The following is a 44,537-nucleotide window of genomic DNA, read 5'->3' as shown; positions in this document are numbered from 1 at the left end:
GGCTCTTTGTCAACTGTAGTGGGTTGAAGAAAAGCTAAGCTCGAGAAAGGACAAATTTCGTCCTTTCTTTTTTGATGTTCAGAGCGATAAAAATCCGTTTTTTGAAGTTTTCAAAGTTCCGAAAACCAAAGGCATTGCGCTTGATAAGCTTGATGAGATTATTAGTGGCTTCCAATTTTGCGTTAGAATAGGGTAGTTGAAGAGCGTTGACAATTTTCTCTTTGTCCTTGATAAAGGTTTTAAAAACAGTCTGAAAAAGAGGATGAACCAGCTTAAGATTGTCCTCAATAAGTCCGAAAAATTTCTCTGGTTCCTTATTCTGAAAGTGAAAAAGCAAGAGCTGATAGAGATTATAGTGGTGTTTCAAGTCTTCTGAATAGCTCAAAAGCTTGTCAAGAATCTCTTTATTGGTTAAGTGCATACGAAAAGTAGGGCGATAAAATCGCTTATCACTGAGTTTACGACTATCGTGTTGAATGAGCTTCCAGTAACGTTTGATGGCTTTGTATTCATGGGATTTTCGATCGAACTGATTCATGATTTGAACACGTACACGACTTATAGCACGGCTGAGATGTTGGATAATATGGAAACGATCTAGAACGATTTTAGCACATGGGAGTGAAACAGTCTGGGAGACTGTTTCAGCCTGAGCCTAGAAATTCGAAAGCGAAGCTGTTTAGCTAAGGCATAGTAGGGACTAAACATATCCATAGTAATGATTTTCACTCGACATCGGACGGCTCTATCATATTTAAGAAAGTGATCACGAATGACAGCTTGTGTTCTACCCTCAAGAACAGTGATGATGTTGAGATTATCAAAATCTTGTGCAATAAAACTCATCTTTCCCTTAGTAAAGGCATACTCGTCCCAGGACATAATCTCAGGAAGACGAGAAAAATCATGCTTAAAGTGGAAATCATTGAGCTTTCGAATGACAGTTGAAGTTGAAATGGAAAGCTGATGGGCAATATCGGTCATAGAAGTCTTTTCAATTAACTTTTGCGCAATCTTTTGGTTGATAATACGAGGAATTTGATGATTCTTCTTGACGAGTGAGGTCTCGGCGACCATCATTTTCGAGCAATGATAGCACTTGAAACGACGCTTTCTAAATAGAATTCTAGTAGGCATACCAGTCGTTTTGAGGTAAGGAATCTTAGAAGGTTTTTGAAAGTCATATTTTTTCATTTGACTTCCACAATAAGGACAAGATGGAGCATCGTAGTCCAGTTTGGCGATGATTTCTTTGTGTGTATCCCTATTGATGATATCTATAATTTGAATATTAGGGTCTTTGATGTCTAGTAGTTTTGTGATAAAATGTAATTGTTCCATATGATTCTTTCTAATGAGTTGTTTGATCGCTTTTCATTATAGGTCATATGGGACTTTTTTTCTACAACAAAATAGGCTCCATAATATCTATAGGGGATTTACCCACTACAAATATTATAGAGCCGGAATTTTTTCATTAGACACTTGTTCGGTAACCATAAAGTACTATACTATCCATGAACAAGACCCAGAAAAAGTAGCTTTATTTCTTAAAAAATTTAATAATTTAAAGCACCTAGCACCTGTTTATATTGATGAAACAGGATTCGATACTTATTTTTATCCAGAATATGGTCTCTCATTAAAAGGTCAGTTAATAAGAGGTAAAGTATCTGGAAGAAGATATCAGAGGATTTTCTTTGGTTGCAGGGTTAACAAATGAATGGTGAGTTAATCGCTCCAATGACCTACGAAGAGACGATGACGAACGACTTTTTTGAAGCTTGGTTTCAGAAGTTTCTCTTACCAACATTAAATACACCATCAGTTATTATTATTATGGATAATGCAAGATTCCATAGAATGGGGAAGCTAGAACTTTTATGTGAAGAGTTTGGGCATAAATTTTTACCTCTTCCTCTCTACTCACCTGAGTACAATCCTATTGAAAAACATGGGCTCATATCAAAAAGCACCTCAAAAAGGTATGAGCAACTTGCAGTACTTTTTACGAGGTGCTTTTGTCTTGTTCTTGTTTCAGTTTGTTATAAACGTCTAAGATAAGAGCTATACTAGGTAAATAAAAATCTCTATACTATCTGAAAGTGAAGATTACTCACTGTGAGATAGTATAGAGTCTTTTTGGTGTGTTAAATTATCCTACCCATTCCCCATTGTAATTAACACGGTAACCGTCAGGTGTAGTCGTATTGATTGCGAGTGCACCTGAATTATAGGCATAGTACCATTTGCCAGATACTTTCATCCAGCCTGTTTTCATAGCACCTGAATCTTGAAGGTAGTACCAGCTACCATTATCTTTGAGCCAACGAGTCTTCATAGCGCCTGAACCGTCGAGATAGTACCAGCTACCGTCTTTCACCCAGCCTGTTTGCATCCAGCCAGAGTTGTCAAAGCGATACCAAGTTCTATTTATTTTTTCCCATCCATTACTCGTGTATGAGCCGTCATTGTGTTTAAACCACCAACGTCCGTTTGATTGAATCCAACTTCCGAAGTATTGGGAATGATTGAACCAACTTCTTAGTCGATTAAGAAATTCGGCAGGATCATTGGTCTCATCGTCTAGTTTCTGACTTGAATTTGTATTTTCATTTTTGGTTTTATGAGTTCCGATAGCCTTTAAGTCTTTGTTAAAAAGATTCGCCTTAGTTGCAAATGTTTGAGTCTGAGAAGAATTTGCTTCTGTATATTGAATGGCCTTTCCATAACCACCAGCTAATTCTTCAGAGCCACCAGATGCTGTTCCGAAACTTTGTGCAACGGTAATCCATCCATTTTGAGTGACAGGGTTTTCAAAGGCTGCAAGCCCCATATAGGTCAGCTTTGGATCAATTAAGGATTTATAGTGTCCAGTTTGACCTGTAACACTGACACCACTACGAGATTTAACATAATCGGCTTTTTCATCATACCATTGCTGGATGGCCTTCATAAATCCATTGTAGTTCCAAGCCAAATTTTCTGAAAGGGAGAAATTTCCTGAAGGCCAAGCGCTCCAAATGTCCTTACTAGACAAGCGTGTGTGATCAATGGTGATCGAAGCTTCTGCTGCACGAACGAAGGCTGTTTTTTCTAGTGCAGTTGACCATTTGATAGGAACATAGCTAGTAACTAGACCTTCATCTGCTGCCTCTTTTCGAATGGCATTGATACAGTCTAAGATAGCCTGTTTATCTGGCGTTAAGAAAGTCCCTTCAATCCCAACTAGAGTAGTACCAGAAGAAGTACTAGTGACTTCAGAGTTTAAGATATTGTAGGATTGACCATTGATTGCTTGAGTGGAAACCATCCTATCATTAGCGGATACGGATTGTGATGTAAGAGTTCCAGCTCCTAACAAGGAAAGTACTAAAACTGTAGCAAGTGTGACCTTTTTAGTTTTATTGTTCATTTTGTGTCCTCCTATTTTTATTATAACATCTCTACTGGGCAGAGTAAACTAAAATTCGGTATAGCTAGGGACTAGATTTATTTTAAATTTAGATGTTTGCAAAAATTTTTCTTAAATTTGGTGTATAATATAAATAGATGATTTTAATGAAATCTACTCGACTTGTTCGATAACTATCTGAAGCGAGATTAGGTGCTCAGAAATTGAATTTTTAAGGTTCCCACTTAGCCATACTTTTTAGGTTTCACATCTTTAAATAAGCTAAACACTCTATGACAACATATAAATTATAGTTTAGAGGATGTAGAACAAATCTTCCTTCATCAAGGAAGTCAAAGAACTCAATAACACAGGGAACCCATTCCCCTAGAAAGGTTAAATAAATGAAATCATATAAGAAATTTACGATTCTTGCTCTGACTCTTCTTGGATTCACTAGCCAAACAGTTTTAGCTAATGATACTAGTCATCCTACGAATAACTCTATCGGTGGTTCAACTACTAGCTCTGCAAGTCCTTTTCAAGTAGCTACAGAAAATCAGCCAACGACTCCTAGTTCGAGTAAGCAGGAGACAAAGCCAACTCTTCCTACTGAGTCTAAGCTACAAACTGGTTGGGTAAAAGAAGACGGGAAGTGGACTTATTATAGTCAAACAGGTGTCAAATTTACAGATACTCTTTATGAGGGCTACCTATTTGATAAGGATGGTTACTTACTTGAAAATAGCTGGTATCAGATGGCTAACAAGTGGTACTACGCCAATGGCTCAGGAAAATATCTGTCTAACCAATGGAGTCAAATCAATGGTAAGTGGTATGCATTTGATCAAAATGGTGTCATGATAGCTAATACCTGGAAGGGAAACTATTACCTGAAATCCAGTGGGGCTATGGCAGATAAAGAATGGGTGTACGATCCTAACTACTCTAGCTGGTTTTATCTCAAGTCAGGTGGGCATTATGCTGAACAGCAATGGGTTGGCTCTTACTATCTAAAATCTGGTGGCTACATGGCTCACAAAGAGTGGATTTATGATCAAGATTATCAAGCTTGGTATTATCTTAAAGAAGATGGCATTTATGTCACTGGAACTTATACTATTGATGGAAGTAGTCATTTTTTCAAAGATAATGGTAAATGGGTGCAAGAACTTCCAAAAGGATTTGAAAAGGGACACTATACTAAAACTATCTTCCTAGATCCTGGGCATGGTGGACGTGATTCGGGTGCTTATTATTATGGAATAGCTGAAAAAGATTTGAACTTACAGGTCTCTCGTAAGTTACGGAAACGTTTAGAGGAACTGGGCTATACAGTTCTAACATCTCGTGATAGTGATGTGGATGTTGACTTTGTGACGGAGCGTTCTCGTATGGTAAATAAAACGAATGCAGACTTCTTTATTAGTATTCATTTTAATGCTACTGGGAATGACACAACACTGAATCTGGGAATACAGACTTATTCTTATAAGGAAGATGCAGGTTACCCGAGCAAGATTAACCAATACTGGCACAATAATCCAGACCGAATGAGTGAAAGTAATCGTTTGGCAGCTAATCTTCATTCATCTCTCTTGACTGAGACAGGAGCTAGAGATGCTGGGCTTTTGCAAGCCACCTTCGCTGTTCTTCGTGAGACTGCGAAACCTGCTGTGTTATTAGAGTTGGGCTATATGGATAATTCAGAAGAAAACCAACGAATCCGTAGTGACCAATACCAAGATAAGTTAGTTGAAGGCATTATTAAAGGAATTCAAAAATATTACGCTGGAAATTAAGAAACTAGATCAAACTAAGCTTTGGAGATTGTCCTAGGCTTAGTTTTTTATTGGTAAGGAACTGAAAATCAAGATAAGGAAGACTAAATCTTGTCAAATTAAAAAACTTTGTACTCTGGAAACCATCGTGTGGCTATCTAGAGTGCAAAGTTTTTTTGAGTTTCTAGTTAAAATGAAGACTGTATTCTTTATAATTACAAGGCTATTAAGGGAGCAGTGGACATTAAAATGATGATTTTGAATTTTTATTATTTTTGCTTTGTAGCAAGGTAACATAGTCACTTTTGGTGTGGAATAAGTGGGAAAGAAAAACAGTTCTTTGGGTTTGATCGATAAAGTAAAGCAAGATATATTGCCCAATAATTTTTCCCCGTGTTGGGTACTTACTGTTGATTTTTAGTCCAATTTTTTCATCTGCATCAAAGCCAGCTTCAGGAAAGGTTTCTAAACTTTTTAAGCCGTCTAAAATTCTAGCAACAGTATTTTTGGCAGACTGAGGTGATAAAAGAACGGTAGTAATATAGTCATGAATACTGTCAATTGCCTGACTCACTTCAGTAGATAGAATCACTTTATAAGCCATATCGTAGCCTCATATCGTCTAGGGAAGTTCCTTGTCCAGATTCATATTCTCTTAAGGCGCGTTCAGATTGGGCTTGTAGCTCCTGAATCAATCGTTCACGGTGTAAATCTTCTGCGGTTTTTATTGGTAAATCCTGTTCGAGAACAATCTGCTCGATAAAAAGACTAATAGCATCCGTCATAGTCATTCCTTTTTCCTTGATGATAGCTCTAGCTTGTTCCATTGATGACTCGTTGATTTTAAAATTGTATTGCTTAGTAAGTGATGTCGTCATGGTATATCTCCAATCTATACTATATATAGCTAGTATATATCTTTTCTATTTTTTAGGCAAGAAAAAACTCTATATTCTGAAAACCATCGAGTGGCTATCGAGAGTGCAAAGTTTTTTTGAGTTTGGAACATGAAAACAGCAGTTGATTTCAAGAAAGAAAAAAGAACAGCCGAAACTGTTCTTTTTATCATTATTTGAGACCGTATTTTTTGTTGAAACGATCCACGCGTCCATCTGCTTGAGTGAACTTTTGACGTCCAGTGTAGAATGGGTGTGAGTCTGATGAAATTTCCACACGGATCAATGGGTAAGTTTCGCCTTCGAACTCAACTGTTTCGTTAGAGCGTTTTGTTGAACCGCTAAGGAATTGGTAACCAGTAGTTGTGTCCATGAAGACAACTGGGCGATATTCTGGATGGATATCTTTTTTCATTTTGCAATAGTTCCTTTCTGCCATGGTCTCTTTGCGAGCCATAGATTGTTACCATACTAGTCTATCAGATTCTGAAAAGTTTGGCAAGTATTTTATCAGTTTTTAAGCAAGTTTTTTAACTTTTGGTAGATGATTTCGTTTTCCTCTAGACTATAGGAATTAGCACCGCTTGCTAGAGGGTGGCCTCCTCCATCATGTTCTTTGGCAATTTCATTGATAGGATGAATTTTACTGCGTAAGCGAACGCGGTAGTGGCCATCAGCCTGCTCTACAAAAATTCCCCAGAGACTCACACTATCAATACGTCCAGGTGCACCGACAACAGCTGCAGTTTCAGCATCGGTGACATTGAATCGTTTTAAGATTTCCTGACTCAGGATAACGCGAGCTGCACCATTTTCATCCACTTCCAGATGGTCGTAGATGTAGCCTTGAAGTTTAGCAATTTTGTAGCTCATAGTGTCCATTTTGCGAGTGAGAGCCGCAAAGTCAAAGTTCTGTTCTCTCAGAGAGGCAGCTAGATGGAGGGTGCGTGCAGTGGTAGAAGGGTAGAGGAATCGACCTGTATCACCAACAATTCCTGCAAAGAGCAACTCAGCAGCACGATCTGATAAGGCCAGTTGGGTTGTTTGGGCAAATAGGGTAATCATCTCGCTAGCGCTACTTGAATCAGTATCTACCCAAGATAGGTCACCGTATACATCATCATTTGGATGGTGGTCAATCTTAATGAGAAAATCACCTTGACGATAGCGCTTATCATCGATACGAGCAGTATTCGCCGTATCACAGACGATGACAAGTGCTCCCTGGTAGGCACTATCTTCAACAAGATCCATCTCAGCTATCCAAGTAAGAGTTGGTTCATCAAAACCAACGGCTTTGATGGTTTTTTCTGGGAAATGATGTTTGAGAAGAGTTTTCAATCCCACCTGACTTCCCAAGGCATCAGGGTCTGGTTTCATATGACGGTGAATGATAATCGTGTCGTATTCTTTAATTTTTTCTAAAATTTGATGGCAAATTTCCATAAATAACCTCAATTCTTTCTCATTTCATTGTAGCACAAGAATTTTTATTTTTAAAATGAAAAAGATGTGATATAATGGAGAAAGATAAATTGAGGAGGACGATATGGCATTAGCAAAAATTGTATTTGCCAGTATGACCGGTAATACCGAAGAAATTGCAGATATTGTAGCAGACAAATTACGTGACTTGGGCTTGGATGTCGATGTTGATGAATGTACAACTGTTGACGCTTCAGACTTCTTGGAAGCAGACATCGCTATCGTTGCGACCTATACTTACGGTGATGGAGAATTGCCAGATGAGATGATGGACTTCTACGAAGACCTAGCAGATCTCAACTTGAATGGTAAAATCTACGGAGTGGTCGGCTCAGGAGATACCTTCTACGATGAATTCTGTAAGGCTGTTGATGACTTTGACCGTGTTTTTGTAGCGACAGGAGCAGAAAAAGGTTCAGAGTGTGTCAAAGTTGATCTCTCTGCTGAGGAAGAAGACATTGAACGCTTGGAACAATTCGCAGAAGAATTGGCTGCTAAAGTAGGATAAGCATAAGAGTGCGCTGATGTAATCAATCAGTGCATTTTTCTTATCGTTAGTTGGGATTTTACTAGCCTATTTGGTTGCTTTTTGATACAATAATTCAAATAAAGGAGGAGACTGTATGGATTTAGATATTATTCGTCAAGAAATTGATCAAATCGACGACCAAATCGTCAAGCTCTTAGAAGAACGAATGCATTTGGTTGAGGGGGTAGTTGCCTATAAGAAAGCTTCAGGTAAACCGATTTTAGATACTAAGAGAGAAGAAGTTATTTTTGAAAAGGTTAGAAGTCGTGTAGAGGACAAGCGCTATCAGGAGACTATTGTCGCGACTTTTTCGGACATACTCAAACGTTCGCGTGATTATCAGGATCAAAACATCAAATGAAAAAAGAACAATTTTATCCGCTAGGGATTTTTCTAGCTGCTATGTTGGGTGGACTTGTCCGCTACCTAGTTTCCACTTGGTTACCAGCCAGTCCAGACTTTCCTTGGGGCACTCTCTTTGTCAACTATCTGGGCATTTTCTGCTTGGTTTATCTTGTCAAGGGTTATTTGGTCTATAAGGGAACCAGTAAAGGCGTTATTTTAGCTCTGGGGACAGGTTTTTGTGGGGGGCTGACAACTTTTTCCAGTCTCATGCTTGATGCTGTGAAACTGCTTGATACAGGGCGTTATCTTAGTTTAGTTATGTATTTGCTTTTGAGTATTGGTGGAGGTCTACTCTTGGCTTATTTTCTAGGGAGGAAGAAATGGTAATCGTCTATCTTGCAATTGCTTGTGGCTTAGGAGCGCTCGTACGTTATTTCTTTTCCCGCTATAATCAAGCATCTAAATTGCCCCTCGGAACTCTCATAGCCAATCTTTTAGGTTGTTTTTTGATTGGATTATTCTATAATCATGTAGAGTCTAAGGAAGTCTATGCTATTCTAGCAACAGGATTTTGTGGCGGTTTAACGACTTTCTCTACCTTGAATGACGAACTCCAAAGACTGTTAAGTGATAAGAAGGTATTTTATAGCTACCTAGCCTTAACCTACATAGGTGGTTTAGTTGCGATTTTTTTAGGAATTCTGCTATAAATTTCTTTACTTTTTTGTGGAAATTTGGTAAACTGTATCTTGTGTGTAATGGACGCACAAAAATACAGTTTATCCGCTGAGGAAGATTCCTCAAGATTGACAAAGATAGGAGAATAAAATGAATCCATTAATCCAAAGCTTGACTGAAGGTCAACTTCGTACAGATATCCCATCATTCCGTCCTGGTGACACTGTTCGTGTACACGCGAAAGTTGTCGAAGGTAACCGTGAACGTATCCAGATTTTTGAAGGTGTTGTTATCGCACGTAAAGGTGCTGGAATCTCAGAAAACTACACAGTTCGTAAAATCTCTAACGGTGTAGGTGTTGAGCGTATCTTCCCAATCCACACTCCACGTGTTGAAAAAATCGAAGTTGTTCGTTACGGTAAAGTACGTCGTGCGAAATTGTACTACTTGCGTGCTCTTCAAGGTAAAGCAGCTCGTATCAAAGAAATCCGTCGTTAATTCGACTAAAAAACTCTGCTTTTTCAGCAGAGTTTTTATCTAGCCCCCTTAGTTCAATGGATATAACAACTCCCTCCTAAGGAGTAGTTGCAGGTTCGATTCCTGCAGGGGGCATGTAATTAGATATCAAAGAAGTTTGTCAAAAAGTCTTTGATATTAAAAGAACGCATAATATAGGGGATTTATGTACTGACCCCCAAAAGTTAGATTTTTTCTGTCTAACTTTTGGGGTGCAGTTCATTATCTCCATAATATTATGCGTTTTATTATTGAAAAATTTGGGCAATCATCAGATAAAATTGAGACTATATCGAGTATATAAATGTTTGTATAATCAATTTATTCAAAATCGTCAAGTTCTAAATTATTTAAAGGACTATAACATTCATATTTCTTTAAGTAATTGTTTATTTCTTCAGCAGTAGAACAAGGTAAATTAACTCTTAAATAGTCAATATCTTCTTTAGATAAAAAATGATTTGCATTCAAAATTGAGAAGCGAAATAATGCTTCATCAAAAGCAAAATCGTAATCGTCATCAGATAATGATTCCATTAATGTTTGAATATGTTTTAGTGAGTAGTCAGGTATCGAATCGGGATAATATACTGGATAATCAGTGGCTGAAAAATTGTTTTCTAATCCTGAACTAGTAATTATCAAAGATTCTATGTAATATATTAAATAATGTTTAATATTACCTTCTTGTTCCAAATGTCTTCCTTGAGCCTTTCGTGTGTTAGATAAACATCCAAAATCTCCTGATACAGTATTCCTATGAGCTTGTTTATTTAAAAGACTCCATTTTATATCACCAAAAGTTGCTTTAAAAGAGATATTATTTTTTTCTTTACAATAATCTTCCATAGTTATGTCTTTATCATAGTATGCTTTGATATAGTCACTATGTTCGATAATAAGATTTTGTGCTTCTTTTGTTAGTTTAAATTCGAACGGAATATCTAATTTGTCAACGTTGATATTATTAATTATTCTTGTAATTAATTCTGCTTTTTTTCCAGAAGTAGGTAAATTATGTTTAGATAATATAGTTTTTAATTCTACTACTTTAAGATATGATAAAGTCTTATTTTTAGTGAAGTATCCTAATTTGTATAATTGATTGTGTGTAGATTCAGGGTCAATTTGAAGAGAGTATTTAAAATATCTTGGGAAATTATAATTTCTCCCTGTTTTTTGAGTCCAATCTATGAGTATGAGTTGTCCAGGAGTAAGGCCGCACTCTAATTTGTTTAGGTAAAAATTGTTACAATCAGAATTTGTGTCTCTATTATGATTATTTTGTTTTAAATTAAATAGTTTGCTAAAAAAATTCATTGGATTTTATTGCTAATCAATTCTTATTGAAAAATGATACTTTTACAGTACCCATGTACGGATGGCATGGGCAACGCCAGATTCATCATTAGATTTAGTGATGTATTTGGCGATTTTTTTGATTTCTGGATTTCCATTTTCCATGACAACGGGGTTGCCAACGACTTCCAGCATGGCACGGTCATTTTCTTCGTCCCCGATCGCCATAGTTTCATCTTTGGTCAATCCGAGTTTTTCAGCTAAGTGAGTAATGGCTGAACCCTTGTCAACATTCTTTTTAAGGAGTTCGAGGTAGAAAGGAGCAGATTTGTTGATAGAGTAGCGTTCGTAAAATTCGGCTGGGATTTTTTCAATCGCAGCATCGAGGATTTCTGGCTCATCTATGAACATACACTTGACAATTTCTTTGTCAGCCATTTCTTCAGGTGTACGGTAGAAAATTGGCATGCTGACGAGGGTTGATTCGTGCACTGTGTATTTTCCGATATTGCGATTGGCTGTGTAGATGCCGTCCTTGGTAATAGCGTGCATGTGGACACCGAGCTTACGACTGAGAAATTCCATATCAAGATAATCCTCATAAGTCAAGGATTCGCTGATAATCTCATGCCCTGTAGCAGTTTCTTGGACAAAGGCACCATTGAAGGTCACAACATAGTCACCCTCGTCTCTCAACTGTAAGTCGTCCAGAAGTTTGGCAACACCTGCGATAGGGCGGCCAGTTGCAATGACGACTTTGACACCAGATTCTTTGGCATCTTGGATGGCAGAAAAGACTTCAGGAGTAATTTCCTTTTGGCTATTGACTAGGGTTCCGTCAATATCGACGGCGATTAGTTTAATACTCATAAATTTCCTCTTCTAGTTTTTATTTGAGTTAAAATGATCGTTCTCAATCAAGTGTAGAAATTGTTGGGTAATGCTTGCGAAGATACTGTTTTGGTCCAACATTTCCTTTGGAAAATAGAAACGATTATCTCCGTGTCGACTGCCAGCAAGGGATTGGACGATAGGAGACAGGCTAGAGAGTTCGGCTAGTTCTCCATTTTTTTGTAAAATCTCAATCTGTGTCCGTGGATTTTCAGATTCGGGACGATAGATATCATAAGGGAGGTCAAAGTTCTTATGAATGGCAGTGTAGTAGTCGGGGTCAAAGCCGATGTCCTCAACCAATTTTCTCATGCTAGCGAGTTGGTCTTGATCTTCTTGTGAAAAGGTAATGGATTTAAAGACCTTGCGGTTGACAAAGCGTTGCGACAGGTCTGCGAGTATCTTGTCAGGACTGGTCATCCAGAGCTGGAAGTAGGTATTCATCACACCATCATCCAGAGCCAGATAATCAGACAAGGTCACATTTTTTTCAAAGAAAGGCAGGAGATGTGGGGAAGTTCGTGCAAAGAAGTCCTTATCTTCTGGATAAAGTTCCTTAGCCCGTTTGAGAAGGTTTTGAAGGAGGACCTCCATGGCGCGTGTTGCTGGGTGAAAATAAACCTGCATATACATCTGGTAGCGACTGAGGACGTAGTCTTCGATAGCGTGCATGCCATTGCGCTGAAAGGCGATACCATTTTCGACAGGACGAATGACTCGGAGGATGCGAGTCAGGTCAAATTCCCCATAGGATGCTCCTGTAAAATAGGAGTCGCGCAAGAGATAGTCCATGCGGTCCGCATCAATCTGACTAGAAATGAGTTGCACGACCTGCTTGTTAGGATAGGTATGGTCTATGACACTGGCTACCTTTTCTGGAAAATCTGGCGCCACTTGTAGCAGGACTTGATGAATCTCCGTTTCAGGACTTTGGATGATTTCCTGAGTAATGGCCTCATGATCTGTATCAAAGAGATGTTCAAAAGTATGGGAGTAGGCACCATGTCCAAGGTCATGTAGGAGAGCAGCGGTCATGGTCAAGAGAGACTCGGCAGGATTCCATTCTTCAGGATATTTTTCTTCAAAAATCTCCGTGATACGTCGTGCAATTTCATAGACTCCTAGACAGTGAGAGAAGCGACTATGTTCTCCACCGTGGAAGGTATAACTGGAAGTTCCCAGTTGTTTGATACGACGCAAACGCTGAAATTCTTTTGTATTAATCAAGTCATAGATGATTTGATTGTTGACATGGATGTAGTTGTGAACTGGGTCACGGAATACTTTTTCGTTCATATGACCATTATAGCAAAATCCTGCTCTTTTTGGTAAAATAGTAGGACAAGAGACAAGAAAGAGGACTTGATGTGAAGATTCGGATGCGAAATACGATTCAGTTTGATGAACAGTTGGAAGTGATTGACCAGCTTTATGATGTTGAAGTGCATGAAAAGGGAGATTATAGCTACCTGCTTTTCTATAATGAGGAAAAGGAAAAAGTAGTGATTAAATTCCATGGTCAAGAACTGGTGATGAGCCGTTTTTCAAATCCCAAGACCATTATGCGCTTTCTAAAAAATAGCGATAGTTTAGCCTACATTCCTACACCAATGGGCATGCAGGAATTTGTTATCCAAACCAGTCGCTATGAAGTTGATGGGCAAAAGATTGAACTAGATTATCAACTACAAAATCAAGAGGGACATCCCTTTGCCAGCTATCAATTGGAAATTACTTGGGGCTAGGCTTATGTCTTTTTCAAATTTTTCAAATTTGGCTATCTATCTTCTTGGATTGGCTCCCTAGTGTGGTAGATTAGGCTATTTTTTGGTATAATAAAAGTTATGGAAATCGAAAAAACCAATCGTATGAATGCGCTCTTTGAATTTTATGCGGCGCTTTTGACAGACAAGCAAATGAACTACATAGAGCTCTACTATGCTGATGATTACAGCCTCGCTGAGATTGCCGAGGAGTTTGGTGTCAGTCGTCAGGCTGTCTACGACAATATCAAGCGGACAGAAAAGATTCTGGAAGATTATGAGATGAAATTGCACATGTACTCGGACTACATTGTCCGTAGTCAAATTTTTGATCAGATTTTGGAGCGTTATCCCAAGGATAACTTTCTGCAGGAGCAGATAGAAATTTTAACAAGCATTGATAATAGAGAATAAGAGGAAGAAAAATGGCATTTGAAAGTTTAACAGAACGTTTGCAGAACGTCTTTAAAAATTTACGTAAAAAAGGAAAAATCTCTGAATCTGATGTCCAAGAGGCAACTAAAGAGATTCGCTTGGCCTTGCTTGAGGCCGACGTTGCCTTACCTGTTGTAAAGGACTTTATCAAGAAAGTTCGTGAGCGTGCAGTCGGCCATGAGGTCATTGATACACTTAATCCTGCGCAACAGATTATTAAAATCGTTGATGAGGAACTGACAGCTGTTTTAGGTTCTGATACGGCAGAAATTATCAAATCACCTAAGATTCCTACCATCATCATGATGGTCGGTTTGCAGGGGGCTGGTAAAACAACCTTTGCAGGTAAGTTGGCAAATAAACTCAAGAAAGAAGAAAATGCTCGTCCTTTGATGATTGCGGCGGATATTTACCGTCCTGCTGCCATTGATCAGCTTAAAACCTTGGGGCAACAGATTGATGTGCCGGTTTTCGCTCTTGGTACAGAGGTTCCAGCTGTGGAGATTGTTCGTCAAGGTTTGGAACAAGCCCAAGCCAATCACAACGACTATGTCTTGATTGATACGGCAGGTCGTTTGCAGATTGATGAGCTCCTCATGAATGAGCTTCGTGACGTGAAAGCCTTGGCTCAACCAAATGAAATTCTGCTCGTCGTTGATGCCATGATTGGTCAGGAAGCGGCCAATGTTGCGCGCGAGTTTAATGCTCAGTTGGAAGTCACTGGGGTTATCCTTACTAAGATTGACGGCGATACTCGTGGTGGTGCGGCTCTATCTGTTCGTCACATCACTGGAAAACCAATCAAGTTCACTGGTACAGGTGAAAAGATTACGGACATTGAGACTTTCCACCCAGACCGCATGTCTAGCCGTATCCTTGGTATGGGGGATATGCTCACTTTGATTGAGAAAGCTTCTCAAGAATACGACGAGCAAAAAGCCCTTGAAATGGCTGAGAAGATGCGTGAGAACACCTTTGATTTCAATGATTTCATTGATCAGTTGGATCAGGTGCAAAACATGGGGCCAATGGAAGACTTGCTCAAGATGATTCCAGGTATGGCCAACAATCCAGCACTTCAAAACATGAAGGTGGATGAGCGCCAGATTGCGCGCAAACGTGCCATTGTTTCTTCTATGACGCCTGAAGAGCGTGAAAATCCAGATTTGTTAAATCCGAGCCGTCGACGTCGTATCGCAGCTGGTTCTGGAAATACCTTTGTCGAAGTTAATAAATTCATCAAAGACTTTAACCAAGCTAAACAGCTCATGCAGGGTGTTATGTCTGGCGACATGAACAAGATGATGAAGCAAATGGGAATCAATCCAAACAACCTTCCTAAAAATATGCCAAATATGGGAGGAGTGGATATGTCTGCCCTTGAAGGAATGATGGGACAAGGTGGTATGCCTGACTTATCAGCTCTCGGAGGAGCAGGAATGCCAGATATGAGCCAAATATTTGGTGGCGGACTCAAAGGTAAAATCGGTGAATTTGCCATGAAACAGTCCATGAAACGCATGGCGAATAAAATGAAAAAAGCGAAGAAGAAACGCAAGTAAGACAAGGGAAGGCCGCAGGGCTTTCCTTTTTTAGAAAGAAGAAAAATGAGCACTTCCATAATTGGAAATGCTCGTTTTTTGATGTGTTTAGATGTTTAGTCTTTATTTTCGTATGGCAAGATTAAGTTCAAGATGATTCCTGTCATGGCTGATAGGGCAGTACCTGAAAGAGTAACTGGACCAAGTTTAAGGATAGCTCCTCCAAGTCCAAGCACCAACATAGCACTTGCGATGATCAGGTTTCGCATTTGAGCGAAATCAACACGTTCTTTAATCAAAACTTTCAAACCGTTGCTGGCGATAACTCCATAGAGAAGGATTGACATGCCACCAAGAACAGAGTTTGGAATGGTTGAAATCAAGGCAGTGAATTTACCAAGGAAGCTAAGGGCAATTGCGATGAAGGCAGCGTTACGGATGACTGAGACAGAAGCGATACGAGTCATACCGATAACCCCTGTATTTTCTCCGTAAGTTGTATTGGCTGGTCCACCAAGGAAGGCAGAAACAGAAGTTGCGATACCGTCACCAAGAAGAGTACGGTGAAGACCTGGTTCTTTTAAGAATTGACGGCCACAGATTTGACCCAAAACAGTATGGTCTCCGATATGTTCAGAAATTGTTACGATAGCGATTGGCAAGATGGCGATGGTTTCTGGACCAAAGTAAAGATTGTACTCTTTAAAGGCACCACCAGTACTAAATGGCAAGTAGAAACCAGGAATTTCAAACCAGTTAGCTTTAAGAACTGGTGTAAAGTCAACTAAGCCAAGAGTTAGTGCGAAGAGGTAACCACCGATAATGGCAAAGAGGAATGGAATGATTCGTAGGAAGCCTTTTCCTTTTGTATTGATAAAGGCAGCAATCAAGAAAGTAACAACTGCTACAAGAGCATTTTTCCAATTTCCGTCTGCTACAAGACCTGCATTGGTAACAGCTGAACCTGCAAGTCCAAGACCGATAACGATGATCATAGGACCGATAATGATTGGTGGCAAGAGTTTATCAATCCATTTTGTTCCTACAAATCGGATGCTGGTAGCCACAAGGACATAGACCAAACCAGTCAAGATAACCCCTGTTTGAGCAGCAGATACATCACCACCCATTTCTTTCATAGCCAGTGACATAGCTGTGATAAAGGCGAATGAAGAACCTAGATAAACTGGAACTTTAAAACCAGTTGAAATCATGTAGATGAGTGTTCCAACACCTGAAGCAAAAAGGGCAACAGATACAGGCATTCCCAAAATCAATGGTACTAAGATGGTCGCACCAAACATGGCGAAAACGTGTTGGAAACTAAGGAGAATTCCTTTTCCAGCCGAAGGACGTTGGTCAACGTCTAGTAACAAATCAACAGTTGATTCTTGTTTCATATAAACCTCACTTTTGGGCATCAAAAAAGAGCCCATTATTTTACAGCAATAGGCCCTCAGAGTAAGACTTCTTTAAAATATAGATTTTAAAGAGTTTCAAATATTTCTGCGTCTTCGTCACCTCACGGGATGACATTAAAAACCTTTGCTTGTGATAGTATAGCAAAAATTACAAACTTTGTAAATATTTTTTTACTAAAAAGATTAAAGCGGGCGTTTATTGGGCATGCCAGCCTTACGTGGATATTTATTTGGTGTTTCTTTTTTCTTTTCCACCACTGTGATGTAACGTGGATCTCCATTTGGTAGGGCGTAGTTGAGATTGTCTTCGACTTTACTGAAGAGGAGGTTGAGGGCATTCTTAGCTTCTAATAATTCTTCAGGCGCATTGCTGGCCTTGAGTGCCAATAGTTTTCCGCCAACTTTAAGGTAAGGAATTGTCAATTCAGATAAAACCTGCATGCGGGCAACCGCACGAGCTGTTACAAAATCATATTGAGCACGGAAGTTTTTGTCCTGTGCAAAATCTTCGGCACGTCCATGGTAGAAATGAACACCGTCCAAATCCAGTTCTTGAGCCAAAAGTTGGAGGAAGTTGATACGCTTATTGAGCGAATCAATGATGGTCACATCTAACTGAGGATAGAGGATTTTCATGGGAAGACTAGGAAATCCTGCCCCAGCTCCAATATCAAGAAGTTTGATAGTTTCATTAGGAATCAAACCTTGAAGAATGGGTGCAATCGAATCGTAAAAATGTTTGAGATAAACTTCATCCTTGTCCGTAATGGCTGTTAAATTAATCTTTTCATTCCACTCGACCAAGAGTTCAAAATAACGTTCAAATTGATGTTTTTGCTGGTCCGAAAGTGGAAGATTTTGCTCGGCAAGCAAGTTGTAAAATGTTTCTGGTTTCATAGTTATTTCCTTCTTTAGTATCATCTTATTTTACCACAATCATAAAAAATTTGATATACTGGTACTAATCTAAAAGCAGAAAGGACTTATATCATGACTTGGATTATTCTTGGAGTTTTGGCTCTTGTTGTTATTTTTGTGATTGTTAGCTATAACGGTTTGGTTAAAAATCGTATGCAAACCAAGGAGGCTTGGAGTCAGATTGATGTTCAGTTGAAACGTCGAAATGACCTCTTGCCAAACTTGATTGAAACTGTAAAAGGTTATGCTAAATATGAAGGTTCTACCCTTGAAAAGGTGGCAGAACTTCGTAACCAAGTGGCGGCAGCGACTTCACCAGCAGAAGCTATGAAAGCTAGTGATGCCCTCACTCGTCAGGTTTCAGGTATTTTTGCAGTTGCAGAAAGCTATCCAGATTTGAAAGCTAGTGCAAACTTTGTTAAATTGCAAGAGGAGTTGACAAACACAGAAAATAAAATTTCTTACTCTCGACAACTCTACAACAGTGTTGTCAGCAACTACAATGTAAAATTAGAAACTTTCCCAAGCAATATTATCGCTGGAATGTTTGGATTTAAAGCAGCAGATTTCCTTCAAACTCCAGAAGAGGAAAAGGCAGTTCCTAAGGTTGATTTTAGCGGTTTAGGTGACTAAGATGTTGTTTGATCAAATTGCAAGCAATAAACGAAAAACGTGGATTTTGTTGCTGGTGTTTTTCCTACTCTTAGCTCTTGTTGGCTATGCGGTTGGTTACCTTTTTATGCGATCTGGGCTTGGTGGTTTGGTTATCGCACTGATTATCGGCTTTATCTATGCCTTGTCCATGATTTTTCAATCGACAGAGATTGTCATGTCCATGAATGGAGCGAGTGAGGTGGATGAACAAACGGCACCAGACCTCTACCATGTAGTAGAAGATATGGCTATGGTGGCTCAGATTCCTATGCCCCGTGTTTTCATCATTGATGATCCAGCCTTAAATGCCTTTGCGACAGGTTCTAACCCTCAAAATGCTGCTGTTGCTGCGACTTCAGGTCTCCTAGCTATCATGAATCGTGAGGAACTAGAAGCTGTTATGGGACATGAAGTCAGTCATATTCGTAATTACGATATCCGTATTTCGACTATTGCTGTCGCCCTTGCTAGTGCTATCACCTTGCTTTCTAGTATGGCAGGTCGTATGATGTGGTGGGGTGGAGCAGGCCGTAGACGAAGTGACGATGACCGAGAAGGAAATGGCTTAGAAATCATTATGCTCGTGGTTTCTCTACTAGCTATTGTACTGGCTCCTCTCGCTGCAACCTTGGTGCAACTAGCTATTTCTCGTCAGAGGGAATTCCTAGCTGATGCTTCCAGTGTCGAGTTGACTCGTAATCCTCAAGGGATGATCAATGCTCTACGTAAGTTGGATAATAGTAAACCCATGAGTCGTCCTGTCGATGATGCCAGCAGTGCACTTTATATCAATGATCCTAAGAAAGGGGGAGGGTTCCAAAAACTCTTTTATACCCACCCACCTATTTCAGAACGGATTGAACGTTTAAAACATATGTAAAAAGAATCCAGAGGTCATCTCTGGATTTTTACTATGTTGCAAATTTATAAATCTTCTAAATTAACTATCTCCAAACCGTGTTCTGTCAAGCGATAGATGATTGAACAGACCTCTTTTAAGAAACGGCGGTCATGCGAAACAGCGATGAGACCACCAGGATAGGTGGCAAAGAGTTTTCTGATTTGGGGTTGAGAAGTGGGAGAAAAGTTTCGTGTAGGTTCATCCAGCAGGAGAAAGTTTGGTTTGCGCAAGACTAAATCCAAAAGCAGGAGTTTACCCTGTTGCCCGCCAGATAAGGAGCGAATTTGATGCTGCATTTCTGGGTAACTGAAATTGAGACTAGCTAAGTGAGATTGGATTTTCTGCAATTCCTCTTTTTCCCCAGTTTTGCTGAGATAGGCTATTGGGGATAAATCCAATTGCAGTTTCTTGTGGTAATCTTGTGGCATAAAACCAAGCGAAATCTCTCTTTTATCATTCAGAAGTTGTTGTAATTTGACTAACAGAGTTGATTTTCCAATACCATTTGGGCCGATGATACCAATTTTTTCTTGACCACGGACAGTTAATTGTAGTTCTTGAGCCAAAACTCGGTCGTCAATGTACAAATTTTCTTTTTCCAGTTGGATTAAGACTTTAGAAACCGGTAATGGCTGTATATCTGAGAAGAAAAGTCTGATTTCTTCCTCTTCAAGTGGTTTTTGGGTCATGGACTGAGCTGCCTTTTCAATACGTTTTTCTTGAGAGAGAACATTTTTCATCTTTTTAGCTAATAAGCGACCGGCAGTACTGTCTTTGGTAGCTCGAAGGGCAGTTTCTACATTTTGCTTGACTCGCCGATGTTTTTCCATGGTTTTATCGTAGGCTCTTTGGTCGTTGGCTGCTTGCTGGCTTTGTCTGGCAAAATTAGCCTTTCTCTGCTCACTATAGCAATCATAGTCTAAATGCTCTACTAGCGTTTCGACTTCTTTTCGGTGCTTGACCAGTCGCAAGTGGACAATAGTGTCGGCCGTTTGAGACAGAAAGTCCTCATCATGGGAGATGAAAATAACAGTTTGCCGAATCTTTCGAATCTGATTTTTTAGCCAATCAACCGTCTCAAGATCCAAGTCATTTGAAGGTTCATCTAAAAATAGAATCTCAAAGGGGTTAGCTAACTCATGGATGAGCTGAATTTTCAAAGCTTCGCCCCCTGATAGACTGCCAATCTTTTGGTCGCTAGCGAATCGATTGCTATCAAAATGCAATTCCTCAGCCAAACGATAGAGGATACTGTAGTCTAAATCAATAGAATCTAAAAAGAAATAGTCGTGTAGAGTTTTCTTTTTCAGGTCCTCGGGAAGTTTTTGAGGAATATAGGCCAGTGACTGATAGTCAGATTGAATGTCTCCCCTGATAGTGAAATCAGGCAAAGTTTCCCCCATTAAAATTTTAAGTAAGGTGGATTTGCCATTTCCTTCTTCGCCAATAATAGCGACCTTTTCCCCGTCTTGGATGGTCATGGTTAGGTCAGATACAAGATCTCGTAGATCTTTGTTTTGAGTGATGGTTAGATGATTGATTTTTATCATATTGTTGCCCTTTCTAGAATGTCGATAGTGCATAACAAAAAGCTCTACTTTACCTAGTAGAGCCCAAAGTCACTGTCAAAAAAACTCTATTAAAATGCCAGAAAAGAGCATAAAAGAGCACACAAAAAGAGACAAAAACAAGATCTACTAAATAAAGGTTCTTTATTTGATAGACTTAGTTGTTCATGTCTCCCTTACCTCCGAGTATTAGTATCTTTATACTATACCTTTCAGGAAATTTTGTCAACAGAAAACTAGAAATTCTATGCTCTAAAATCCAAAAACAGGTACCTAAAGACTTAGTACGTGTTTGACATGATCGTAATGGAATTTATCATAGTTGTGCCAAGAGATACGTGCTTGGTCGTTGAGTTTTAGGCTACCGAGACCTATCAGAAGACTGGTAGGTTGGTAAAATTTCTCAAGGTCTATTAAGATACTGTTGTTCAACTTTTCCGCTTTTTTGAGCTCTTGCAGAGTAGTATTTAGTAGCTCTTGTAGTCGAATATCATCTGCCCTACCCTGTTTACAGTTTTGGTAGCTTTTATTTATTTAACTCGGATAGGAGTTGGGTTGCATTAGTACCGAGTTCTTTGTCTTCCATGTGAGCATTCTCCTTGCTCTGATGTAGTATAGCAATAAAAAAAATATCATAGTAAACATGTTAAAAATTCGAATGTTAATTACAAAGTTTGGTATGCTGATTTGTAGGCTTTTCATGGTATAATCAAGAGAGTAAATCTTTATGGAGGAAGTATGAAATTAAATATTCAAGAAATTCGTAAGCAGTCTGAAGGCTTGCATTTTGAACAAACGTTAGACCTAGCCGCAGACCTGCGTGCACGCAATCAAGAAATTTTAGATGTAAAAGATATCCTTGCAGTTGGGAAAGTACAGTACGAAGATCGTATGTATTTCTTAGATTATCAACTATCTTATACCATTGTTCTTACTTCAAGTCGCAGTATGGAGCCAGTTGAGTTAGTTGAATCTTATCCAGTAACGGAAGTTTTCATGGAAGGAGCAACCAACCAGCTAGATCAAGAAGTTTTAGACGATGATTTGGTCCTGCCTATCGAAAATGGAGAACTTGACCTTGCTGAGAGCGTATCAGACAATATCCTGCTGAACATTCCTATCAAGGTTTTGACGGCTGAAGAAGAGGCTGGTCAAGGATTTGTGTCAGGAAATGACTGGCAAATCATGACTGAGGAAGAATACCAAGCTCAACAAGCAGTTAAGAAAGAAGAAAACAGTCCTTTTGCTGGCTTACAAGGACTATTTGATGGAGACGAATAATGGTCTTGTCAAAAAAACGAGCACGAAAAGTGCTAGAAGAAATCATTGCTCTTTTTCCAGATGCCAAGCCCAGTCTTGATTTCACCAATCATTTTGAACTCTTGGTTGCGGTCATGTTGTCAGCTCAGACAACGGATGCAGCGGTAAATAAGGCCACACCAGGTCTCTTTGCTGCCTTTCCAACGCCACAAGCCATGTCTGTGGCGACTGAGAGTGAGATTGCCTCACACATTTCTCGCCTGGGACTGTATCGAAATAAGGCTAAATTCCTAAAAAAATGTGCCCAACAGTTACTAGACGATTTTGATGGTCAAGTCCCTCAAACACGAGAGGAATTAGAGAGTTTGGCAGGTGTTGGTCGAAAGACAGCCAATGTTGTCATGAGTGTGGGATTTGGGATTCCAGCCTTTGCAGTGGATACTCATGTGGAGCGTATCTGTAAGCACCACGATATTGTCAAAAAATCAGCGACACCTCTTGAGGTGGAAAAGCGGGTCATGGATATCTTACCACCTGAGCAGTGGTTAGCAGCCCATCAGGCCATGATTTATTTTGGAAGAGCCATTTGCCATCCTAAAAATCCAGAGTGTGACCAGTACCCACAGTTATATGATTTTAGCAATTTATAAGATGGGGTTTCAAAAGTTTTTGCTTGATTTTACGCTCGCTTTGTGCTATAGTAATTGATAACTAAATATTCCTTTAAACCTGTCCCGTGAGGCAGGCAAGGAGCGCGATAAAGTAGAAGGGTGAAGTCTATGCTGTTAGCAGTTGGGCTTGCTTAGCTATACATTTCAAGTCTCCTTGTTTAAGGAGACTTTTCTTTTTGGAGGTTTGTCATGAAGACAAAAGAAGTTGTAGACGAATTGACCGTCAAACGAGCGATTACGCGTATTACATATGAGATTATCGAACGCAACAAAGATTTGAATAAAATCGTCTTGGCTGGTATTAAAACTCGTGGTGTCTTTATCGCCCACCGAATCCAAGAACGTTTGGAACAGCTAGAAAATCTTTCAGTTCCGGTTGTAGAATTGGATACTAAACCCTTCCGTGACGATGTTAAAAGTGGAGAAGATACTTCTTTGGTGTCTGTTGATGTGACAGACCGTGAAGTTATCTTGGTGGATGATGTGCTTTATACAGGTCGTACCATCCGTGCTGCTATTGATAATATTGTAGGTCATGGTCGTCCTGCGCGCGTGAGTTTAGCAGTTTTAGTCGATCGTGGACATAGAGAATTGCCAATCCGTCCAGATTACGTTGGAAAAAACATACCAACTAGTCGTTCTGAAGAAATCATCGTAGAGATGACAGAACTTGATGGACAAGACAGAGTTCTGATTACTGAAGAAGCTTAGAAAGCTAAAGGAGTAGCCATGTCAGAAAACCAACAAGCATTGAACCATGTGGTGTCCATGGAAGACCTCACTGTCGATCAAGTGATGAAATTGATCAAGCGAGGAATTGAGATTAAAAACGGAGCTCAGCTTCCCTATGAAGACCATCCGATTGTTTCCAATCTTTTCTTTGAGGATTCTACACGGACGCATAAGTCCTTTGAAGTGGCAGAGATTAAACTGGGGCTGGAACGACTTGACTTTGATGTGAAAACTAGTTCGGTTAATAAGGGTGAGACACTTTATGATACTATCTTGACTCTGTCTGCTTTAGGAGTTGACGTTTGTGTGATTCGCCACCCAGAGGTTGATTACTACAGAGAGTTAATTGCTAGTCCCACGATTACGACTTCCATCATCAATGGTGGAGATGGTTCGGGACAACATCCTAGCCAAAGCTTGCTGGATTTGATGACTATTTATGAGGAATTTGGTCATTTTGAGGGTCTCAAGGTTGCGATTGCAGGTGACTTGGATCACTCACGCGTTGCCAAATCTAATATGCAGATTTTGAAACGCTTAGGTGCAGAACTTTATTTTGCTGGACCTGAGGAATGGAGAAGTCAAGAGTTTGCAGACTATGGACAGTTTGTAACCATTGATGAAATCATTGATCAGGTGGATGTCATGATGTTTCTCCGTGTGCAACATGAACGTCATGATAGTGGAGCTGTCTTTTCAAAAGAAGATTACCATGCCCAACATGGCTTGACTCAAGAACGTTATGACCGTTTGAAAGAAACAGCAATCCTTATGCATCCAGCTCCAGTCAATCGCGATGTGGAAATCGCAGATCACTTGGTTGAAGCACCAAAATCACGGATTGTCCAACAAATGACCAATGGTGTCTTTGTTCGAATGGCAATCTTAGAATCCGTACTGGCGAGTAGGAACGCCAACTAAAACACAAGACGTTAAAAGACGCCAGTGAGCGTCCACGAGAGGTGAAAATATGATAAAAAGACTTCTAGTATTAGAAGATGGCACAGTTTTTGAAGGCAAGGCCTTCGGAGCAGATATTGATGTTACAGGCGAAATCGTCTTTAATACAGGGATGACCGGCTACCAAGAATCCATTACAGACCAGTCTTATAATGGACAAATCTTGACCTTTACTTATCCTTTGGTAGGAAATTATGGAATCAACCGTGATGATTACGAATCCATTATTCCAACTTGTAAGGGAGTCGTTGTTTTTGAAGAAGCACGTAGAGCAAGTAATTGGCGCAACCAAATGACCTTGGATGAATTTTTGAAAGCCAAGAAAATTCCAGGTATTTCAGGAATTGATACGCGTGCCCTTACCAAGATTATCCGTAAGCATGGTACTATGCGTGCAACCTTGACCCATGTTGGGGACAGCATGGACCATGTGACGGACCAGCTCCAAGCGACAGTCTTGCCGACAGATAATATCAAGCAGGTTTCTACTAAAACTTCCTATCCAGCTCCAGGAGTTGGTTTGAGCGTGGTGTTAGTGGACTTTGGTCTCAAGCACTCAATCCTACGTGAACTTTCTAAACGCAACTGTAATGTGACCGTTGTTCCTTATTCGACAACGGCTGAAGAAATTCTCCATCTCAATCCTGACGGAGTTATGTTGTCAAATGGTCCAGGTAACCCAGAAGATGTTCCACAGGCACTCGATATGATTCGCGGTGTGCAAGGAAAAATTCCAATCTTTGGTATTTGTATGGGGCATCAACTCTTTGCAATGGCAAATGGTGCTAAGACCTATAAGATGAAATTTGGACACCGTGGATTCAACCATGCGGTACGTGAAATTGCTACAGGACGTGTGGATTTTACAAGTCAAAACCATGGTTATGCAGTTAGCCGTGAGGATTTGCCAGAGCATTTGATTATCACCCACGAAGAAATCAATGATAAGTCAGTTGAAGGTGTGCGTCACAGATACCAACCTGCTTTCTCTGTTCAATACCACCCAGATGCAGCCCCTGGTCCACACGACGCAAGCTACCTATTTGACGAGTTTATCGAGATGATGGAAGCTTTTAAACAATCAAACTAAGAACGAGTAAAAGCTCGTCGGAGAATTTATGTAACTGAACACGGACGGAAAGCTCGGAATTTAGAGAAACCAACTTGGATTGTCAATCCTTCCTGGGTTTCCTAAAATTCAATCGCTTTCTATTCGTCCTTTGTATCTTATTTAATGTCGCCCTGAGAGGCGACGAATAGAAAGGAGAAGATACATTGTTCGCGGAAGTGAACACGCCCTAAGAACCGTGTGAAAAAGATAAACATCGTCTTGACGCTGAAGGCGTCTGCACCGAGTTTCCTATTTTCACTGTGTTCTTTACGGGCTTTGTATCATAAACTATGCCTAAACGTACTGATATTCAAAAAATTATGGTGATTGGTTCTGGTCCGATTATTATTGGTCAGGCTGCTGAGTTTGACTACGCTGGGACACAGGCTTGCTTGTCTTTGAAAGAGGAAGGTTATGAGGTTGTTTTGGTTAATTCAAACCCTGCAACTATCATGACGGACAAGGAGATTGCGGACAAGGTCTATATCGAACCGATTACACTTGAGTTTGTGACTCGTATTCTTCGTAAGGAGCGTCCAGATGCCTTGCTGCCAACGCTTGGTGGTCAGACAGGGCTCAATATGGCCATGGAATTGTCTAAAAACGGTATCCTAGATGAGCTTGGGGTAGAACTTCTGGGTACCAAATTATCTGCCATTGACCAAGCGGAGGACCGTGACCTCTTTAAACAATTGATGGAAGAGCTCAACCAACCAATTCCAGAATCTGAAATTGTCAACACAGTCGAAGAAGCTGTTGCCTTTGCAGCGACAATTGGTTACCCAGTTATCGTTCGTCCAGCCTTTACCCTTGGCGGTACTGGTGGTGGTATGTGTGCCAACGAGGAAGAATTGCGTGAAATCGCTGAAAATGGTTTGAAATTATCACCTGTGACCCAATGTTTGATTGAGCGTTCGATTGCAGGTTTCAAGGAAATCGAATACGAAGTGATGCGTGACTCAGCTGACAATGCTTTGGTTGTTTGTAACATGGAAAACTTTGACCCAGTTGGGATTCACACAGGGGATTCCATTGTATTTGCTCCTGCGCAAACCATGTCAGACTATGAAAACCAAATGCTTCGTGATGCGAGCTTGAGCATCATTCGTGCCCTTAAGATTGAAGGTGGATGTAACGTTCAGCTAGCCCTTGATCCACACAGCTTTAAGTATTACGTCATTGAAGTAAATCCACGTGTATCCCGTTCGTCAGCTCTTGCTTCAAAAGCAACAGGTTATCCGATTGCAAAATTGGCTGCCAAGATTGCAGTTGGCTTGACCTTGGATGAGGTTATCAACCCAGTCACAGGTTCAACCTATGCCATGTTTGAACCAGCTCTCGACTATGTCGTTGCCAAGATTCCACGTTTCCCATTTGACAAGTTTGAAAAAGGTGAGCGCCGTCTAGGTACCCAGATGAAGGCGACTGGAGAAGTCATGGCGATTGGCCGTAACATCGAAGAATCTCTCCTTAAAGCTTGTCGTTCCCTTGAAATTGGTGTGCACCACAATGAAATGCCTGAACTTGCATCTGTTTCGGATGATGCCTTGATTGAAAAAGTAGTCAAAGCCCAGGATGACCGTCTCTTCTACGTATCAGAAGCAATTCGTCGTGGCTACACACCAGAAGAAATTGCTGAATTGACCAAGATTGATATCTTCTATCTTGATAAACTCTTGCACATCTTTGAAATTGAGCAGGAGTTGGGTGCCCATCCACAAAATCTAGAAGTTTTGAAAACTGCCAAACTCAATGGATTCTCAGACCGTAAGATTGCTGAACTATGGAAAACGACTGCTGACCAAGTTCGCCAACTTCGTTTGGAAAACAAGATTGTTCCTGTTTATAAGATGGTCGATACTTGTGCGGCAGAATTTGACTCTGAAACACCATATTTCTATTCAACCTATGGTTGGGAAAACGAGTCTATCAAGTCTGATAAGGAATCTGTCCTAGTCCTAGGTTCAGGTCCAATCCGTATAGGTCAAGGGGTTGAGTTTGACTACGCAACTGTTCACTCGGTTAAGGCTATTCAGGCGGCTGGCTATGAAGCCATCATCATGAACTCAAACCCAGAGACCGTTTCTACAGACTTCTCTGTATCAGATAAGCTTTACTTTGAGCCATTGACATTCGAAGATGTTATGAATGTCATTGACTTGGAGCAACCAAAGGGCGTCATCGTTCAGTTTGGTGGTCAAACAGCTATCAACCTTGCGGAGCCATTGGCAAAAGCAGGTGTGACCATCCTTGGTACGCAAGTTTCTGACCTAGACCGCGCCGAAGACCGTGACCTCTTCGAGCAAGCTCTTAAAGATTTGGATATTCCACAGCCACCAGGACAAACGGCTACCAATGAAGAAGAAGCAGTTTTTGCAGCTCGCAAGATTGGCTTCCCAGTCCTCGTTCGCCCATCTTATGTCTTGGGTGGTCGTGCTATGGAAATCGTAGAAAATGAAGAAGATCTTCGTTCTTACATGCGTACAGCGGTTAAGGCTAGTCCAGACCACCCAGTTCTTGTCGATTCTTATATCGTTGGTCAGGAGTGCGAAGTTGATGCCATCTCAGATGGTGAAAATGTCCTTATCCCAGGTATCATGGAGCATATCGAACGTGCTGGTGTCCACTCAGGTGACTCAATGGCTGTTTACCCTCCGCAAACCTTGTCTCAAAAGGTGCAGGAAACCATCGCAGACTACACCAAACGCCTAGCAATCGGCCTCAACTGTCTTGGAATGATGAACATTCAGTTTGTTATCAAGGATGAAAAAGTCTACGTTATTGAGGTCAATCCACGTGCCAGCCGTACCGTTCCATTCCTTTCTAAGATAACTAATATTCCTATGGCTCAAGTAGCGACCAAGCTCATTCTTGGTCAAAACCTTGAAGAACTTGGCTACCAAGATGGACTTTACCCTGAAAGCACCCGCGTTCATATCAAGGCACCTGTCTTCTCCTTTACCAAACTAGCTAAGGTAGACAGCTTACTTGGTCCTGAAATGAAGTCAACAGGTGAAGTTATGGGTTCTGATGCTACTTTGGAAAAAGCTCTTTATAAGGCCTTTGAAGCTTCTTACTTACACTTGCCAACCTTTGGTAACGTTGTATTTACCATCGCTGATGATGCCAAAGAAGAAGCCTTGGACTTGGCTCATCGTTTCCAAAATATTGGCTATGGAATCCTCGCGACAGAAGGGACAGCAGCCTTCTTTGCTAGTCATGGTCTGCAAGCTCAACCAGTTGGTAAGATTGGTGATGACGATAAGGATATTCCAAGTTTTGTTCGCAAAGGAAGAATTCAAGCTATCATTAATACAGTAGGAACTAAACGAACTGCTGATGAAGATGGTGAGCAGATTCGCCGTTCAGCTATTGAACATGGAGTGCCCCTCTTCACAGCTCTAGATACAGCTAACGCCATGCTCAAAGTATTGGAAAGCCGTAGTTTTGTCACAGAAGCAATTTAATACTCAATGAAAATCAAAGAGCAAACTAGGAAACTAGTCGCAGGCTGTACTTGAGTATGGCAAGGCGACATTGACACGGTTTGAAGAGATTTTCGAAGAGTATAAATAGGAAAATAAGTTGGACAAAAGGTCTTTAAGAAGATAAGGAAAACGCATAATATCAGGTGCCGAAAGCCTTGATATTATGCGTTTTATTGTGGGGGGACTTACTTCATTTTTTCCTGCAATTGAGTTTTTTCCAAGTCTCACTCAATACTTTGTATAATTGCCATCAATCAGCTTTTGCGATAAGCTTTAATACTGTGGCTATACCATTCTTGCATCTCCTTTGATGGTGGTGTCATATAATCCCCATACATCTGGGTTAAAAATTGGTCATATTTTTTTGGAACTGGTAACATACGACCTTCAAACTCAGTTAAGATGAGTTCTTTAAAGGTATCAACTGGGAAGACTTCTTTCATTCCTTCTTTACCAATACCAATTCCTCCCTCATATTGAGGAGTGCTGGTTGCAGCATTTTTGACCAGCTGATCAATTTTCTTGTAAAAGTAACGGGGATTGACCACTCGGAGGGCGTACCAGCTACATAATCTTAGAAAATCTTTTAACTTGCTATCACCGTGAACTGCGCGTGATTTTTTGATATAAGCTAGTTGACGAAGAGCTACATACTTATAGCTCTTGTCGACAATGCTCAAGTCTGTAAATCGATCAATTGGGAAGACATCGATGAAAAGGCTGGTATCATGACGCTTGTACTTAACATGGTCTTCGATAACAGTAGAAGTGTCTAAAATCGATGCGAAATTATGGAAGTACCAAGAAGAAGTGTCGTAAGAGAGAACCTTATAACGTGGATGATCTTCTTCTTCAATAATCTTTAGTAAACGCTCATAATCCTCACGATAAAGGGAAATATCAATATCATCATCCCAAGGAATCATACCTTTGTGGCGGATGGCTCCAAGCATGGTTCCATAACTGAGAAAATAAGGAATATCATGTTTCTTACAAGTCTCATCAATATAGTCTAGCAGAGCTAGTTGAATTTCTTTAATTTCTTCTTTTTCTAAATATTGCATCCTAATCCTCCAATTTGTAGGCATGAAATTCATGACTGTAGAAGCGTTTTTCTTCAGATGGCAAGGTCATATAATCCCCATAAAATTGTGTCAAAATAGTATCATATTTTTCAGGTGCGGGAAGGCTTAAATTCTCAAAGGGCAAATCGATTGTTTTATCAAAAGTACCACTTGGAAAGATTTCCTTTTCCTTAAATTTAGAAGGGATAAAAGCCATATACTGCCCATTCTCACGGCTATATTTTTGAATTTCTTTCTCGATTTTATGTGCGAAATAACGAGGAGAAACAGGTCGAAGGAGCAACCAAAAGGCTGTTCGTATCCAATCTTTTAAAAGGTTATCTTTATAGACAATATTTTTATGTTTACTGAAAGATAGAAGTTTGAAGCTTTCCAGCTTATAACAAGTATCAATGACCTTAGGATCATCAAAGCGATCCATAGGGAAAATATCGATAAAAACACCAGACTCATAGGTTTTTGTATTTCGAGTATCAATAATTTTAGTCGTACTGTCAGTTATTTTGATAAAGTTGTTAAAGTAGTTCTTATCAGTTTCTAAGGAAAGGAGCTTATATTTGCTTTTTTCCTTTTGAAAAATGTTTATAAATCGTTGGTAGTCTTCTCGAGGCATGGACAAATCAATATCGTCGTCCCAAGGAATAAAGCCCTCATGTCGAACCGCCCCAATCAGAGTACCGTAGTTAATAATATAGTTGATATTGTGCTTTTTACAGAGAGTATCAATATAATCCAAAATTTCTAATTCAATTTGTTTGGCATCTTCAATGGTTAGTTGTTTCATTTTAAACTCCTATGATTTTTTGAATTTACTTTTTAAGGCTAGGACATGGTTTAAAAATTCATAGAAAATGCTATCTTTTGTAAAGACGAGTAGACCAATATAAGAGATAGCTGATATCAAGACAATCAAACCAGTATTAATCAAAAATGGCAAATTAATGACCATATCCACAGGATACACGAAATTGATCAGGAAATAAATTGCTACAAAGGAAAGTGAAAAGAGCGAGTATCGAACAGTATAGCTAAAGATATGTCCTAAGTGGATGAGTTGTTTTCTATGGATGAAAATGATATAGAAAACAAGTAGAGAGGCCTCTGATAGCATAGTTGTCAGTAAATAGTATTCAGGAGCCACGATATGGTTGAAAAAGAGGAGACTATTTAAGCCCAAATTGAGTAATCCAGCAAAGACTGTGTAAACTGTGATACGTTTTTCATAACCATTTGTAAAGAGAATTTGGGAACCAAGAATGGTATCTAGTGCCAGGATAATCGTCCGAAAAGCGAAGAGAGAGGTTAAGATACCGCCTCCGATATATTTTTCACTACCGTAAAGTAGGATGGCATTTGGTCCTAAAACCATGAGACCAAAGCTCAGTGGGATGATAAAGAAGTTAAAGATTCGACTGCCTCTGTTAACAAGGGCGACATAGGCTTCCTTATCGCCTTTTCCTAGATAGTAACTGAGACGAGGCACACTCACTCCGATAGCTCCTGTTACAACACCAGCTATAACGGTCACAATTCGTTGAGCCATGGTATAGTAACTAACGTTGACATCAATCCCTGTTTTAACGAGGAAGAGACGATCCAAAAATGTGAAGAGCATATTGGCATTAGCAAAGACCAACATGGCTGTCAGAGGGAGAAAGAGCGGTTTAAAATCACTTAGGTGAATCTTAACAAGCTTAATGTCTCTTTTAATCCAAAAATAACTAATCAGATAGTTAATTAGTGTCGATAAACTCATCACAAGTGTATAGACAACAATATCGTGTTCATTTTTGACAAACAGGAAAATAGAGACCAGCATCAGGATACGGATGAAGGCAGTCTTGTAAAAGAGAAAACTGTAATTTTCCAGAGCTTCATTGACCCACTCGATTGAAAAAATCTGGGCAATGAGTTGAATTCCCATAACAAGGTAGACTTTTTTGACGATTGGATTATCTGTAAAGAAGAGAGGATAGGCAAGGATATAGACAGCGGTAGTCAAAATCGTACAAGCAATGCACAAATAAAAAAGACTGGAGAAGGTTCTATTCAGATCTTTTTTGTTATCCTTGACATTACTGATGGCCCGTAAACCGTAGTTATAGACCCCATAAGTCGCAAAGGGCAAGAAAAATGACAAAATAGTGTCGACAGAGTTGAAGTAACCATAGTCAGTTCGATCCAAGACACGCGCGACATAGGTTCCAGTTAGGATGGGAAAAATAATATTTAAGACACGGATTCCCATGTAAGATAGAGCATTTAATTTTATACTTTTCATTCAATTTACCTCGTTTTTCATTATATCATAAAGTCAGCTAATAAGAAATGAAGGGCAGTAATACTCTTCGAAAATCTCTTCAAACCACGTCAGCGTCGCCTTACCGTACTCAAGTACAGCTTACGGCTAGCTTCCTAGCTTGCTTTTTGATTTTCATTGAGTATAAGTCAAGTAATCACTTTGAAGTTTCAAAGCTTAATTTTAAGTTTTCTTTAAGAAAACTATATTATTCTGGAGAACTCTAAAATTTCACAGCCATTTATTGGTAATGACTACAGAATTCCAAGTCATTACTAGAAGTGGACTAGTTTCTTTGAATAATAGAACTCCTTAATCCTTCTATTCTAGAACGGGAGGGCCGGTATTTCTTTCATGATAGGACTAGATTGTGGTATAATAGAGAGAATAAGTTTTTTTAGTAAGACAAAGGAGAAAATAGATGATTTATGCAGGAATTCTTGCCGGTGGAACTGGCACACGCATGGGAATCAGTAACTTGCCAAAACAATTTTTAGAGCTAGGTGATCGACCTATCTTGATTCATACAATTGAAAAATTTGTCTTGGAACCAAGTATTGAAAAAATTGTAGTTGGGGTTCATGGAGACTGGGTTTCTCATGCAGAAGATCTTGTAGATAAATATCTTCCTCTTCATAAGGAACGTATCATCATTACAAAGGGTGGTGCTGACCGCAATACAAGTATTGAGAAAATCATTGAAGCCATTGATTCTTATCGTCCGCTTACTCCAGAGGATATCGTTGTTACACACGATTCTGTTCGTCCATTTATTACGCTTCGCATGATTCAGGACAATATCCAACTTGCCCAGAATCATGACGCAGTGGACACAGTGGTAGAAGCGGTTGATACTATCGTTGAAAGTACCAATGGTCAATTCATTACAGATATTCCAAATCGTGCTCACCTTTATCAAGGACAAACACCTCAAACATTCCGTTGCAAGGACTTCATGGACCTTTATGGCTCTCTGTCTGCTGAAGAGAAAGAAATCTTGACAGATGCATGTAAAATCTTTGTGATCAAAGGAAAAGATGTGGCCTTGGCCAAAGGTGAATACTCAAATCTGAAGATTACAACCGTAACAGATTTGAAGATTGCAAAAAGTATGATTGAGAAAGACTAGTAAAATGATTAATCAAATTTATCAACTAACTAAGCCCAAGTTTATCAATGTCAAATATCAGGAAGAGGCTATTGACCAAGAAAATCATATCCTTATCCGTCCTAATTATATGGCGGTCTGTCATGCGGATCAGCGTTACTACCAAGGGAAACGTGATCCAAAGATTTTGAATAAAAAACTTCCAATGGCAATGATTCACGAATCATGTGGAACCGTTATTTCTGATCCGACAGGAACCTACGAGGTTGGGCAAAAAGTTGTCATGATTCCCAATCATCCTCCTATGCAGAGTGATGAAGAATTCTATGAGAACTACATGACAGGGACCCATTTCTTGTCTAGTGGATTTGATGGCTTTATGAGAGAGTTTGTTTCTCTCCCTAAAGACCGTGTGGTGGCTTATGATGCTATTGAAGACACGGTTGCAGCCATTACAGAGTTTGTCAGTGTCGGTATGCACGCTATGAATCGCCTATTGACTCTTGCTCATAGTAAGCGAGACCGAATCGCCGTTATCGGAGATGGAAGTTTAGCATTTGTGGTTGCCAATATTATCAACTATACTTTGCCAGAAGCAGAGATTGTGGTTATTGGTCGTCATTGGGAAAAGTTGGAACTCTTCTCTTTTGCCAAAGAATGCTATATAACTGATAATATTCCTGAAGATTTGGCCTTTGACCATGCTTTTGAGTGTTGTGGTGGTAATGGTACTGGACCGGCTATAAATGACCTAATTCGCTACATTCGTCCTCAGGGAACAATTCTCATGATGGGAGTTAGCGAATATAAAGTCAATCTCAATACTCGCGATGCCTTAGAAAAAGGCTTGCTCTTGGTTGGTTCCTCTCGTTCTGGTCGTATTGATTTTGAAAATGCCATCCAAATGATGGAAGTCAAGAAATTTGCCAATCGTCTTAAAAATATCCTTTATCTAGAAGAACCTGTAAGAGAAATTAAAGATATTCACCGTGTCTTTGCGACCGATTTAAACACAGCCTTTAAAACCGTGTTTAAGTGGGAAGTATAAGTGCTGGAGGTTAATTGTGGAGAAAATCATTAAAGAAAAAATTTCTTCCTTACTTAGTCAAGAAGAGGAAGTCCTCAGTGTCGAACAATTGGGGGGAATGACCAATCAAAACTATTTGGTCAAAACAACAAATAAGCAATACATTGTTAAATTCTTTGGTAAAGGGACAGAAAAACTGATCAATCGACAAGATGAAAAGTACAATCTTGAACTACTAAAGGATTTAGACTTAGATGTAAAAAATTATCTTTTTGATATTGAAGCTGGTATCAAAGTAAATGAGTATATCGAATCTGCTATTACGCTTGATTCAAGGTCAATCAAGACCAAATTTGATAAAATTGCTCCAATATTACAAACCATTCATGCTTCTGGCAAGGAATTAAGAGGAGAATTTGCTCCTTTTGAAGAAATCAAAAAATACGAATCCTTGATTGAAGAGAAAATCCCTTATGCCAACTATGAAACTGTTCGAGAAGAAGTCTTCTCCTTAGAGAAAAGACTGGCTGACTTAGGTGTTGACAGAAAATCTTGTCATATCGATTTGGTGCCTGAAAACTTTATCGAGTCACCACAAGGACGACTTTATCTGATTGACTGGGAATATTCATCAATGAACGATCCAATGTGGGATTTGGCTGCCCTCTTTTTAGAGTCTGAATTCACTCGTCAAGAGGAAGAAGACTTCTTGTCTCACTATGAGAGTGACCAAACACCTGTCTCTCGAGAAAAGATTACCATTTATAAAATTTTACAAGATATCATTTGGAGTTTATGGACAGTCTATAAAGAAGAGCAAGGTGCAGATTTTGGTGACTATGGTGTGAGTCGTTACCAAAGAGCTGTCAAAGGTTTGGCTTCTTATGGAGGTTCAGATGAAAACTAAAAATGGAGTTTCTTTTGGTCTACTCTCAGGTATTTTCTGGGGGTTGGGTCTAACGATTAGTGCTTATATCTTTTCGATTTTTACAGATTTGTCGCCCTTTGTGGTGGCCGCTGCTCACGATTTCTTGAGTATCTTTATCTTACTAGCTTTTCTCTTGGTAAAAGAAGGAAAAGTTCGCCTCTCAATTTTCTTAAATATTCGCAATGTTAGTGTTATCATCGGAGCCTTGCTAGCAGGCCCTATCGGTATGCAGGCCAATCTTTATGCGGTTAAGTATATCGGAAGTTCCTTAGCTTCATCAGTATCCGCTATCTATCCTGCGATTTCAGTTTTATTAGCTTTCTTCTTTTTGAAGCACAAGATTTCAAAAAATACTGTATTTGGGATTGTCTTGATTATTGGAGGGATAATTGCTCAGACCTATAAGGTTGAACAGGTTAATTCCTTCTACATTGGTATTCTCTGTGCTTTGGTTTGTGCCATTGCATGGGGAAGTGAGAGTGTTCTTAGCTCCTTTGCCATGGAAAGTGAATTGAGTGAAATCGAAGCCCTCTTAATCCGTCAAGTGACTTCATTCTTGTCCTATCTTGTGATTGTGCTCTTCTCTCATCAGTCATTTACCGCAGTAGCCAATGGACAATTGCTAGGTCTCATGATTGTCTTTGCAGCCTTTGATATGATTTCCTACTTGGCTTATTATATCGCTATCAATCGCTTGCAACCAGCCAAGGCAACAGGTTTGAACGTAAGCTATGTAGTTTGGACTGTCTTGTTCGCAGTTGTTTTCTTGGGTGCACCGCTAGATATGCTGACAATTATTACGTCACTTGTCGTTATTGCTGGAGTTTATATTATTATTAAAGAATAAAGGAGATTCGTGTGAAAGCCATTATCTTAGCAGCGGGATTGGGAACTCGCTTGCGTCCTATGACTGAAAATACCCCTAAAGCCTTGGTTCAGGTTAATCAAAAACCTTTGATTGAATACCAAATTGAGTTTCTTAAAGAAAAAGGGATCAATGACATCATCATCATCGTTGGTTACCTTAAAGAACAATTCGATTACTTGAAAGAAAAATATGGGGTTCGCCTCGTCTTCAATGATAAATACGCTGACTACAATAACTTTTACTCTCTCTATCTTGTAAAAGAAGAATTAGCCAACAGCTATGTTATTGATGCCGATAATTATCTCTTTAAAAATATGTTCCGCAATGATTTGACTCGTTCGACTTATTTTAGTGTCTATCGTGAAGATTGTACCAACGAATGGTTCTTGGTCTATGGAGATGACTACAAGGTTCAAGACATTACTGTTGATAGTAAGGCAGGTCGCATCCTTAGTGGTGTATCTTTCTGGGATGCCCCAACTGCAGAAAAGATTGTCAGCTTTATTGACAAGGCTTATGAAAGTGGAGAATTTGTTGATCTTTACTGGGACAATATGGTTAAGGATAATATCAAAGAGCTAGATGTCTATGTTGAAGAATTAGAAGGCAACAGCATCTATGAGATCGATAGTGTCCAAGACTATCATAAATTAGAAGAAATTCTTAAAAACGAAAATTAAAGATTTTGTATGTGAGTTATAGTCTCGATAAAAATAGTTACATCAAAATGAAATAGGAATTAGGCGAATCAATTGGGGAAGTCAAATTAATGTGTTCGTATCCTATTTCAATCTATTATACAAGAAAAGTACAAATAAAAAATCTCCAGATTAGGAACCGTCAGTGAGTTCTCTAGTCTGGAGATTTTTCAATATACTTCGTTATTGGACGGTTACAATTGAGTGTTATCTAGCTTCCGGCTCATTTATTTGTTGATTTAGCCCCATCCCTATCCAGCGGATAGGTCGGTGTAATAGAATCCCTAGACAGAGGCGAAACTAAGTCCTTATTTAGTACTCGATCTGTTCCTTGTTGAACATAAGCCACGATAAGACGTAGCGGTTTATCGCCTATGGATTGCTTTTTATACTGAGTCGGATATAATACTGATGTTCCATCTGCTCCTACTAGCCCCCATGCAACGATGTCATAACCTTCTGCTGAGGTTTCAATTCCACCAAAATTTTCATTATGTCCACCTTGAACCAAATACATTTTCAATTGAGAGCCTTGCGGAATATTAGAACTAGAGAATCCATTTGGTGGAGTAGGAATTTTCCCCTTAACTATAGGTTTTTCTCCTGCTTTTCCCTCTACATCTTGTTGAGCAGTCTTTCCTGGATTTAGTGGAGATTCATCAAATTCTGGTTTTGGTAGTTGATACAGAACCTCTTGAATCTTACTAGACACGTGACCGCTTCCTTCAGTTACTGTTAAGGTTGTATTGTATAGCCCATAGAGATTTTTAGGAGACTGACCGGTAATAGTTAAAACAGCTCGTTTTCCATTACTATCAATTCTTGTTTTGATTGTAGCCCAAGTTTTACCGTCCTTACCCACCGTTGGGAACCCTGATAAAGAAATATTTCTAATAGTTCCAGTTTCTACAGTAGCAATATATTTTAAAGGTATCTCGTTTAAGTTTTGACCGTTATATAAATTACGAGCGTCTCTTTCTCTTCCTGAATCATCCCTAGATCTTTTTTCGTTCCCGGTACTTCCTGTAGCAAACCCATAAACAAGACCTGAAACACTTCTACGATTCCTGGTTCCTCCAGTTTCCTCTGCATCTTTCTTTAGATGAGCAGCCTTTTTATACTCCTCAAGTGCAGCATTAAAGACCTCCTGATTGACAAGTCCATTTTCTGATTGCCCCAATGCTTCATTGAATTTATCATAGGATTCCTTGAGTTTTTGTTTCATTTATGATAGATATTTCTATTTATCGGACTAGCTTGTCTCCCATATAGTATACTCACTCTATCTAAATAGGATATTTTAACTTTGACTTAACAGAGGTATGATCATAATGAAAACGATATAGCAGATTGAAGCTGGAATAGTACACCTTACTTTCTAAAATATTGTTAAAAATTAGTTTGAATTTCTCAACTAATTTATTCAGTTATTACTTCATTCTGCTATAAAAACCAAACGCTCCCTTCTCACGATAGCAAAAACCAGTATGTAACAAAAAATTAATAATTCTGACATTTCAAGATACAGAGCTTGCAATCATTGATAAAATCAGCTACCATGAGTAAGTAAGTAAGTAAGTTTTATTGTCCCGATTATGATATAATGATTAAGCTAGATAAACTGTGCTAGTAGGAGAAACGATCTTTTCCGCTAGATGTAAACATGAAACTTCCTTTCCTAAAAAACATGACAAAATGATTAATAATTGCTAAGCCTACTAGACAGTTACCCTAGTTTTTTGAATAGAATGAATAGATAAAAAGGGGTTACGAATATGACGCCAGAAGAAATGTACCTGACAGAGCGATTGGACGTACAGATAGCTCATTTTTTAAAGAAAAGCGTTCAACATCGTAGACGCTATAAGGTATTAAAAATAACAGAAATTGTGGCAGGTTTCCTCATAGCTGTTTTTTGTGCTATTCCTATGCCAGGTGATCGCTACCGTTTGATTTCGGTTGCCTTGTCCAGTCTAGGCTTGCTGTGTGAGGGGATTCTCAATTTGTATAATGCCAAGGAACACTGGATTTCTTACCAAAAAACTGCGCAACTCCTGGAGAGAGAAAAATTCCTCTATCAATGCCAAACGGAGAAATATGCAGGAAAAACCAAGGCTTTTGCCCTATTTGTCAAGACATGCGAAGGTCTTATCTCAGAGGAAATCAACCAGTGGGAAAGTATCCAGTCAAAAGAAGTGGCAGCTAGTGCAGATGCTCCAGAGAAAAAAGAGTAGGAGGTGGAGGAAATGTATCAATCCAGCTACCTATTGCCCTTGCTCTGGTTAAAAAAAGAAGCCGATAAGGAAAAGATGAGCGCGACCCAGTGCCAGATATTTTTCTTTTACTATCAACTGTTTGAACTCTTATTTGCTAGAGAAAGCGACTTGAAAGACTTATGTCTGGGAAGGCAAGGTTTTTATTTCTCGCAGTTAGAGAAAGATTTGCTTTCTGGAGTTTCCCACTTTCTAAAAAACTTGGAGGGAAAAGGGACTCTCAAGGCTAATCAAGAAGTATCAGCTCGCAAAGCTCTTTTTCTAGCCTTGACAACTAGCCAGTCAGATTGGCAGGCTTTGGCTCCTGTTTTTGATTTTTATCAGGCTGTCGGGAGGCTTGAACATCCTTCTCTCTTGAGTTCTCAGGACAGACAATATCTGATGTGGATTTACCAGTCAGCTTTGGAGAAGGATTATAGTGTCAAGGTAATTGGCGACAAGCATTTTGTATTGAAGAGACAAGATGCTACTAAATTGACAGGGCGCCAAACTCAAACTTTGGAAATTCTGAGCCAATCAGAAGACTTGGTCAATCCTGTCTATGTTACATTAGGAGAAAAGGGGGTGCTCTTGCTTGATTAAGAGAGGAGATGTTGTAGCTCTTTATTTGCCTTTTCCGACTATTAGTAGCGATTTGGCTGTGAAGAATCATATGTATATTTGTATTGACAACAGCATGACTAAAAACAAAGAGTTGGTTAAAAATCAGACCTTCAAACCAGCTCTCTTGACCAGACGTTTGGTCAAGAACTTTATGATAGAAGAGCCGGATTTAGCTCGTAATTCTTTTACAAGACCAACCTTGATTGACTTAGATAAGGTATTTATGTTGGATAATACGGTCATTCCGACTTCTTATCTAGCCAGACGGCGACGCAATGTCTCAGAAGAATTATACGAGGAAGTTTTGGATCACTTAGTCCAACCACGGCTGATTTCGCTGAACAAGTCTGAGTTTATGCAACTCAATCCAGGAACTTATTAGGAGGTAGAAGATGACAAATAAAGCAGTAAATGACTTTATACTAGCTATGGATTACGATAAAAAGAAACTCTTGACCCATCAGGGAGAAAGTATTGAAAATCGTTTCATCAAAGAGGGGAATCAGCTACCCGATGAGTTTGTTGTTATCGAAAGAAAGAAGCGGAGTCTGTCGACAAATACAAGTGATATTTCTGTAACAGCTACCAACGACAGTCGCCTCTATCCTGGAGCACTTCTCGTAGTGGATGAGACCTTGTTAGAGAATAATCCCACTCTTCTTGCGGTCGATCGTGCTCCGATGACTTATAGTATTGATTTGCCTGGTTTGGCAAGTAGTGATAGCTTTCTCCAAGTGGAAGATCCCAGCAATTCAAGTGTTCGCGGAGCGGTAAACGATTTGTTGGTCAAGTGGCATCAAGATTATGGTCAGGTCAATAATGTCCCAGCTAGAATGCAGTATGAAAAAATCACGGCTCACAGCATGGAACAACTCAAGGTCAAGTTTGGTTCTGACTTTGAAAAGACAGGGAATTCTCTTGATATTGATTTTAATTCTGTCCATTCGGGCGAAAAGCAGATTCAGATTGTCAATTTTAAGCAGATTTATTATACAGTCAGCGTAGATGCTGTTAAAAATCCAGGAGATGTGTTTCAAGATACTGTAACGGTAGAGGATTTGAGGCAGAGAGGAATTTCTGCCGATCGTCCTTTGGTCTATATTTCGAGTGTTGCTTATGGGCGTCAGGTTTATCTCAAGTTGGAAACCACGAGTAAGAGTGATGAAGTCGAGGCTGCTTTTGAAGCTTTGATAAAAGGAGTCAAGGTAGCTCCTCAGACAGAGTGGAAGCAGATTTTGGACAATACAGAAGTGAAGGCGGTTATTTTAGGAGGGGACCCGAGTTCGGGTGCCCGAGTTGTAACAGGCAAGGTGGATATGGTAGAGGACTTGATTCAAGAAGGCAGTCGCTTTACAGCCGATCATCCAGGTTTGCCGATTTCTTATACAACTTCTTTTTTACGGGACAATGTAGTTGCGACCTTTCAAAACAGTACAGACTATGTTGAGACTAAGGTGACAGCTTACAGAAACGGAGATTTACTCTTGGATCATAGTGGTGCCTATGTTGCCCAATATTACATTACTTGGGATGAATTATCCTATGATTATCAAGGTAAAGAAGTTTTGACTCCTAAGGCTTGGTACAGAAATGGGCAGGATTTGACGGCTCATTTTACCACTAGTATTCCTTTAAAAGGGAATGTTCGCAATCTCTCTATCAAAATTAGGGAGTGTACCGGACTTGCCTGGGAATGGTGGCGTACGGTTTATGAAAAAACCGATTTGCCACTAGTACGTAAGCGGACGATTTCTATTTGGGGAACGACTCTTTATCCTCAGGTAGAAGATAAGGTAGAAAATGACTAGGAGGGAAGAATGTTTGCGACAAAAAGAGTGAATGGCGATTTGTTTTCAGGACTTATCACAGATGTGGATGAGGAAATCATGAATAGCGATCAAAATCGCCTTGATATTGATACTATTGTCATCCACCATAATGGTGGGCTGAGTGATGAGGGGGCTAGAAGTACTTGGTATGTCTCTACAGGTCATGGCACATCTGCTCACTATCAGGTGACTCCTGATAAGATATGGGGGTGTGTTGGTGAAGAGAGCGTTGCCTATCATGCTGGCAACTATGAAGTCAATCAGCGTTCGATTGGTATTGAACACTTAAATAACCGTGGGGAACCTGACTGGACTATTGCAGAGGAAACCTACTGGAACTCAGCACGTTTGATTGCAGATATTTGTGATCGTTATAATTTGCCAATCAATCGTGAGACCATCCATCCTCACCAGGAATTTACAGCTACAGATTGCCCTGGGGGGATTGATCTAAATCGACTCATCCAGATGGCGGCTGAGATTCATGCTGGCGATAGTTTCCAAGTCTCAAAAGAGGAACAGCCTCGAGATGGGAATGGAGAGTATCTAGTGCGTGTGGTAGATGATGATCTCTACATCCGAACAGGTCCAGGTCTGGCTTATCCTGACCAAGGTTTTTGTCCTCTTGGGACTTTTACCATCATGCAGGTAGAAGAAGCAGATGGCTATACTTGGGGCTTGTTGAAGTCGGGTAGGGGCTGGATCGCACTAGACTATACAGAAGAAATCAAATAGAAAAAGGAAGGAAGAATGAATGAAACTAAAAAGTAAAGAAGAGCGCAAAGGGGAAAAGGTTTTTCGTTACTCAATAAGGAAGTACCACTTCGGTGCTGCTAGCGTTGCCGTTGCGGCGCTGATGTTTTTTGCCAATGGGACAGTGCAGGCACAAACGCCTGATATTTCTCCAGCGACAGAGAACGGAACGACTAGAACCAGCGCCCTTGTAAGCGATTCCTCGGGGGGGATCTGAAGAGCTAAGTGAAAAAAGTCTTGTCACAGCCCCTAGTGAACCCGAGCAATCTAGCCAAGGTAATCAAAAGCCTCAAGAAGCATCAGATGAAAACAAGTCTCTAGTAAAAGATAGCGAAGAAGGCAAGGGAGAAAAACAAGCAGAGGTAAACCGTCCTACTGTGGATAAGTCACTTGCCGAGTCTGCACAAACCAGTCTACAAGCTTTACTTGCTAATCTGACGCTGGACTCCATGAAAGAACTTCACGCTCGTGTAGAAGCAGGTCTAGCACAAGCTAAAGCTGTTCTTGAGAATCCAAACTCTAGTCAAGAGGAAGTCAATGCCCAAGTTCAAGCTATGAAAACCTTGACTGAGGAGGTCAACAAGGCTTTGGCTGGTGGAGTCACTTCTCCAACCGAGCTCGTAGAAGGAAGGGGTGCGACTCTGAGTGAACCGAGCCCGGCTCCTAGACGGGGGCGACGTGGTGGGGGATTGCTAGCCTCTCCTCCAGTATCAGTGTCAACAGAAAACAAAGAAAAGGGGGAGACAGCGGAGGGGGCTACAGACTACACAAATGGTTCAGGTAGCTATCCTCTATCAGAAAACATCCATAAACTCCTCCAAGAGCTGAAGACCAGCACTGAAAATCCAGAACAAGTCCAAAAACTTAAAGAAGCATACGATAAACTAAATGAAGCACTTCAGACAAAGGAAGATGGGGTTGTTGACCAGGAGGTCTTTAATGCTGCTCTTGAGGAGTATAAAAAGGCTAGTCAACTGAAAAAAGATGCAGAGGGAACTGGAACAACTAGGAGTCGAAGAAGTAAACGTGACGCTGTTAGCTTAAAGCTAGAGAAGCTTGCTCCAGGTCGTGTAGAACGCCCTACTCAAAATCCGAAGGATACTGTTTCAGACTACCAATATCAGGGATATGGTTTAAGATTTAGAGCTGAATCAACAACGAAAAATATTCGTGAAATGACTATTACCGGGATAGAGGGACTTGGACTTACAAGCAAAATAAGTGGTTTGGGTACTCGTAAGGCTATAATGCAATTAACTGGTGTAATCCCACGGACTCAGTTTGGTATAAGACAGTATACCGTTAAAGCTACAGATGAGGGAGGATTTTCACAAATATACACAGGATATATACAACTCCCTCTTCCAAAAGCAACATTTATTACAACGGATAAAGAACTTGAAGGAAAAGCGGGTACGATTCCTCAAGACCCGACATTTAGAGACCCTTCTAAATTTATTAGAGCTAGATTACCTGCTGGAGTTGATACAAGAAACAGAACTAATAATCAAGAAGTGAGAGTTTATCTAGTGAAAGGCGGCTCTACTTATAATGGATATGATACAGTTGTGCCATATGCTAAAAACTTTACAATCCTTTCAAGTGGTCTTCCAGATGCTAATGGAGTAGTAACTTTTACTCCGCCTGACTACCAAAAATATGGTGTTGATAAATTAGGAACCGATCAATTACGATTGGTCACAATGATGGTAACATCTGGTACGGATAGACCGCTTGATAACGAAGGTTCCATATCCGAGTTATCAGATAGTACCATACGGGCGACAGTTAATAAGAGCGATCTTTCTAACAAGACTCAAGAGCTAGAA

The 44,537-nt window shown here is 39.8% G+C and carries 43 protein-coding genes, 1 tRNA gene and 4 pseudogenes; 31 read left to right on the top strand and 17 right to left on the bottom strand.

Annotation, left to right across the window (positions count from 1 at the left end; all coding sequences use genetic code 11):
• Positions 1–34 precede the first annotated feature (34 nt).
• Positions 35–1,341, bottom strand: a pseudogene (locus HT720_RS08260) (transposase).
• Positions 1,342–1,510: 169 nt separating this feature from the next.
• On the opposite strand from HT720_RS08260, the pseudogene HT720_RS08255 reads away from it, so the two are divergent.
• A pseudogene (locus HT720_RS08255) lies at positions 1,511–1,991 on the top strand (transposase); the annotation flags it as partial.
• Between the two features lie 164 nt (positions 1,992–2,155).
• Here HT720_RS08255 and HT720_RS08250 read toward each other — a convergent pair.
• Positions 2,156–3,415, bottom strand: a complete 1,260-nt coding sequence (locus tag HT720_RS08250; protein WP_173275582.1) for a CAP domain-containing protein — start codon at positions 3,413–3,415, stop codon at positions 2,156–2,158.
• A gap of 383 nt (positions 3,416–3,798) precedes the next feature.
• Here HT720_RS08250 and HT720_RS08245 point away from each other — a divergent pair, with 383 nt between their 5' ends.
• Positions 3,799–5,196: an N-acetylmuramoyl-L-alanine amidase gene (locus tag HT720_RS08245; protein WP_173275579.1), complete on the top strand. Its 1,398-nt coding sequence runs from the start codon at positions 3,799–3,801 to the stop codon at positions 5,194–5,196.
• Positions 5,197–5,419: 223 nt separating this feature from the next.
• On the opposite strand, the gene HT720_RS08240 is transcribed toward HT720_RS08245, so the two are convergent.
• The 4 genes from HT720_RS08240 to HT720_RS08225 form a co-directional block, all read right to left on the bottom strand.
• Positions 5,420–5,779 (bottom strand): type II toxin-antitoxin system RelE/ParE family toxin, encoded by a 360-nt coding sequence (locus HT720_RS08240; RefSeq protein ID WP_112445221.1) that lies wholly within the window; start codon positions 5,777–5,779, stop codon positions 5,420–5,422.
• Positions 5,769–6,053 (bottom strand): type II toxin-antitoxin system RelB/DinJ family antitoxin, encoded by a 285-nt coding sequence (locus HT720_RS08235; RefSeq protein ID WP_000213594.1) that lies wholly within the window; start codon positions 6,051–6,053, stop codon positions 5,769–5,771. Before HT720_RS08235 ends, HT720_RS08240 begins: the two co-directional genes overlap by 11 nt.
• A 190-nt stretch (positions 6,054–6,243) precedes the next feature.
• Positions 6,244–6,486, bottom strand: a complete 243-nt coding sequence (locus HT720_RS08230) for a type B 50S ribosomal protein L31 (RefSeq protein WP_000710764.1) — start codon at positions 6,484–6,486, stop codon at positions 6,244–6,246.
• Positions 6,487–6,581: 95 nt separating this feature from the next.
• A complete protein-coding gene (locus HT720_RS08225; protein ID WP_173275576.1) occupies positions 6,582–7,517 on the bottom strand; it encodes a bifunctional oligoribonuclease/PAP phosphatase NrnA in 936 nt (311 codons plus the stop codon).
• Between the two features lie 103 nt (positions 7,518–7,620).
• Here HT720_RS08225 and HT720_RS08220 point away from each other — a divergent pair, with 103 nt between their 5' ends.
• The 6 genes from HT720_RS08220 to HT720_RS08195 all read left to right on the top strand — a co-directional run bounded on the left by HT720_RS08220 (position 7,621) and on the right by HT720_RS08195 (position 9,720).
• Positions 7,621–8,064, top strand: coding sequence for a flavodoxin (locus tag HT720_RS08220; protein WP_001162125.1), 444 nt, complete (start codon positions 7,621–7,623; stop codon positions 8,062–8,064).
• A gap of 115 nt (positions 8,065–8,179) precedes the next feature.
• The gene (locus HT720_RS08215; RefSeq protein ID WP_000362440.1) at positions 8,180–8,446 is read left to right on the top strand and encodes a chorismate mutase; all 267 of its coding nucleotides are present in this window, start codon (positions 8,180–8,182) and stop codon (positions 8,444–8,446) included.
• On the top strand, positions 8,443–8,817 hold the full coding sequence (gene crcB, locus HT720_RS08210) for a fluoride efflux transporter CrcB (protein WP_173214145.1): 375 nt from the start codon (positions 8,443–8,445) through the stop codon (positions 8,815–8,817). The genes HT720_RS08215 and crcB (HT720_RS08210) overlap by 4 nt, the downstream gene beginning before the upstream one ends.
• Positions 8,811–9,140, top strand: coding sequence for a fluoride efflux transporter CrcB (crcB, locus tag HT720_RS08205; RefSeq protein ID WP_173214148.1), 330 nt, complete (start codon positions 8,811–8,813; stop codon positions 9,138–9,140). Before crcB (HT720_RS08210) ends, crcB (HT720_RS08205) begins: the two co-directional genes overlap by 7 nt.
• Positions 9,141–9,258: 118 nt before the next feature.
• Positions 9,259–9,606 carry a 50S ribosomal protein L19 gene (rplS, locus tag HT720_RS08200; RefSeq protein ID WP_001068669.1) on the top strand — a complete coding sequence of 116 codons (348 nt, stop codon included), beginning with the start codon at positions 9,259–9,261 and terminating at the stop codon, positions 9,604–9,606.
• A 42-nt stretch (positions 9,607–9,648) separates the two neighbouring features.
• Positions 9,649–9,720, top strand: a tRNA-Arg gene (locus HT720_RS08195).
• A 225-nt stretch (positions 9,721–9,945) separates the two neighbouring features.
• Here HT720_RS08195 and HT720_RS08190 read toward each other — a convergent pair.
• Genes HT720_RS08190 through HT720_RS08180 form a run of 3 tightly spaced genes read right to left on the bottom strand, consistent with a single transcriptional unit; the run spans position 9,946 to position 13,110 of the window.
• Positions 9,946–10,944, bottom strand: a complete 999-nt coding sequence (locus HT720_RS08190) for an SAP domain-containing protein (RefSeq protein WP_173214150.1) — start codon at positions 10,942–10,944, stop codon at positions 9,946–9,948.
• 42 nt (positions 10,945–10,986) lie between these two features.
• Complete coding sequence (gene yidA / locus HT720_RS08185; RefSeq protein WP_173275572.1) at positions 10,987–11,793, bottom strand: sugar-phosphatase; 807 nt, start codon at positions 11,791–11,793, stop codon at positions 10,987–10,989.
• Positions 11,794–11,805: 12 nt separating this feature from the next.
• Positions 11,806–13,110, bottom strand: coding sequence for an HD domain-containing protein (locus HT720_RS08180; protein WP_173275569.1), 1,305 nt, complete (start codon positions 13,108–13,110; stop codon positions 11,806–11,808).
• Positions 13,111–13,181: 71 nt separating this feature from the next.
• Here HT720_RS08180 and HT720_RS08175 point away from each other — a divergent pair, with 71 nt between their 5' ends.
• From HT720_RS08175 to ffh, 3 genes are all read left to right on the top strand, one after another.
• A complete protein-coding gene (locus tag HT720_RS08175; RefSeq protein WP_173275566.1) occupies positions 13,182–13,559 on the top strand; it encodes a DUF1934 family protein in 378 nt (125 codons plus the stop codon).
• A 99-nt stretch (positions 13,560–13,658) separates the two neighbouring features.
• Positions 13,659–13,991 carry a putative DNA-binding protein gene (locus HT720_RS08170; RefSeq protein ID WP_000402071.1) on the top strand — a complete coding sequence of 111 codons (333 nt, stop codon included), beginning with the start codon at positions 13,659–13,661 and terminating at the stop codon, positions 13,989–13,991.
• A gap of 11 nt (positions 13,992–14,002) precedes the next feature.
• Positions 14,003–15,574, top strand: a complete 1,572-nt coding sequence (gene ffh / locus HT720_RS08165; protein ID WP_173275563.1) for a signal recognition particle protein — start codon at positions 14,003–14,005, stop codon at positions 15,572–15,574.
• 95 nt (positions 15,575–15,669) lie between these two features.
• Here ffh and HT720_RS08160 read toward each other — a convergent pair whose 3' ends face one another.
• Together HT720_RS08160 and rsmG are read right to left on the bottom strand one after the other, a co-directional pair.
• The gene (locus HT720_RS08160; RefSeq protein WP_173275560.1) at positions 15,670–16,953 is read right to left on the bottom strand and encodes a solute carrier family 23 protein; all 1,284 of its coding nucleotides are present in this window, start codon (positions 16,951–16,953) and stop codon (positions 15,670–15,672) included.
• 204 nt (positions 16,954–17,157) lie between these two features.
• Positions 17,158–17,871 (bottom strand): 16S rRNA (guanine(527)-N(7))-methyltransferase RsmG, encoded by a 714-nt coding sequence (rsmG, locus tag HT720_RS08155; protein ID WP_173275557.1) that lies wholly within the window; start codon positions 17,869–17,871, stop codon positions 17,158–17,160.
• A gap of 93 nt (positions 17,872–17,964) precedes the next feature.
• Here rsmG and HT720_RS08150 point away from each other — a divergent pair, with 93 nt between their 5' ends.
• Positions 17,965–18,525, top strand: a complete 561-nt coding sequence (locus tag HT720_RS08150; protein WP_000219846.1) for a LemA family protein — start codon at positions 17,965–17,967, stop codon at positions 18,523–18,525.
• 1 nt (position 18,526) lies between these two features.
• Complete coding sequence (htpX, locus tag HT720_RS08145; protein WP_050261483.1) at positions 18,527–19,426, top strand: zinc metalloprotease HtpX; 900 nt, start codon at positions 18,527–18,529, stop codon at positions 19,424–19,426.
• Between the two features lie 44 nt (positions 19,427–19,470).
• Here the strand turns inward: htpX and HT720_RS08140 are convergent, their stop codons facing one another.
• Complete coding sequence (locus HT720_RS08140; protein ID WP_173275554.1) at positions 19,471–21,030, bottom strand: ATP-binding cassette domain-containing protein; 1,560 nt, start codon at positions 21,028–21,030, stop codon at positions 19,471–19,473.
• Positions 21,031–21,288: 258 nt separating this feature from the next.
• A pseudogene (locus tag HT720_RS08135) lies at positions 21,289–21,601 on the bottom strand (helicase BlpT).
• A 152-nt stretch (positions 21,602–21,753) separates the two neighbouring features.
• On the opposite strand from HT720_RS08135, the gene HT720_RS08130 reads away from it, so the two are divergent.
• The 6 genes from HT720_RS08130 (at position 21,754) to carB (ending at position 29,216) form a co-directional block, all read left to right on the top strand.
• A complete protein-coding gene (locus HT720_RS08130; RefSeq protein WP_173275551.1) occupies positions 21,754–22,296 on the top strand; it encodes a DUF177 domain-containing protein in 543 nt (180 codons plus the stop codon).
• On the top strand, positions 22,296–22,925 hold the full coding sequence (nth, locus tag HT720_RS08125; RefSeq protein WP_000244443.1) for an endonuclease III: 630 nt from the start codon (positions 22,296–22,298) through the stop codon (positions 22,923–22,925). The genes HT720_RS08130 and nth overlap by 1 nt, the downstream gene beginning before the upstream one ends.
• Before the next feature lie 210 nt (positions 22,926–23,135).
• A complete protein-coding gene (pyrR, locus tag HT720_RS08120) occupies positions 23,136–23,657 on the top strand; it encodes a bifunctional pyr operon transcriptional regulator/uracil phosphoribosyltransferase PyrR (protein ID WP_033676960.1) in 522 nt (173 codons plus the stop codon).
• Positions 23,658–23,675: 18 nt separating this feature from the next.
• Positions 23,676–24,599: an aspartate carbamoyltransferase catalytic subunit gene (locus HT720_RS08115; protein WP_050108081.1), complete on the top strand. Its 924-nt coding sequence runs from the start codon at positions 23,676–23,678 to the stop codon at positions 24,597–24,599.
• A 49-nt stretch (positions 24,600–24,648) separates the two neighbouring features.
• On the top strand, positions 24,649–25,728 hold the full coding sequence (locus HT720_RS08110; protein ID WP_000595946.1) for a carbamoyl phosphate synthase small subunit: 1,080 nt from the start codon (positions 24,649–24,651) through the stop codon (positions 25,726–25,728).
• Positions 25,729–26,039: 311 nt separating this feature from the next.
• On the top strand, positions 26,040–29,216 hold the full coding sequence (gene carB / locus HT720_RS08105; protein WP_173275548.1) for a carbamoyl-phosphate synthase large subunit: 3,177 nt from the start codon (positions 26,040–26,042) through the stop codon (positions 29,214–29,216).
• Positions 29,217–29,491: 275 nt separating this feature from the next.
• Here carB and HT720_RS08100 read toward each other — a convergent pair whose 3' ends face one another.
• The 3 genes from HT720_RS08100 to tacF are packed head-to-tail and all read right to left on the bottom strand — an operon-like array spanning position 29,492 to position 32,603.
• Complete coding sequence (locus HT720_RS08100) at positions 29,492–30,301, bottom strand: phosphorylcholine transferase LicD (RefSeq protein WP_173275545.1); 810 nt, start codon at positions 30,299–30,301, stop codon at positions 29,492–29,494.
• Position 30,302: 1 nt separating this feature from the next.
• Positions 30,303–31,106 carry a phosphorylcholine transferase LicD gene (locus HT720_RS08095; RefSeq protein ID WP_173275542.1) on the bottom strand — a complete coding sequence of 268 codons (804 nt, stop codon included), beginning with the start codon at positions 31,104–31,106 and terminating at the stop codon, positions 30,303–30,305.
• 9 nt (positions 31,107–31,115) lie between these two features.
• Complete coding sequence (gene tacF / locus HT720_RS08090) at positions 31,116–32,603, bottom strand: type IV teichoic acid flippase TacF (protein ID WP_112445190.1); 1,488 nt, start codon at positions 32,601–32,603, stop codon at positions 31,116–31,118.
• 439 nt (positions 32,604–33,042) lie between these two features.
• Here tacF and HT720_RS08085 point away from each other — a divergent pair, with 439 nt between their 5' ends.
• Genes HT720_RS08085 through HT720_RS08065 form a run of 5 tightly spaced genes read left to right on the top strand, consistent with a single transcriptional unit; the run spans position 33,043 to position 37,232 of the window.
• Positions 33,043–33,750: a 2-C-methyl-D-erythritol 4-phosphate cytidylyltransferase gene (locus tag HT720_RS08085; protein ID WP_173275539.1), complete on the top strand. Its 708-nt coding sequence runs from the start codon at positions 33,043–33,045 to the stop codon at positions 33,748–33,750.
• Between the two features lie 4 nt (positions 33,751–33,754).
• Positions 33,755–34,777 (top strand): ribitol-5-phosphate dehydrogenase, encoded by a 1,023-nt coding sequence (locus tag HT720_RS08080; RefSeq protein ID WP_049524202.1) that lies wholly within the window; start codon positions 33,755–33,757, stop codon positions 34,775–34,777.
• A 16-nt stretch (positions 34,778–34,793) separates the two neighbouring features.
• On the top strand, positions 34,794–35,663 hold the full coding sequence (licA, locus tag HT720_RS08075) for a choline kinase LicA (RefSeq protein ID WP_173275536.1): 870 nt from the start codon (positions 34,794–34,796) through the stop codon (positions 35,661–35,663).
• Entirely contained in the window at positions 35,653–36,531 is an 879-nt protein-coding gene (locus HT720_RS08070) for a DMT family transporter (RefSeq protein WP_173275533.1), read from the top strand. The genes licA and HT720_RS08070 overlap by 11 nt, the downstream gene beginning before the upstream one ends.
• A gap of 11 nt (positions 36,532–36,542) precedes the next feature.
• On the top strand, positions 36,543–37,232 hold the full coding sequence (locus HT720_RS08065) for a CTP--phosphocholine cytidylyltransferase (protein ID WP_004257991.1): 690 nt from the start codon (positions 36,543–36,545) through the stop codon (positions 37,230–37,232).
• Between the two features lie 241 nt (positions 37,233–37,473).
• Here the strand turns inward: HT720_RS08065 and HT720_RS08060 are convergent, their stop codons facing one another.
• A complete protein-coding gene (locus HT720_RS08060) occupies positions 37,474–38,475 on the bottom strand; it encodes a hypothetical protein (RefSeq protein WP_173275530.1) in 1,002 nt (333 codons plus the stop codon).
• A gap of 550 nt (positions 38,476–39,025) precedes the next feature.
• Between HT720_RS08060 and HT720_RS08055 the strand changes: the two genes are divergently transcribed.
• The 7 genes and pseudogenes from HT720_RS08055 to HT720_RS08025 form a co-directional block, all read left to right on the top strand.
• Positions 39,026–39,484, top strand: coding sequence for a DUF4231 domain-containing protein (locus HT720_RS08055; RefSeq protein WP_031233612.1), 459 nt, complete (start codon positions 39,026–39,028; stop codon positions 39,482–39,484).
• 12 nt (positions 39,485–39,496) lie between these two features.
• Positions 39,497–40,105 (top strand): hypothetical protein, encoded by a 609-nt coding sequence (locus HT720_RS08050; protein WP_173275527.1) that lies wholly within the window; start codon positions 39,497–39,499, stop codon positions 40,103–40,105.
• Entirely contained in the window at positions 40,098–40,508 is a 411-nt protein-coding gene (locus HT720_RS08045; protein ID WP_240156333.1) for a hypothetical protein, read from the top strand. The genes HT720_RS08050 and HT720_RS08045 overlap by 8 nt, the downstream gene beginning before the upstream one ends.
• A gap of 10 nt (positions 40,509–40,518) precedes the next feature.
• Positions 40,519–41,934 (top strand): cholesterol-dependent cytolysin pneumolysin, encoded by a 1,416-nt coding sequence (ply, locus tag HT720_RS08040; protein WP_173275524.1) that lies wholly within the window; start codon positions 40,519–40,521, stop codon positions 41,932–41,934.
• A gap of 9 nt (positions 41,935–41,943) precedes the next feature.
• Positions 41,944–42,690: a peptidoglycan recognition family protein gene (locus tag HT720_RS08035; protein ID WP_101514457.1), complete on the top strand. Its 747-nt coding sequence runs from the start codon at positions 41,944–41,946 to the stop codon at positions 42,688–42,690.
• Between the two features lie 19 nt (positions 42,691–42,709).
• Complete coding sequence (locus HT720_RS08030; protein ID WP_173275521.1) at positions 42,710–42,925, top strand: YSIRK-type signal peptide-containing protein; 216 nt, start codon at positions 42,710–42,712, stop codon at positions 42,923–42,925.
• Positions 42,926–43,085: 160 nt separating this feature from the next.
• Positions 43,086–44,537 (top strand): annotated as a pseudogene (locus HT720_RS08025) (hypothetical protein); the annotation flags it as partial.

The organism is Streptococcus sp. 68, from assembly GCF_013277415.1.
Lineage (GTDB): Bacteria > Bacillota > Bacilli > Lactobacillales > Streptococcaceae > Streptococcus.
This window is presented reverse-complemented; position numbering and strand designations above follow the sequence as displayed.

Bases quoted from the DNA above. Each gene is read 5' to 3' on its own strand.
- HT720_RS08250 (WP_173275582.1), bottom strand. From the start codon at position 3,415: ATGAACAATAAAACTAAAAAGGTCACACTTGCTACAGTTTTAGTACTT.
- HT720_RS08245 (WP_173275579.1), top strand. From the start codon at position 3,799: ATGAAATCATATAAGAAATTTACGATTCTTGCTCTGACTCTTCTTGGA.
- HT720_RS08240 (WP_112445221.1), bottom strand. From the start codon at position 5,779: ATGGCTTATAAAGTGATTCTATCTACTGAAGTGAGTCAGGCAATTGAC.
- HT720_RS08235 (WP_000213594.1), bottom strand. From the start codon at position 6,053: ATGACGACATCACTTACTAAGCAATACAATTTTAAAATCAACGAGTCA.
- HT720_RS08230 (WP_000710764.1), bottom strand. From the start codon at position 6,486: ATGAAAAAAGATATCCATCCAGAATATCGCCCAGTTGTCTTCATGGAC.
- HT720_RS08225 (WP_173275576.1), bottom strand. From the start codon at position 7,517: ATGGAAATTTGCCATCAAATTTTAGAAAAAATTAAAGAATACGACACG.
- HT720_RS08220 (WP_001162125.1), top strand. From the start codon at position 7,621: ATGGCATTAGCAAAAATTGTATTTGCCAGTATGACCGGTAATACCGAA.
- HT720_RS08215 (WP_000362440.1), top strand. From the start codon at position 8,180: ATGGATTTAGATATTATTCGTCAAGAAATTGATCAAATCGACGACCAA.
- crcB (WP_173214145.1), top strand. From the start codon at position 8,443: ATGAAAAAAGAACAATTTTATCCGCTAGGGATTTTTCTAGCTGCTATG.
- crcB (WP_173214148.1), top strand. From the start codon at position 8,811: ATGGTAATCGTCTATCTTGCAATTGCTTGTGGCTTAGGAGCGCTCGTA.
- rplS (WP_001068669.1), top strand. From the start codon at position 9,259: ATGAATCCATTAATCCAAAGCTTGACTGAAGGTCAACTTCGTACAGAT.
- HT720_RS08190 (WP_173214150.1), bottom strand. From the start codon at position 10,944: ATGAATTTTTTTAGCAAACTATTTAATTTAAAACAAAATAATCATAAT.
- yidA (WP_173275572.1), bottom strand. From the start codon at position 11,793: ATGAGTATTAAACTAATCGCCGTCGATATTGACGGAACCCTAGTCAAT.
- HT720_RS08180 (WP_173275569.1), bottom strand. From the start codon at position 13,110: ATGAACGAAAAAGTATTCCGTGACCCAGTTCACAACTACATCCATGTC.
- HT720_RS08170 (WP_000402071.1), top strand. From the start codon at position 13,659: ATGGAAATCGAAAAAACCAATCGTATGAATGCGCTCTTTGAATTTTAT.
- ffh (WP_173275563.1), top strand. From the start codon at position 14,003: ATGGCATTTGAAAGTTTAACAGAACGTTTGCAGAACGTCTTTAAAAAT.
- HT720_RS08160 (WP_173275560.1), bottom strand. From the start codon at position 16,953: ATGAAACAAGAATCAACTGTTGATTTGTTACTAGACGTTGACCAACGT.
- rsmG (WP_173275557.1), bottom strand. From the start codon at position 17,871: ATGAAACCAGAAACATTTTACAACTTGCTTGCCGAGCAAAATCTTCCA.
- HT720_RS08150 (WP_000219846.1), top strand. From the start codon at position 17,965: ATGACTTGGATTATTCTTGGAGTTTTGGCTCTTGTTGTTATTTTTGTG.
- htpX (WP_050261483.1), top strand. From the start codon at position 18,527: ATGTTGTTTGATCAAATTGCAAGCAATAAACGAAAAACGTGGATTTTG.
- HT720_RS08140 (WP_173275554.1), bottom strand. From the start codon at position 21,030: ATGCACTATCGACATTCTAGAAAGGGCAACAATATGATAAAAATCAAT.
- HT720_RS08130 (WP_173275551.1), top strand. From the start codon at position 21,754: ATGAAATTAAATATTCAAGAAATTCGTAAGCAGTCTGAAGGCTTGCAT.
- nth (WP_000244443.1), top strand. From the start codon at position 22,296: ATGGTCTTGTCAAAAAAACGAGCACGAAAAGTGCTAGAAGAAATCATT.
- pyrR (WP_033676960.1), top strand. From the start codon at position 23,136: ATGAAGACAAAAGAAGTTGTAGACGAATTGACCGTCAAACGAGCGATT.
- HT720_RS08115 (WP_050108081.1), top strand. From the start codon at position 23,676: ATGTCAGAAAACCAACAAGCATTGAACCATGTGGTGTCCATGGAAGAC.
- HT720_RS08110 (WP_000595946.1), top strand. From the start codon at position 24,649: ATGATAAAAAGACTTCTAGTATTAGAAGATGGCACAGTTTTTGAAGGC.
- carB (WP_173275548.1), top strand. From the start codon at position 26,040: ATGCCTAAACGTACTGATATTCAAAAAATTATGGTGATTGGTTCTGGT.
- HT720_RS08100 (WP_173275545.1), bottom strand. From the start codon at position 30,301: ATGCAATATTTAGAAAAAGAAGAAATTAAAGAAATTCAACTAGCTCTG.
- HT720_RS08095 (WP_173275542.1), bottom strand. From the start codon at position 31,106: ATGAAACAACTAACCATTGAAGATGCCAAACAAATTGAATTAGAAATT.
- tacF (WP_112445190.1), bottom strand. From the start codon at position 32,603: ATGAAAAGTATAAAATTAAATGCTCTATCTTACATGGGAATCCGTGTC.
- HT720_RS08085 (WP_173275539.1), top strand. From the start codon at position 33,043: ATGATTTATGCAGGAATTCTTGCCGGTGGAACTGGCACACGCATGGGA.
- HT720_RS08080 (WP_049524202.1), top strand. From the start codon at position 33,755: ATGATTAATCAAATTTATCAACTAACTAAGCCCAAGTTTATCAATGTC.
- HT720_RS08070 (WP_173275533.1), top strand. From the start codon at position 35,653: ATGAAAACTAAAAATGGAGTTTCTTTTGGTCTACTCTCAGGTATTTTC.
- HT720_RS08060 (WP_173275530.1), bottom strand. From the start codon at position 38,475: ATGAAACAAAAACTCAAGGAATCCTATGATAAATTCAATGAAGCATTG.
- HT720_RS08055 (WP_031233612.1), top strand. From the start codon at position 39,026: ATGACGCCAGAAGAAATGTACCTGACAGAGCGATTGGACGTACAGATA.
- HT720_RS08050 (WP_173275527.1), top strand. From the start codon at position 39,497: ATGTATCAATCCAGCTACCTATTGCCCTTGCTCTGGTTAAAAAAAGAA.
- ply (WP_173275524.1), top strand. From the start codon at position 40,519: ATGACAAATAAAGCAGTAAATGACTTTATACTAGCTATGGATTACGAT.
- HT720_RS08035 (WP_101514457.1), top strand. From the start codon at position 41,944: ATGTTTGCGACAAAAAGAGTGAATGGCGATTTGTTTTCAGGACTTATC.
- HT720_RS08030 (WP_173275521.1), top strand. From the start codon at position 42,710: ATGAAACTAAAAAGTAAAGAAGAGCGCAAAGGGGAAAAGGTTTTTCGT.